The 57,671-nt window shown below is 42.3% G+C and carries 58 protein-coding genes (2 of these 58 cut by a window edge); 12 read left to right on the top strand and 46 right to left on the bottom strand.

The annotated features are described in order from the left end of the window. Nucleotides 1-178: the 5' end (the start) of a D-alanine--D-alanine ligase gene (locus tag AU377_RS11280; RefSeq protein ID WP_067407859.1), read on the bottom strand. The gene continues 893 nt to the left of window position 1, outside the view; only the first 178 of its 1,071 coding nucleotides appear in the window; it begins with the start codon at nt 176-178; its stop codon lies beyond the left edge, outside the window. A 420-nt stretch (nt 179-598) separates the two neighbouring features. Between AU377_RS11280 and AU377_RS11275 the strand changes: the two genes are divergently transcribed. Then, nucleotides 599-1,798 carry an FtsW/RodA/SpoVE family cell cycle protein gene (locus AU377_RS11275; protein WP_067407858.1) on the top strand — a complete coding sequence of 400 codons (1,200 nt, stop codon included), beginning with the start codon at nt 599-601 and terminating at the stop codon, nt 1,796-1,798. Nucleotides 1,799-1,908: 110 nt separating this feature from the next. Here AU377_RS11275 and AU377_RS15645 read toward each other — a convergent pair whose 3' ends face one another. After that, complete coding sequence (locus AU377_RS15645; protein WP_172794053.1) at nt 1,909-2,049, bottom strand: Lmo0850 family protein; 141 nt, start codon at nt 2,047-2,049, stop codon at nt 1,909-1,911. Between the two features lie 405 nt (nt 2,050-2,454). Between AU377_RS15645 and AU377_RS11265 the strand changes: the two genes are divergently transcribed. Then, complete coding sequence (locus AU377_RS11265) at nt 2,455-3,633, top strand: MFS transporter (protein ID WP_067407856.1); 1,179 nt, start codon at nt 2,455-2,457, stop codon at nt 3,631-3,633. Between the two features lie 49 nt (nt 3,634-3,682). Here AU377_RS11265 and AU377_RS11260 read toward each other — a convergent pair whose 3' ends face one another. After that, nucleotides 3,683-5,056, bottom strand: a complete 1,374-nt coding sequence (locus AU377_RS11260) for an S-layer homology domain-containing protein (RefSeq protein WP_067407855.1) — start codon at nt 5,054-5,056, stop codon at nt 3,683-3,685. Between the two features lie 452 nt (nt 5,057-5,508). Between AU377_RS11260 and cls the strand changes: the two genes are divergently transcribed. After that, entirely contained in the window at nt 5,509-6,966 is a 1,458-nt protein-coding gene (gene cls / locus AU377_RS11255; RefSeq protein ID WP_067407854.1) for a cardiolipin synthase, read from the top strand. Nucleotides 6,967-7,079: 113 nt separating this feature from the next. Here cls and AU377_RS11250 read toward each other — a convergent pair whose 3' ends face one another. From AU377_RS11250 to AU377_RS11235, 4 genes are all read right to left on the bottom strand, one after another. Continuing rightward, nucleotides 7,080-7,937, bottom strand: coding sequence for a D-alanyl-D-alanine carboxypeptidase family protein (locus tag AU377_RS11250; RefSeq protein WP_082732016.1), 858 nt, complete (start codon nt 7,935-7,937; stop codon nt 7,080-7,082). Nucleotides 7,938-8,050: 113 nt separating this feature from the next. Next, on the bottom strand, nt 8,051-8,299 hold the full coding sequence (locus tag AU377_RS11245; RefSeq protein WP_067407853.1) for a hypothetical protein: 249 nt from the start codon (nt 8,297-8,299) through the stop codon (nt 8,051-8,053). Between the two features lie 76 nt (nt 8,300-8,375). Next, a complete protein-coding gene (gene yidC / locus AU377_RS11240; protein WP_172794059.1) occupies nt 8,376-9,206 on the bottom strand; it encodes a membrane protein insertase YidC in 831 nt (276 codons plus the stop codon). Between the two features lie 189 nt (nt 9,207-9,395). Beyond that, complete coding sequence (locus AU377_RS11235; protein ID WP_067407852.1) at nt 9,396-9,740, bottom strand: hypothetical protein; 345 nt, start codon at nt 9,738-9,740, stop codon at nt 9,396-9,398. A 216-nt stretch (nt 9,741-9,956) separates the two neighbouring features. Here AU377_RS11235 and AU377_RS11230 point away from each other — a divergent pair, with 216 nt between their 5' ends. Next, entirely contained in the window at nt 9,957-10,451 is a 495-nt protein-coding gene (locus tag AU377_RS11230) for a GNAT family N-acetyltransferase (RefSeq protein ID WP_067407851.1), read from the top strand. A 39-nt stretch (nt 10,452-10,490) separates the two neighbouring features. Here AU377_RS11230 and AU377_RS11225 read toward each other — a convergent pair whose 3' ends face one another. From AU377_RS11225 to AU377_RS11160, 14 genes are all read right to left on the bottom strand, one after another. Beyond that, nucleotides 10,491-10,964, bottom strand: a complete 474-nt coding sequence (locus AU377_RS11225; protein WP_067407850.1) for a DUF4064 domain-containing protein — start codon at nt 10,962-10,964, stop codon at nt 10,491-10,493. A 111-nt stretch (nt 10,965-11,075) separates the two neighbouring features. After that, nucleotides 11,076-11,360, bottom strand: a complete 285-nt coding sequence (locus AU377_RS11220; RefSeq protein ID WP_067407849.1) for a GNAT family N-acetyltransferase — start codon at nt 11,358-11,360, stop codon at nt 11,076-11,078. Between the two features lie 113 nt (nt 11,361-11,473). Beyond that, on the bottom strand, nt 11,474-12,361 hold the full coding sequence (locus tag AU377_RS11215) for a DUF1002 domain-containing protein (protein WP_067407848.1): 888 nt from the start codon (nt 12,359-12,361) through the stop codon (nt 11,474-11,476). Between the two features lie 71 nt (nt 12,362-12,432). After that, nucleotides 12,433-13,290, bottom strand: a complete 858-nt coding sequence (locus AU377_RS11210) for a S1 RNA-binding domain-containing protein (protein ID WP_067407847.1) — start codon at nt 13,288-13,290, stop codon at nt 12,433-12,435. A gap of 3 nt (nt 13,291-13,293) precedes the next feature. Further along, nucleotides 13,294-13,716 carry a transcriptional regulator MntR gene (mntR, locus tag AU377_RS11205; RefSeq protein WP_067407846.1) on the bottom strand — a complete coding sequence of 141 codons (423 nt, stop codon included), beginning with the start codon at nt 13,714-13,716 and terminating at the stop codon, nt 13,294-13,296. 146 nt (nt 13,717-13,862) lie between these two features. Further along, the gene (locus tag AU377_RS11200; protein WP_067407845.1) at nt 13,863-15,971 is read right to left on the bottom strand and encodes a heavy metal translocating P-type ATPase; all 2,109 of its coding nucleotides are present in this window, start codon (nt 15,969-15,971) and stop codon (nt 13,863-13,865) included. Then, the gene (locus AU377_RS11195; RefSeq protein WP_067407844.1) at nt 15,958-16,326 is read right to left on the bottom strand and encodes a metalloregulator ArsR/SmtB family transcription factor; all 369 of its coding nucleotides are present in this window, start codon (nt 16,324-16,326) and stop codon (nt 15,958-15,960) included. The genes AU377_RS11200 and AU377_RS11195 overlap by 14 nt, the downstream gene beginning before the upstream one ends. A 168-nt stretch (nt 16,327-16,494) precedes the next feature. Next, complete coding sequence (locus AU377_RS11190; RefSeq protein WP_067407843.1) at nt 16,495-16,881, bottom strand: Na+/H+ antiporter subunit G; 387 nt, start codon at nt 16,879-16,881, stop codon at nt 16,495-16,497. Then, on the bottom strand, nt 16,859-17,143 hold the full coding sequence (locus AU377_RS11185; protein ID WP_067407842.1) for a Na(+)/H(+) antiporter subunit F1: 285 nt from the start codon (nt 17,141-17,143) through the stop codon (nt 16,859-16,861). The genes AU377_RS11190 and AU377_RS11185 overlap by 23 nt, the downstream gene beginning before the upstream one ends. Then, nucleotides 17,143-17,628: a Na+/H+ antiporter subunit E gene (locus AU377_RS11180; protein ID WP_067407841.1), complete on the bottom strand. Its 486-nt coding sequence runs from the start codon at nt 17,626-17,628 to the stop codon at nt 17,143-17,145. Before AU377_RS11180 ends, AU377_RS11185 begins: the two co-directional genes overlap by 1 nt. 50 nt (nt 17,629-17,678) lie before the next feature. After that, nucleotides 17,679-19,160, bottom strand: a complete 1,482-nt coding sequence (locus AU377_RS11175; protein WP_067407840.1) for a Na+/H+ antiporter subunit D — start codon at nt 19,158-19,160, stop codon at nt 17,679-17,681. Further along, a complete protein-coding gene (locus AU377_RS11170; RefSeq protein WP_067407839.1) occupies nt 19,153-19,491 on the bottom strand; it encodes a Na(+)/H(+) antiporter subunit C in 339 nt (112 codons plus the stop codon). Before AU377_RS11170 ends, AU377_RS11175 begins: the two co-directional genes overlap by 8 nt. 3 nt (nt 19,492-19,494) lie before the next feature. Continuing rightward, complete coding sequence (locus tag AU377_RS11165) at nt 19,495-19,917, bottom strand: Na(+)/H(+) antiporter subunit B (RefSeq protein WP_067407838.1); 423 nt, start codon at nt 19,915-19,917, stop codon at nt 19,495-19,497. Continuing rightward, nucleotides 19,904-22,330, bottom strand: a complete 2,427-nt coding sequence (locus tag AU377_RS11160) for a Na+/H+ antiporter subunit A (protein WP_172794052.1) — start codon at nt 22,328-22,330, stop codon at nt 19,904-19,906. Before AU377_RS11160 ends, AU377_RS11165 begins: the two co-directional genes overlap by 14 nt. Nucleotides 22,331-22,671: 341 nt before the next feature. Between AU377_RS11160 and AU377_RS11155 the strand changes: the two genes are divergently transcribed. Further along, nucleotides 22,672-23,346 carry a histidine kinase gene (locus AU377_RS11155; RefSeq protein WP_067407836.1) on the top strand — a complete coding sequence of 225 codons (675 nt, stop codon included), beginning with the start codon at nt 22,672-22,674 and terminating at the stop codon, nt 23,344-23,346. A gap of 58 nt (nt 23,347-23,404) precedes the next feature. Here AU377_RS11155 and murB read toward each other — a convergent pair whose 3' ends face one another. Beyond that, on the bottom strand, nt 23,405-24,316 hold the full coding sequence (gene murB, locus AU377_RS11150) for a UDP-N-acetylmuramate dehydrogenase (protein WP_067407835.1): 912 nt from the start codon (nt 24,314-24,316) through the stop codon (nt 23,405-23,407). Between the two features lie 268 nt (nt 24,317-24,584). Here murB and AU377_RS11145 point away from each other — a divergent pair, with 268 nt between their 5' ends. Further along, nucleotides 24,585-25,109, top strand: coding sequence for a YceI family protein (locus AU377_RS11145; protein WP_067407834.1), 525 nt, complete (start codon nt 24,585-24,587; stop codon nt 25,107-25,109). A 46-nt stretch (nt 25,110-25,155) separates the two neighbouring features. Here AU377_RS11145 and AU377_RS11140 read toward each other — a convergent pair whose 3' ends face one another. Next, nucleotides 25,156-25,791 (bottom strand): DsbA family protein, encoded by a 636-nt coding sequence (locus tag AU377_RS11140; protein ID WP_067407833.1) that lies wholly within the window; start codon nt 25,789-25,791, stop codon nt 25,156-25,158. 98 nt (nt 25,792-25,889) lie between these two features. Here AU377_RS11140 and AU377_RS11135 point away from each other — a divergent pair, with 98 nt between their 5' ends. Beyond that, nucleotides 25,890-27,266, top strand: coding sequence for an FAD-dependent oxidoreductase (locus AU377_RS11135; RefSeq protein WP_067407832.1), 1,377 nt, complete (start codon nt 25,890-25,892; stop codon nt 27,264-27,266). Nucleotides 27,267-27,329: 63 nt separating this feature from the next. On the opposite strand, the gene AU377_RS11130 is transcribed toward AU377_RS11135, so the two are convergent. Both AU377_RS11130 and AU377_RS11125 read right to left on the bottom strand, forming a co-directional pair. Continuing rightward, nucleotides 27,330-28,256: a manganese-dependent inorganic pyrophosphatase gene (locus AU377_RS11130; protein WP_067407831.1), complete on the bottom strand. Its 927-nt coding sequence runs from the start codon at nt 28,254-28,256 to the stop codon at nt 27,330-27,332. A gap of 42 nt (nt 28,257-28,298) precedes the next feature. Continuing rightward, nucleotides 28,299-28,742: an Rrf2 family transcriptional regulator gene (locus AU377_RS11125; protein WP_067407830.1), complete on the bottom strand. Its 444-nt coding sequence runs from the start codon at nt 28,740-28,742 to the stop codon at nt 28,299-28,301. A 191-nt stretch (nt 28,743-28,933) separates the two neighbouring features. On the opposite strand from AU377_RS11125, the gene hmpA reads away from it, so the two are divergent. Beyond that, a complete protein-coding gene (gene hmpA / locus AU377_RS11120; protein ID WP_067407829.1) occupies nt 28,934-30,121 on the top strand; it encodes an NO-inducible flavohemoprotein in 1,188 nt (395 codons plus the stop codon). A gap of 56 nt (nt 30,122-30,177) precedes the next feature. Here hmpA and AU377_RS11115 read toward each other — a convergent pair whose 3' ends face one another. From AU377_RS11115 to AU377_RS11080, 8 genes are all read right to left on the bottom strand, one after another. Then, entirely contained in the window at nt 30,178-31,242 is a 1,065-nt protein-coding gene (locus AU377_RS11115; RefSeq protein ID WP_067407828.1) for a hypothetical protein, read from the bottom strand. A gap of 332 nt (nt 31,243-31,574) precedes the next feature. Next, entirely contained in the window at nt 31,575-32,168 is a 594-nt protein-coding gene (locus tag AU377_RS11110) for a DNA-3-methyladenine glycosylase (protein ID WP_067407827.1), read from the bottom strand. Between the two features lie 112 nt (nt 32,169-32,280). Further along, nucleotides 32,281-32,931 (bottom strand): uracil-DNA glycosylase, encoded by a 651-nt coding sequence (locus AU377_RS11105; RefSeq protein WP_067407826.1) that lies wholly within the window; start codon nt 32,929-32,931, stop codon nt 32,281-32,283. 184 nt (nt 32,932-33,115) lie between these two features. Then, complete coding sequence (locus AU377_RS11100; RefSeq protein WP_067407825.1) at nt 33,116-34,366, bottom strand: MFS transporter; 1,251 nt, start codon at nt 34,364-34,366, stop codon at nt 33,116-33,118. Nucleotides 34,367-34,513: 147 nt separating this feature from the next. Then, nucleotides 34,514-35,479 (bottom strand): siderophore ABC transporter substrate-binding protein, encoded by a 966-nt coding sequence (locus AU377_RS11095; protein ID WP_067407824.1) that lies wholly within the window; start codon nt 35,477-35,479, stop codon nt 34,514-34,516. A gap of 18 nt (nt 35,480-35,497) precedes the next feature. Continuing rightward, nucleotides 35,498-36,259 (bottom strand): ABC transporter ATP-binding protein, encoded by a 762-nt coding sequence (locus AU377_RS11090; RefSeq protein ID WP_067407823.1) that lies wholly within the window; start codon nt 36,257-36,259, stop codon nt 35,498-35,500. Then, entirely contained in the window at nt 36,256-37,206 is a 951-nt protein-coding gene (locus tag AU377_RS11085) for an iron chelate uptake ABC transporter family permease subunit (RefSeq protein ID WP_067407822.1), read from the bottom strand. The genes AU377_RS11090 and AU377_RS11085 overlap by 4 nt, the downstream gene beginning before the upstream one ends. After that, nucleotides 37,199-38,149, bottom strand: coding sequence for an ABC transporter permease (locus AU377_RS11080; RefSeq protein WP_067407821.1), 951 nt, complete (start codon nt 38,147-38,149; stop codon nt 37,199-37,201). The genes AU377_RS11085 and AU377_RS11080 overlap by 8 nt, the downstream gene beginning before the upstream one ends. Nucleotides 38,150-38,408: 259 nt before the next feature. On the opposite strand from AU377_RS11080, the gene AU377_RS11075 reads away from it, so the two are divergent. Beyond that, the gene (locus AU377_RS11075) at nt 38,409-40,127 is read left to right on the top strand and encodes an ABC transporter ATP-binding protein (RefSeq protein WP_067407820.1); all 1,719 of its coding nucleotides are present in this window, start codon (nt 38,409-38,411) and stop codon (nt 40,125-40,127) included. 113 nt (nt 40,128-40,240) lie between these two features. Here the strand turns inward: AU377_RS11075 and hflX are convergent, their stop codons facing one another. From hflX to putP, 3 genes are all read right to left on the bottom strand, one after another. Continuing rightward, nucleotides 40,241-41,512, bottom strand: a complete 1,272-nt coding sequence (gene hflX / locus AU377_RS11070) for a GTPase HflX (protein ID WP_067407819.1) — start codon at nt 41,510-41,512, stop codon at nt 40,241-40,243. Between the two features lie 101 nt (nt 41,513-41,613). After that, nucleotides 41,614-42,300 (bottom strand): VOC family protein, encoded by a 687-nt coding sequence (locus AU377_RS11065; RefSeq protein WP_067407818.1) that lies wholly within the window; start codon nt 42,298-42,300, stop codon nt 41,614-41,616. 59 nt (nt 42,301-42,359) lie between these two features. After that, on the bottom strand, nt 42,360-43,847 hold the full coding sequence (gene putP / locus AU377_RS11060; protein WP_067407817.1) for a sodium/proline symporter PutP: 1,488 nt from the start codon (nt 43,845-43,847) through the stop codon (nt 42,360-42,362). 193 nt (nt 43,848-44,040) lie between these two features. On the opposite strand from putP, the gene AU377_RS11055 reads away from it, so the two are divergent. The 3 genes from AU377_RS11055 to AU377_RS11045 all read left to right on the top strand — a co-directional run bounded on the left by AU377_RS11055 (nt 44,041) and on the right by AU377_RS11045 (nt 46,604). Continuing rightward, complete coding sequence (locus AU377_RS11055) at nt 44,041-44,511, top strand: nucleoside deaminase (protein ID WP_067407816.1); 471 nt, start codon at nt 44,041-44,043, stop codon at nt 44,509-44,511. A 178-nt stretch (nt 44,512-44,689) separates the two neighbouring features. Then, nucleotides 44,690-45,421 carry an oxygen-insensitive NADPH nitroreductase gene (gene nfsA, locus AU377_RS11050; RefSeq protein WP_067407815.1) on the top strand — a complete coding sequence of 244 codons (732 nt, stop codon included), beginning with the start codon at nt 44,690-44,692 and terminating at the stop codon, nt 45,419-45,421. Nucleotides 45,422-45,431: 10 nt separating this feature from the next. Further along, nucleotides 45,432-46,604 (top strand): SAM-dependent methyltransferase, encoded by a 1,173-nt coding sequence (locus AU377_RS11045; protein WP_067407814.1) that lies wholly within the window; start codon nt 45,432-45,434, stop codon nt 46,602-46,604. A gap of 45 nt (nt 46,605-46,649) precedes the next feature. Here AU377_RS11045 and AU377_RS11040 read toward each other — a convergent pair whose 3' ends face one another. The 10 genes from AU377_RS11040 to AU377_RS10995 form a co-directional block, all read right to left on the bottom strand. Then, nucleotides 46,650-47,312 (bottom strand): diphthine--ammonia ligase, encoded by a 663-nt coding sequence (locus AU377_RS11040; RefSeq protein ID WP_067407813.1) that lies wholly within the window; start codon nt 47,310-47,312, stop codon nt 46,650-46,652. A 136-nt stretch (nt 47,313-47,448) separates the two neighbouring features. After that, a complete protein-coding gene (locus AU377_RS11035) occupies nt 47,449-48,822 on the bottom strand; it encodes a GntP family permease (RefSeq protein WP_067407812.1) in 1,374 nt (457 codons plus the stop codon). Nucleotides 48,823-48,886: 64 nt separating this feature from the next. Beyond that, nucleotides 48,887-49,897, bottom strand: coding sequence for a 4-hydroxythreonine-4-phosphate dehydrogenase PdxA (pdxA, locus tag AU377_RS11030; RefSeq protein WP_067407811.1), 1,011 nt, complete (start codon nt 49,895-49,897; stop codon nt 48,887-48,889). Nucleotides 49,898-49,911: 14 nt separating this feature from the next. Beyond that, nucleotides 49,912-51,198 (bottom strand): four-carbon acid sugar kinase family protein, encoded by a 1,287-nt coding sequence (locus AU377_RS11025; RefSeq protein ID WP_067407810.1) that lies wholly within the window; start codon nt 51,196-51,198, stop codon nt 49,912-49,914. Next, complete coding sequence (locus tag AU377_RS11020) at nt 51,195-51,965, bottom strand: DeoR/GlpR family DNA-binding transcription regulator (protein WP_067407809.1); 771 nt, start codon at nt 51,963-51,965, stop codon at nt 51,195-51,197. Before AU377_RS11020 ends, AU377_RS11025 begins: the two co-directional genes overlap by 4 nt. 202 nt (nt 51,966-52,167) lie before the next feature. Further along, nucleotides 52,168-52,665 carry a PCYCGC motif-containing (lipo)protein gene (locus AU377_RS11015; protein WP_067407808.1) on the bottom strand — a complete coding sequence of 166 codons (498 nt, stop codon included), beginning with the start codon at nt 52,663-52,665 and terminating at the stop codon, nt 52,168-52,170. A gap of 5 nt (nt 52,666-52,670) precedes the next feature. Further along, nucleotides 52,671-54,053 (bottom strand): class II fumarate hydratase, encoded by a 1,383-nt coding sequence (fumC, locus tag AU377_RS11010; RefSeq protein WP_067407807.1) that lies wholly within the window; start codon nt 54,051-54,053, stop codon nt 52,671-52,673. 288 nt (nt 54,054-54,341) lie between these two features. Further along, nucleotides 54,342-55,625, bottom strand: a complete 1,284-nt coding sequence (locus AU377_RS11005) for an ABC transporter permease (protein ID WP_067407806.1) — start codon at nt 55,623-55,625, stop codon at nt 54,342-54,344. Beyond that, complete coding sequence (locus AU377_RS11000; protein WP_067407805.1) at nt 55,615-56,313, bottom strand: ABC transporter ATP-binding protein; 699 nt, start codon at nt 56,311-56,313, stop codon at nt 55,615-55,617. The genes AU377_RS11005 and AU377_RS11000 overlap by 11 nt, the downstream gene beginning before the upstream one ends. A gap of 193 nt (nt 56,314-56,506) precedes the next feature. Further along, nucleotides 56,507-57,671: the 3' portion of a flotillin family protein gene (locus AU377_RS10995; RefSeq protein ID WP_067407804.1), read on the bottom strand. Its footprint extends 377 nt past the window's final position; only the last 1,165 of its 1,542 coding nucleotides appear in the window; its start codon lies off the right edge, out of view; the stop codon is at nt 56,507-56,509.

Here is a 57,671-nt window from a genome sequence, read left to right as displayed (position 1 = left end):
ACGACACGGGACCTTCAAGTGCCGCGCCTCGTCTCCATTCGCCTTCATACGTAATATACACCGGAATGATTTCGTATTTCTTAAAGTCAACCGCTTGGATCACGGCCTTGGCAGTTGCCAAAGAAACTTCATGCTCCGCGGATTTTCCTCCGTACACTAATCCTAATTTCTTCATAATTTCCCCTCACAGTCCATTAATTTTTGATAGTTCATTTTACCATGAAGGAGATGCCTTCATGAACAAATAACCGAAGTTCGTCTATTCGAATACTTTTAACCATACGACGCTCGCACTATTAAAAGAGAGAACGAGAAATTTCAATGCATCTTTGTAAAAATAGCATATGTTATGTCTACCGGAATTTCCTCTATCGCTTTCATCTACATTGCAAACCATTTCTGCGCTGCAAGACAATTCCTTTCCTACAAAAATTACAAGACCTTAATTTCCCCATAAGTCTAGCATGCTCCACTTTTAAGAGGCAACTTCATATCGCCTCAATACGTCAGGAAAGCATGCATACATGACTGCGATGCGTTATACTAGATGGATGGCCTATTCAATTTATTAATCTTTAGGGTAAAGGTGAACAATGAAATGAAAACGGATATTAAGCTACAAGAACGTTTCGACTGGACGTTGGCGTTCATCATGCTATTATTTTGCTTGATCAGTTTATTTGCGATCGCTTCCGCGCAGACGACCGGTCAATATAAGGTATCAGGGGTTCCTATCAATTTCATACCTTCTCAAATTCAGTGGTACGTAGTAGGCTCAATTATTATTGCGATTACGATGTATCTTGAACCAGATCAATATAAAAAAGCTGCTTGGATTATTTACGGAGGCGGCGTCTTCCTTCTTGCACTTTTATATATTCTTCCTGATAGCCTAGCGTTAGTCGAAAGAAGAAATTCGGCCAAAAGTTGGTTCCATCTTCCGGGCATCGGAAGTATTCAACCCGCTGAGTTCATGAAGACATTTTTCATTATCGGCATGGCGCGTATGATTACACAGCATCATGAGAAGTTTGTTGAAAAAACGTTGAAAACGGATTTTTATTTACTTGGTAAGATGCTCCTCGTATTATTTATCCCGTTATTTTTCATCATGTTGCAGCCTGACCTTGGCACGGGACTTGTTTTCTTAGCGATTACCGCAGCACTCTTCGTTGTTGCCGGCATTACGTGGCGCATCCTCCTTCCGCTTTTTGCAGGGGCTGCTACACTTGGCGTAACACTACTATGGGCGGCACTTTATGCACAGGATTTTCTCCAAAACAAACTGGGCTTTCAACTTTATCAATTTGGGAGAATCTATTCATGGCTAGACCCTTATGCATACTCGTCCAACGAAGGACTTCATCTCATTACCGCCCTTAATGCGATCGGATCGGGAGAGTTTTTTGGTAAAGGATATAAAGGGCGAGAAGTTTACGTAGCAGAAAGCCATACAGATTTTATCTTTACAACCATTGCAGAAGATTGGGGATTTGTCGGGGCAAGTCTTGTCGTTTGTATGTACTTTTTCCTAATTTATCACTTAACGAAAATCACACTTGAGTTAAAGGATCCTTTCAGCACGTATATATGTGCCGGCATTATTGCTATGATTACATTCCATGTGATTGAAAATATCGGCATGACGATCCAACTGTTGCCGATCACAGGAATTCCACTGCCGTTTATTAGTTATGGCGGAAGTTCTCTTATGGGGAATATGCTGGCGATTGGCCTTGTGTTTAGTATGAAGTTTCACCACCGAACTTATATGTTCGGGGCGGATGATAAAGAGTAATCAATTACGCCTTGGCGTAGGTGGGGATCTTCTGCTGCATGAAGATAAAAGAAAAGCTCCGATGGATGTGATAGTCCATCGGAGCTTTTCCTCTTTTTCCCTATACGTTCTTATGGAGACTGAATATTTGGGTCTTGAATAGGCGGCGCAAGGGCTTTCAGCATTTCCAAACGGGATTTCGTCAATGTGGCTGAAACACCCAACTTCGCCAAGTTGGAGATGATTTTCTTCAAATCCACTTCGTTAGCCATCCTTTCCACCTCGACCTTTCTGTAGATTAAGACGTGTATACATGTAGAAAGTTTCTTGAAAATGCTTCAGTCTGCAGTTAATTTTATCATACCACTCCTTAAAGGTTTTAAATCATTTCAATTCTGTTACAAATTGTTCCCTGTTCGGGTTTTTTCATACATTTGCGAACGGGTGAATTGTTTGCTGAACGGCGAAGGTTGGAGACTTCGTTGCGTTTGTTGGACACTTAGACTAGTTGGTTGAAGATTAATGCTGATTTGTCGGAGACTAGACGTAATTGGTTAGACACTACTATAAATCCAGCGTCTTTGTCACAATACTTCATCATTTCCTTTGTCTGTCCAGCTCGCAAAGAGTAGAATGGAAGTAATAGTATACGATTTATTTTGAAAGTGGGTTTAACCATGAAAAAAGCAATCCTTCTTTTGATGTCGGTACAGTTTTTCGTTTATCTTGGCTTTGGCATTGTCATTCCAATTCTTCCGGAAGTCATACTTGACCACGGCTATGGTGAGGTCCATGTCGGGGGGCTTATTACAATTTATGCACTCGCCTCCTTTTTCACGGCGCCGCTATGGGGCTCGCTATCTGATCGTACAGGAAGAAAAAAACTTATTTTAATCGGACTGCTTGGCTTCAGTTCCAGCTTCTTTCTCTTTGCATTATTCTTAGATTATTTGCCGCTACTTTACCTTTCACGCATTGTAGGCGGAATATTCTCCGGCGCACTTTATACCGCGGTGACAGGTTTTGCAGCTGATATGACAGATGAGGAAAATCGAAATAAATATATGGGACTGCTCGGGATGTCGATTGGACTCGGCTTTATATTCGGGCCGGCAATTGGCGGGGTGCTTGGACATACAAACTTACAACTTCCCTACCTCGCCTCCGGTATTCTTACATTGGCATTAGCAATTTACGCAGGAATCATTTTAAAAGAACCTGAAAGGCGCGGCGAAGCGAATAAACGTACACTTCTCCCTAAGGGTGGATCAACACTTTGGCAATACCGCATTCGCTATTTATTTTTACTCTCGTTTGTCGTCACACTCGTCCTAGCGGGATTAGAATCTACGTTTCAACTATTCCAAATTTCCAACATCCAAATTACACCGCTTCAAATTGGCTACTTATTCATGGCCAGCGGTTTCGTTGATGCGGCCATCCAAGGGGCGGTTGTCCGTCGAGTGAAAAATGGTACGGAAACGACTTGGATCATTGGCGCACAAATTATTACTGCACTTGGGCTGTTTTTAATCCCCTTTACGACGAACTTATTTTGGGCAGGCGTTGCACTAAGTATCTTTACAGCTGGGAACGCGCTTGCACGCACGATACTTGTTTCGTTAACGACGAAGGAAGCAGGGGGAAAATACGGAACGGCAGCAGGAATGACCTATTCGATGGACAATATGGGCAGGATTTTTGGTCCTTTGCTTTTTACGTGGATCTTTACCAAAGAAGCGGGCAATATGTATATGATTTCCGCGATTGTCGCACTCGCTGCAATTGCTCTAATTTTCACTTTTAGGAAAACGAGCAAATCACTAAGAAATATCAATGCTACAACCGAAGCCTAAAAAAAGAAGACCGTTTCGCTATCAAACAGCGAACGGTCTTCTTTTACTATTATTGAAGGCTGGCAAAGTTCACAAATATTTTCGCCGCTTGCCCACGGGTTGTCGGGGCGTGCGGCATGAACTGATCCCCGGCGCCGCTTGCAATTTGGTAGTCATATAAGAATGCGATGGCTTTTTGCGCTTCGGCATCTAAATGACCGATATCTGTAAATGGCGTTGTCGATGCCTCGTAAGGCAATCCGCTTACCAGCTCGAATGTACGTTCAAGCATAAGCGCCAGCTCTGCACGCGTCACAGGGGCGGTTGGATGGAATTTTCCGTTGCTGCCTTTGACAATGCCGAATTGATAAGCAGCTACAACTTCAGCTTGCGTTTCTTTTGAATAACTTCTAATATCCGGAAAGGGTGCCACTGCTTCCATGTTCACCTGCAAATTGAGTGAACGGACGATGATCGCGGCAGCTTGTAAACGGTTTAAAGTATCATTCGGTTTAAAGGTTCCATCTGAATGACCTTTTACAAGACCGAGCTGGACGGATTTATGAATATAATCTTTAAATGGACTTGTAGCAATATCCGGGAAATGCGGTAACGTCTCTTCGTCTGTATGCCATTGATAATGCTTTTTAATCGCCCAATCAAATTGTTCAAAAACAACTTGATAACCTTCAGCGCTCAAGTGGACGCTTAGCGGGTTTGGCAAATACGTTGGATAATCCTTTGCAATTTGCTCCGCAGTTGGAACGAATATTGCCGGCGTTCCCATCGCTCCTTGTTGAATCGCCGTGTTTAAACCGGCAACTAACTGATTGATCATCGGTTGTAATGCGGGGTCTACCGAAGGGAATGAATTATAATATCCCATTATATAAATCTGGACTTTTGGATTTAATTGGTAGATTCCCTTTAAAATCGCGTGATAATTTTGTCCAACCTGTACAATCTCATTTTTTAACGCGGCCTCATCATATGTTACTTCGCCTGTTTCTTTATTAAGCTTAAAGTATTGAAATAGATCATTCGCACCGACACTAATTGTTATTAAATCTGCTGTGGCGATAGATTTGTGCAAGGTAGCGGTCTGTGAGTTATCGTTAGATCCAATAATCGGTTTTTCCACGTCTGTTTGTAATTCGCTTAAAATGTTTTTTGTCGTATAGCCCGGCGTTGCAAAACCTTTGTTATAGGATTTCAATAATCCCGAAGCTTTCAATGTTTGTGCAATTAGATCTGCGTAACCAAGCCCTGGCTTATCTTGGGAATTAACCCCGAAGGCTAGTGAGTCTCCTAGCGCTAAGTAGTGAACCGGCTCTACCGTTGCTTCCGCTTTCGTCTCGGAAGCAAATGATTGTGCAGGACTTATAACTAGTTGCAAAACAAGGGCAATTGCAAACAGAATTTGGAGCTGTACGATCCTTTTCAAATAGTTTCCCCTCCATTTGTCATATCAAGATCGGATCTAACCTCACTAACCCTCCTTTCAACCTAAGCCTCACAGACTACCCCCCGGAATAATCTGATCATTTAGATTTTACTACAGCCCTTTTCTCCTATCAAGAAAATACTATTCTTCCAGTTAACTATTTTCGAGCATGTAGCTATTCTTTCTCACAGATGACTAGGAATGACGGGATTATGGAACATTCATTGAACAGGGATTAAACAGATCTCGTTAGTGGTACAAATAACTAGGGAGCATTAGACATAAGATGTTAGAACATGAAAAATAATGGCTTCCCTTCCCGTTTAACTGCTGCCCCGTAATTTGACGGAAATTCTTATTGTGAAGATAGGGTTTGTGTTAATTTCTTCATTTTCCTTCATTATTCGGTATACTATGTACATAAGTAATGACTTTAGAAAAGGGGGGAGCTCATGACACTAACGCAACTGATTGGCGTCTCTGTGACTGTCATTTTAATATTGAATATTTTTCTTGCTGCTGCATTGATCTTTCTTGAGAGAAGAGATCCTACTGCGACGTGGGCATGGCTCCTCGTCTTATTCTTTATTCCGTTTTTTGGTTTTTTCATCTATTTACTGTTAGGGCGACAACTGAGCGAAAAGAAATTATTTCGCTGGGAAGGCCGGGATAAAATTGGCATCGAGCAATTAATTCAATACCAAGTAGAAGCAATTGAAAATAATACCTTCGAATTTAGGCTGGATGATACTGCTCATTATCAAGACATGGTCTATCTTCACTTAAGAAACAACCACGCGGTTTTAACGCAAGATAATGATGTGCAAGTTTTCAATGATGGAATGATGAAGTTTAATACGCTTATCGAAGACCTGGAACAAGCAAAAGACCATATCCATTTCCAATACTATATTATCCGCCTCGATGATTTGGGGAAGAAAATTTTAGAAGTGCTCATTCGGAAAGCCAAACAAGGGGTAAAAGTTCGTTTTCTTTTTGATGATATCGGCTCCCGAGGTCTTCATAAAAGACATCTCCGCGAGCTGATCAAACACGGCGGTGAGGTTGAGGCGTTTTTCCCAGCCGTTTTCCCACTTGTTAATCCACGTTTAAATTATAGAAATCACCGGAAGATTGTTGTGATTGATGGTCGGATTGGCTATATAGGCGGCTTTAATGTCGGGGATGAGTATTTAGGGCTTTCCAAAAAATTTGGTTACTGGCGGGATACTCATTTACGGATTGAAGGTAGTGCAGTTCATCCCCTTCAAACCCGGTTTATCCTTGACTGGAACCAAGCATCTGAGCACCATGACATCGAATACGCGGAGCAGTATTTTCCTGCCATACCGAGAAAAGGATCTGTCGGCATGCAAATCGTCTCAAGCGGACCCGATTCGCAGGGAGAACAGATTAAAGATGGTTATTTAAAAATGATCTTCATCGCCAAAAAGTATATTTACATTCAAACACCTTACTTCATTCCTGACGTCAGTTTTCTCGATGCACTGCGGGTTGCTTGTTTGTCGGGTGTAGATGTGCGTATTATGATTCCAAACAAGCCTGACCATATGTTTGTGTACTGGGCAACTTATTCGAATGTAGGAAAGTTATTAAAAGCCGGAGCGAAAGTGTATATTTATGAAAATGGCTTTATCCATTCAAAACAGATTGTTGTGGATGATGAATTATCGACCGTCGGCACTGCGAATATCGATGTTCGAAGCTTCAAGTTGAACTTTGAAATTAATGCTTTTATTTATGACCGCGAAAAGTCGCATGAACTAGCCGAGCTGTTTGAACAAGACATTCAAGCATCGACGGAGTTGACGTATGAAATGTATTTGCAGCGTACACGCGCTGTCAAAATAAAAGAATCGGTTTCACGGTTACTATCGCCGATATTGTAAACACAAAATGAAGTGCCTGGCACCATTGAACACTAAATATAGTATCGAAAACAGAACATGATACTACATTTTGACAGTGTGCAGCGGTGCCAGGCACTTCTAAGATAGTCCTTTTAGATCCCTAAATACTCTTCAAGCGTACTATTGTTTTGATAGATTTCGTTTGCAATCGTTTCTCCTACGTAACGGAAATGCCAAGATTCATACATATAGCCTGTAATTTCTTCTTTTCCTAAAGGATAACGTAAAATGAAGCCATATCGATGGGCATTTGCCCCAACCCATTTCCCCGCTTCCGTTTCGGCGAATGAAGAAGAGGCCCAATGCTTTTCGTAATTCACTTCTCCGATATCAAAGGCCAAGCCAGTTTGATGCTCTGAGTAGCCAGGGCGTGCACTATACCGATCGGCAGCTTCTTTTCCATCCCTTTCAACATACCTTTCGTACAGTGTTGTTTGATATTCAAACGAACGGTAGGTACTGAATGCAGTCAGGTGAAAGCCGACAAGTTTCGCCTCCGCGGCCATTTTATTAAACGCTTCACGCGCTTCCTGATTTTCACCTGGTGCAAATGTAGAAGGTAATGGATATTTTTTATTGGCAATTAAAACGCCATTGATATACGTTGGCTCTTCTGGCAACTGCTGTCCTTCTATATAGCCTCCAGCATCTGTTTGCTCCGAATCCACCTCGTCAGTCGGTGCTTCAACTCCAGCTGAATCTGATACTTCAGAAGACGGTGTCGAATCAGTTTCCGGATCCGAATGATTTTCAGAAACCGGTTCCTGTTGTTCCTTCGTTTGATTACTCCCTGTAATCGCTGAAAAGCTTTTGTTAAGATCCCATTGATGCATCCCTAACCAAATAACGAGACTTGTCATAATCGTTCCTGAAATAATCAATGCAATGGTTAATGCTTTTCCATTCTTTTTAGATTGGGTTCTATCTGTATATTTATTTTTCCGCTTCATTCTCTTTGCCTTCCTTCATCTTCACTTCCTCTAGTTTACCATTTTTTCTCTTTCAAGTGTCTCTGTAGAAAAAGGACGTGTGCAGGAAAATGTTTTTCCTGTATAGGTCCTTTTTATCCCAGTATGATAATGAAAAAGTAGACAATACATGCAATCCCAAAAAAGAATGCCATCGATCGCATCCATTTTGCTTCACGTTCCATTCCTTGTTCTCGAAACCTTTTCACACGGGACGCGTTTGTCAGTGTAAACAATGCTGTCATAGAGAGTACGGCATAATGTAAGTTTAATTTAACAATGAAATAAAGTGAGGCAAGGGCAGTTGCGACAATCCCAATGATGAATAGCCATCCTTTCGGCATTTTTTCATCCTCCTTGAAAATCAAAAAAGTTGTTCAAAGTGTCATGGATAACGGACGCATTGAACAACTCCAATTGTTATTTTTTTCGCTTTGATTTCTTCTGATTGTTCGGCTTCTTTTGATCGTCCGATTTCTTTTGATCATCTGGTTTCTTCTGATCGGCGGTTTCCGTAGCCACTTCTGGCTCTGTATAATAAAACTTACGTCCAAGATAAGTTTGGAAGATAAGAAGTAGCCCTCCTACCGCCCAATACAACGGTAATGCTGACATCGCTTTAAACGAGATGAACATAATCATAATCGGCGATAAGTAGATAAACATCTTCATCTGTTGCTTTTGTTGTTCCGGCATTGTCCATAGGGATACACGTGCCTGAACGAAGTAGACAGCTCCAGCCAAGAGCATCATAATCATATCGGGTGTTCCTAGGTTAAACCATAAAAATTGATGTGATTTCACTTCGGGTGAATAGAGAATTGCAAAATAAAGCCCCATAATGATTGGCATTTGGATAATGAGCGGGAGACATCCCATATTTAACGGGTTGACACCATGCTTTGAATAAAGCCCCATCATTTCTTGTTGAAGTTTTACTTGCTCATCTTTATCCTCTTTTTCTTTCGCTTCTTTTATCCGTTTCTGAATATCTTCCATTTCCGGACGAAGCGCATCCATCTTCACTTTCATTTGTTGCTGGGCTTTGTAATTTTTCAGCATGAAAGGCATAAGGATTAACCGAATGATTACGGTAATGAGAATAATGGCAAGCCCATAGCTTCCATTAAGTAGATCACTAAAATAATGAAGCAGCCATTCCATTGGCTTGACGAAAAGATCATAAAACGTGCCTTCTTTTTTCTCGACGCCCGCGCAACCACTTAAAAAGACGGCGGCCGTGATCAACATTGCCACAAAACTAATTCTTTTCTTCAATAGATTCACCTTCACTAATTCAAACTACTAAAAAGTATACCTTATAGACACCGACTATGACAATGAATGTCCATTGAAAAATTGTCTACCCACACGTCCAAAGTGAAATTAAAATAGACAAAGTCAAAAAACGACTTTGTCTATACGCCAAAAATATCTTCGTTACTGTGCCTGTCCAATTTCTCCTTGTTCTTTCTTCGTGTAAAGACCGTCTGTTTCATGCGATTTTGCTTCATCGTCTTCAACCTGCTGATTATAATAATGAACGCTCGTTTGCGATCCTTCACTTACCATTTTATTGTCCTGAAGATCGTATGGATCCGAATGTCCAACCTTCGTTTCAGAATCCCGATTATATTTTTGCGATTGGAGAAAAGAATCCAATTTTGTCTTCGCATTTTGGAATATCACTTGGGCCTTGTCCCGATTTTCCTTTTTACTAAAATATGCATAAGTTCCAGCTGCAATGGTTGCCAACAAAATTCCATTATTTCGTTTTCGTGCCATTTCAACATACCTCCCAATTTCTTCTATGAGTTAGTTGAGAGTATACCCTTTTTTATCAGTTCGAAAACTTCAATTCGAATAAATGGATACATATATGCCAGTGTTTCCACTGTTTTCCAAACGACGTTTCTTTTGTATAACATTTCGGTTACAATTATAGTTTTAGAGCGTTGTTTTTGATATGATAGGAAAAAGAATTAGTGGGGTGAAAGTGCAATGATCCGACCAATGACAATCAAGGATATCGTGCACGTACAACGAATCGCTCACGAGACGTGGCGCGAAACGTATAAAGGTATTATTCCACAAGACATCCAAACAGCATTCATTAACCGTTCCTATTCAGATGCCATGTTAAAAAAGCGCATGGAAAAGACTTGTCTGCTCATCGCCGAATGCGATGGCGTGCCAGTTGGCTTTATCAACTTCACAAAAAAAGACGCAGATGGTGACTCTGAGTTAACAGCGATGTATGTTTTACCAGGCTATCAGAAAGTTGGTTATGGCAAGAAGCTATTCAAAAATGCCTTATCGATGTTAAGAGATGCCGAGCGGCTATTCGTTTACGTTGATGGTCAAAACCGCAACGGCCGATCTTTTTATGAAAAGCAAGGCTTTGAACTGCAAAGTGTTTTTCAAGAAGATTTTGAAGGCTTGCCAGTGGAAACTGCCGAATATATTTATACGATTCAAAGTGCTGTTTTAGTATAAAATGCAAAAACGCTTTCCATGTTGGAAAGCGTTTTTACTTTATAAAGGCCGCATTGTATCATCATATTGATCATTTAAAAAGTGAGAATCCTCCGCGATCGGTGCTTTTCTTACAAAGCAAAGAATGGCAGCAATATAAAGTAAGATGGATGCCAAGGAAAGAATTCCACCTAATACACCACTAATGATGAATAAGATTCCTGCAAGCTTTGGATTCGAATTGTTCCAAACTTTTACGATGCCGAGAATGCTCAATATAAAGCTAATGACGAGACCAATAATGAGCAGCCACATAATGCCGCCCATAAAGCCCATAACCGATGTGAATACTTCCAGGTCCTCCGGCGTCATTGTCGGATCTATTGCAAGCATTTCCTTTTCAAAGTCTTGCATCATCATTGAATCCGATTTCACAACATTTATAAATGACATAAAAGCAATACCGAGCACTACACTAATTCCAGTAAATACCGTCCCAATGATCGACAATATCCTTTCAGCAGTACGTTTCATCCATTCCACCTCTTTCTTTGACGTATATAAATATACGCTTAAGCCGTGTATTTAGTTTCATATTTCCCCTAAAAAAATAAAGCAATCCACTTTTCGCGGATTGCTTTATTTTTAATTCACCTTAATGTCCTCGTATTCTTTAAACCGTTCAAACGCCGTGACAACGTATGAACAAACCGGTTCTATTTTATGTCCTTTTTCACGCGCATAATCCGCTGCGCGGTCTAGTAATTGCTTCGCTACGCCTCTTCCACGAAGTTCAGAAGACACATACGTATGATCGACCACCATGACATCCCCTAACATGGTCCACGTAATTTCGGCAAGTACCTTTCCATCCTGTTCATTACGAAGCGAAAACACATCCCCGCCTAGCTTCACTAACTCAAAATCCATATCGTATCCTCCTCTTCTGACTTTTGCCAAGAGATGCAATACTCTCTTTTCATCACTATACAGCAAAATTACAAAATAAAAAAGAAGAGGCTATGCAAGGCCTCTTCGGTAAATCATTTAAAAATGGATGCGATTGAATCGAACAAGTCAGCAAAGAACTGTTTTACTTTATCCCAAAAACCTGGGTCGATTTCGCCAAATTTCTCTTTGATTTTTGTCGTCATATCATTTAACTGATCGGACAGTTTGCTAAAATCGATATTAAGGTTTCGAATACGGTCCATTAATTCAATAAGCAATTGACGGTCTGCTTCACTTAGCTCGATGTTTAGCTTATTCAATTGTTCCGTAACAATTTTTTCAACTTCCTCTTTCGTGGCAGGATTTTTTTCAGCAATTTGCTTTTTAATTTCTGTTAACAACTCCGCCACTTTGTCCGCATCGACACCCGATTCCTCGGAAAACTTCGTCGCCAAATTTAACTCGTCATTTGCGACGTCTGTTCGTTCTGTATCTAGTTTTTCACCTGTCACTTCATACGCTTTGTAAATACCGACAAGGGCAGAATGACCAGTTACTTTTTTCGGCGCCGCGACTTCTACGACCGCATCTTCAATTCCTGCTGTCAGCATCGCATTGGCATACATTTCCGGCGTCACTTGTGTAATATTCTCTTCTGTGACAATCGTAATGACAAGTCCTTTACCTTCGTCTTGCCTCGTTATTTTGGCAGACGAATACATTCTTGCTCTGCTGTCTCCGCCTTTAATATACTTCACTAAGTCATTTCCATCGACTGTAATTTCTTCTACTTCTGCTTCTTTTTGAACTGCTAAACTGTTTTTAACACTTTCTTTTTCAGCATCAGATAAATTGGAGCCATAGACGACGATCGGCACGCCAAGTTTTTCATTGACAACACCTTCTGCCTGCACGAAATGCGGCATGAATAGACCCACTGAAAGTACGGCAGCCATAGCGATTTTCACGAAATGTTTCATACATTTTCCCCCTCACATCAATGTAGTACGCATAATCGGTAAAAAAGTTCCCTTTTTCGTATACAGTGAGGTTATTTGATCTCCGTCCATCCGTCGCTTTGCGTAATTTTCCCTTCTTTCATCAGCTTGCCGAGCGCCCTTTTAAATGCCCCTTTACTTAGGTTGAACATTTCTTTTATTTCTTCAGGCGTGGAACGATCTGTGAAAGGCATTCGACCGCCAATATCATTTAAGTAGTTCCAAATCGTTTCAGCATCACCGCCAAGTCGTTCTTCTTTCCTTGGGAGCATGGAACCGTTCAATGTTCCATCATTATGAACATCAATAACACGAACAGTGATTTCCTGTCCCAGCCTTGGTTCAGCTTCCTGTTCCGATCGATGGATAAAGATGCGGTAATTTTCTGGAATGGTCAGCATAAAAGAACCGACCGGTAGTAATCGATAAGCGCGTGCGGTTAAATTGGCATTCATAATAGATGTAGGGGCAGGCGCGATTTCTTCCAATACACGCTCCTCTGTGGCAAGCCGTCCAAAGATCGTTCCGCCTAAGTCTGTGCGAAGTGTCATATACAGTTCATCGTCAATTTTGGGCCAAAGCGACCGGATTCTCGGCATATCGGCTTTGTTCACGAGTACTTCAAAGGAAGATCCAATATCGACATAGACCCCTTCCTGATCCTCTACACGTATGACCCTTGCCCAACCGTATGTTCCAAACGTCATATTCGGCATATGCATTGTTGCCGTTAATTTACCTTTGCGATTTGCATATAGGAAAACGCGCACAGTATGTCCGACCGCTGTGTCTTCATCCGCTTCAGACATATTTAAATAGATTTCTTCGTCCTGTCCATCTAATACCCATCTTGAACCGTCTTGTCCGATCACCTTTAGTTCGGCTACATTTCCTGATTTCAATTGTTCCATTGGTCATTCATCCTTTTCCTGATCTTCGATAATCCGCAGCTTTTTTACGAATTCTTGATCTTTTTCCATTGCTTCTACAAGATCGGTAATGCGATCCATCGCATTCCAACTTAAGTGATGTTCGATTCCTTCTACATCAGCGTAAATATTTTTTTCCTCTACACCAATAATGCGAAGAAATTGCTCGAGTAATTCATGTCGCCGGACAAGTTTTTTACCAAACTTCCATCCTTGTTCCGTGAGTTCGAGTCCTTTATATCGCTCGTAAATAACGTATCCCTCACGGTCAAGCCGCTGCGCCATTTTTGTTACAGAAGAAGGCAAGACTTCAAGATTTTCCGCGATTTCCGAAACGCGGGCGACACCTTTCGCCTCAAGCTGCAAATAGATTTGTTCAATGTAATCTTCCATACCTGGTGTTGCCATCCGTAACGCCTCCAGTATGTATAACCTTCTATTCCCTCTTTAGGTCATATTATTTTAGCATGATCCATCCTATTCTTGTAGAAATTCGTTTTACGCAGGGAAAGGGATGATAACATACGTCAGCATCCCTTTCCATTTTCAGTTATTTATTTTTGAATACGTAAGAGTCGTAAGGAATTGAGTACAACAAGTAATGTTGCACCCATATCCGCAAAAATGGCGATCCATAGCGTAAGCCATCCGGGGATGATTAACAGTAATGCGATGATTTTTAATCCTAATGCAAAGGCAATGTTTTCTTTAATAATTCGCAGTGTCTTGCGGCTCACTTTCATCGTATAAGGCAATTGCTCCAAATCGTCTGCCATGAGGGCGATATCCGCCGTTTCTAACGCGGCGTCCGTTCCAGCGCCTCCCATTGCAATTCCAATCGAAGCTGCAGCCAGGGCCGGTGCATCATTCACACCGTCACCGACCATCGCTACACGGCCGTATTGTCCATTTAACTGTTTAATCGCGTCAAGTTTTTGTTCTGGCAATAGGCTCGCGCGTACATCCGAGATCCCAAGGCGCTTGGCAATCGCTTGTGCTGTAATTGGATGATCTCCCGTCAACATGACAATATGTTGGATACCAATTTTTTTCAACTTGTCAATGACTGTCTTACTTTCTGCCCGTACAGGATCTGCCACCGCAATTAGCCCGCAAAATTGTCCATCTAGCGCAATTGCCATCACGGACTTTCCTTCCTGCTGTAACGTCTCTGCATGCAAAAGTGTCGATTCAGGAATAACAGCCATCTCTTGAATCCAGTCTAAACTTCCAATCGACACGGTCATGCCGTCAACTTGTGCAAAAGCCCCTTTTCCCGTTACTGATTGGAAATCAGTTGCCGGGAGCGATTCCGCATGATTTTTTCGTGCATACGTAACGATCGCCTTGGCAAGCGGATGCTGCGACAACGATTCAACCGCCTGTGTTAAACGTAATAACTCGCCTTTGTCAATCCCTTCCACAGGAACAAAATCCGTCACTTCTGGATAACCCTTCGTCAATGTGCCGGTTTTGTCAAAAGCGATGACACGTAAATGACCTGTATCTTCTAAATGTACGCCGCCTTTGATCAAAACACCTTGACGTGCTGCATTTCCAATCGCCGTCACAATAGCAACTGGCGTCGAGACGACAAGCGCACAAGGACAGCCGACGACGAGAACCGCAAGCCCTTGATAAATCCAAGTCATCCACTCCCCGAAGAACAGCGGCGGAATGATCGCGATTAAAAGCGCAATGATGATAATCACTGGTGTATAATATTTTGCGAAACGATCGACAAATTTTTGCGTAGGCGCTTTTTCTGCCTGTGCTTCTTCTACAAGGTGAATGATTTTCGCAATCGTTGTATCTCCTACTAGCTTTGTGACGGAGACTTCAAGTGCACCTTCCTCATTTAGTGTCCCTGCATAGACTGTGCTCTCTCTTTCCTTAACGACTGGGATCGATTCACCTGTGATCGCCGCCTGATTTACTGTCGATTTTCCGGACAATACGACACCGTCCATCGCAATTTTTTGCCCAGGTTTAACGAGTAACACATCTCCAATGACAATTTCTTCAGTTGATAATTCAACTAGTTCGTCCCCTCGCTTCACGATTGCTGTGGGAGGTGCAATATCCATGAGCTTTTGAATGGACTTGCGCGCTTTGTTCATTGAATAAGCTTCCAATGCTTCACTAATCGCAAATAAGAATACAACGACGGCTGCTTCCCGCCATTCTCCAATAATCGCTGCACCTATAATGGCAATGGTCATAAGTGTCTTTAAGTCAAATTCAAACCGAACAAGGTTTTTGAATCCATCTTTAAATATATCCGCACCGCCAATGATGATCGCGAGTGTAAACAAGCTAATCGCTCCAACATGTGTTTCACCTTTTTGAAAAGATACGATAGATCCAGCAATTAGAAAAAGAAGCGAAAGCAATGTCACAAAATTTTCTCTTCGTTTAAAGAATGGTGTAGATGACTCTTTTTTCCTTTGTGTTCCCGTGACTACTTTAATGCCATCGAAAGCACCAGCATCCTCTATCTCCTTGATCGTCGCTTCCCCGCTGTATGATAGTTTCGATGCACCGAAGTTGACCTGGGCATCTACAATGTTCGGAAGACTTTTGACATTATTTTCAAATTTCATCGCACAGCTTGCACAGGTTAAGTTTTCCAAACGGTATTCTTTCTTGTTAGCCGTTGTCATTGTGATCACCTTCCTGTGCATGGACATGTGCAATTTTAACGAGCTGATGCACATGGCGATCTGCCAACGAGTAATAGACCATTTTTCCTTTTCGTCTTGATTTGGCTAAATCCCCATCCCGCAAATAGCGTAAATGATGGGATGCCGTCGCTACTGAAGACCCAATAACTGCCGCTACGTCGCATACACACATTTCCTCTTCAAGTGTTAACGTATAGGCAATTTTTAATCGTGTTTCGTCTGCTAACGCTTTAAATATTTGTACGGCGGCACCCAAATCAGGAATAGCTTGTTGAACGCGTTCTACAACTTCATCATGTACGATTGTTACTTCACATATCTCTTTTACTGGCATGAAAACACCTCATTCAAATATCGGTTTGATTATTTACATTATATGCAGATTTCCTTCACCAATGCAAGGTCAATCAAACAAGTATTTGAATATGAATTTATCGTAAAAAAAGGGACTTCATGTCGGTTTGCCGAAAACAATTGCGCATAAAAAAGACGGTGTGAGTCGTTAGGAACGACCCGCACCGTCTTTCTTTTCGTCTTCTTCTTTATGCAACACATCGTAAAGCGCATCCTCCACAGATATATCGGCGAGCTTTACTTTTGAACGATAAGCTGCTCGGACGATTAAATGACCCGCTACGGGTGCTGTCAAAAACACAAAGACAATACCGAGCAATACGCGGACACTCACGAATTGTTCACCCAGTAAAAAATAGATGAATGTCCCCGATAATGTCAGGAGTACCGCCAAGGTAGAACTTTTCGTTGCCGCATGCGATCTTGTGTAGATATCCGGCAGGCGAAGTAAACCAAACGCACTAATAACACTTGCGATTGCACCTGCAAAAATAAATGCAACGCCTACTAATTCACCGATCTTTTCTACGCTCAACGATAATCCCCCTCTCAATGGATTTTGAGAAGGCAATCGTTCCGATAAACGATAAAATCCCCAATATCAAAATCGCTTCTAAAAATGCTTTCGTCTTCAGCAATATGGAGACGATTCCGATCGTGGCGATTAAGTTCACCCCGATAATATCAAGTGCAATGACCCGATCTGGCATAGACGGCCCTAGAATAATTCGAACAACAGCAATTGCAATTGTCGTCGCAAACAAAACTAGGGAAATTGTCAGCAAAGTTTCAATCATTATCGGGTCACCTCCATAATCGCTTTTTCAAAATTTTTCAATTGGCTAATGAGTGACGCTTTAGACTGCTTCACATCCATCGCATGAATATAAAGCGTCGTCCCTTCAGGCGCCACTTCCATTACAACAGATCCCGGCGTCAGCGTTAATAGCATCGATAACATCGTAACTTCAACATCACTTTTTAACACAGTTTCATATTTAAATATACCTGGCTCTATATTTAGCTTAGGACTTAGAATTTGCTTCAAGACAATGATACTGGACTGTGTCAATTCGGAAGCAAAGATGAAAATCAGCTTCACAATTGAAATAAATCTTCGCAAATAAAACTGTGTGCCAAAAAAACGATGCATGAAAAAAATAATCCCAATCCCAACAAGAAAGCCCGCAAGGAAAGTCGTAAAATTCAGCTCGTCCTCATCCATTAAAAGCATCCAAAGGAATGCGATAAATATATTCAGCAATAACTGGGCCGCTGGCATAAACGTCCACCTCACTTTTCTTTACACTTGGGATATTACTTTGTATCACTTTACCTTTCATAGAGCACTGCCTCTATGTAAATTTGGGGATTCATCAATGTCTCGGCGGCATCTTGCACATAAACTGCAATCCCTTCTACACCAATCCCCAGTGCAAAAGTTAAGATACCTAAAAGCACACAAGGTACGAGCATACCTTTTTTTAGCGGAACGTCGTCGTCTTCGTTAATAATCGTTTCTCCCCAGAAACTATTTAAAAAGATTCTGAGTAACGAATAGAGGACAAAAATACTAGAAAGAAATGCGACTGCTAGCAATAGAAAAGCCCCGGCTTCAATCGTACCCTGTCCCATGTATACCTTCCCGATAAATCCACTAAGCGGCGGAATACCTGCCAAAGATAATAAGGTGATGAAAAACAGCCACCCAAGCAGCGGGTAGTTGCGTATAAGTCCACTCATTTCGTCGATGCGCGTTTTTCCCGTTAAGTAAATCATCGTTCCCGCAATTAAATATAATAGCGCTTTAATAATCATGTCGTGTACTAGATAATAGATGGATCCTTGAAATCCTGCTTCAGTTGACACAGCAAGACCTACTAGTATAAAGCCGACAGCAATGACTACGTTGTAAGCAACAATTTGTCGTACATCTTGATAAGCAATTGCACCAACACTGCCGAAAACCATCGTCACAATCGCCATCACACCTATGAGCTTATGGGTAATTCCCGGCTCATGGTAAAAAATAAGGGTGAACGTTCGGAACAAGGCATAAACGCCAACCTTCGTTAACAATGCACCAAATAACGCAGCAACGACTGTTGGGGGTGCACTGTACGATCCCGGCAGCCAAAAATACAGAAGCAGCCCCGCCTTTAAGCTAAAGACAATCAAAAAGATGAGACTAATGACAGTCAGTAGTGGACCTTGTCCAACTTCCGCGATCCGAACCGATAAATGCGCCATATTCAACGTACCAATTGTGCCATATAAATACGCAATCGCAACGAGGAAAAACCAAGAAGATAATACATTTATGGAAATGTATTTAATCGATTCCACGAGTTGAACTTTTCTTCCGCCAAGCGTGATCAACACATAGGAGGCAAGCAGCATCACTTCAAAGCAAACAAAAAGATTAAATAGATCGCCCGTTAAAAATGAGCCGTTGACACCTGTAATGAGAAAGAATACAAATGGATAAAAAAACATCTTTTCATGCGTTACACCAATGGAAGCGAAGGCATAAAGCAAAAGGATGCCTGTAATAATCGATGTCGTCAAAACGAGCAGCATCGAAAAAGAATCCGCCACAAACAAAATTCCATAGGGTGGAAGCCATCCACCAAAATCTAGCCGTAAAATTCCTTCCTGTTGGATCAACTGCAATATGTACACGCTAATCGCTACTGTACAAACAATCGAAACGACACTAACAATCCGTTGCAGGCGAATATGGGAACGGAAAAAAACAAGCAAAATCCCAGTGATTAAAGGAATAATCATTGGAAGCACAATACTATTATTCATCTTCAAACCCTCTCAATGCATCGAGATTGTCCTGCCCCGTTTCTTTATACGTACGGTAGGCAAGAACGAGTAGAAAGGCTGTCACCGCAAAACTTATGACAATTGCTGTCAGAATGAGTGCTTGCGGCAAGGCATCTGTAAACGTTGAATTGTCTTCGCCGATTAACGGAACGCCGCCTTTTTTCAATCCCCCCATTGTCATCAAAAGCAGGTGAACCGCATGGGATAATATCGCGGACCCTAAAATGACACGAATGAGACTGCGGGACAGTAGCAAGTAGACCGCAACCGTTACAAGCACACCAATCAGTATCGTAATTAACGTCTCCAAATGCTACACATCCTCACTAATACTTAATATGATCGTGACAACGACCCCAACGACTGTCAGTGCCACACCCGCCTCGAACAGTACAACCGTGCCAAGCTCTGTTGCACCGAAAACAGGCAAAGTAAATTCGCTAAATGTATGTGTCAGAAATTCTGATCCGAACAACATTGAACCGGTGCCAGAACCGACGGCGAGCAGCACGCCGATTGCGGCAATTTTTTTAAAGTCGAATGGAATTCCTTTTTGAACCGTTTCGATGTCGTACACCAAATAGAGTAAAACGAAGGCAGAGGATAGAACGAGTCCGCCTATGAAGCCTCCCCCCGGATTGTTATGCCCGGAAAGAAATAGTTCGACGCCGAACGTTAAAATGATAAAAACAACAATTTTCGTTACGGTTTGCAGTATGACATCATTGATCTTCAACGTCCCGTTCCTCCTTTCCCGCCTTTAGTTTAATTAACGTAAAGACACCTATTCCGGCGATGAAAAGAACAACAACTTCCAGCATCGTATCAAATGCTCGGAAATCCCCTAGGATCGTATTGACAATGTTTTTTCCGCCCGCTAAATCATAGGCATTTTCGAAGTATACCGAAACCGATTCAAACAACTTGTTGCCTTGCGCCGCAAGCGCGATCACCGTTACAATAACGCCTGCCGAAACTGCGATCAGACCATTGACCAGCTTTGTCGGCTTCGGAAGCTTTTCCATTTTCCATTCTGGCAAAAAGTAAAAGCATAGCAAAAATAATGCGGTTGTAACCGTTTCGACAACGATTTGCGTTAATGCTAAATCAGGTGCTCGAAAAACAACAAACAAAATCGCAATGGCATATCCGAGCACGCCATTTAAAATAATTGCCGTCTTTCGTGATTTCGCAAAAATGATTGCAATGCTGGCACCCATCATAACAAAGATAATAATATATTCATTCGCCGCAATGGGCGCATCATTTGAAAGATCAATGGAAAAGGAGCCGTTTGTGAAAAAAACACCGCCAACGATCAATATAAAAAACGTGAAAATATAAACGACATAGTCGCGTAGGTAACCTGTCATATAAAAGCGGGTGATAGACGAAGCCCCTTCTTCTGTCTTCAATAACAGTCCGTTATACATTGTATCCAAATTCAAACGCATCGGCGCGGCTGTGTAAATTCCTTTCCAACTGTGCAGTCGCCAGTACAGCACAACACCTAAAATGATGACACCAATTGTCATCCATAAGGCCGTATTGAAGCCGTGCCACACTGTAATTGCCGGTATCATACTTTCAACATTTGAAAGTGTTGGGTAAAGCCCTTTTACCGCTGGGCGAAGTAAATAGTCTCCAATGAGATTAGGAAAAAAGAAAATCCCAATAATAAAAGTAGCTAATACAGACGGTGCAATAAGCATGCCCGGCTTCGCCTCATGCGCCGGACGTTCGATTCGTTCTGGATGGTGTTCACCAAAAAATGTTTGGAAAACGATGATCATACTGTAGACAAATGTAAAGATACTCGCAACCCAAGCAATGACTGGGAAAATCGCTCCCCACGCCCCAAGCGAAAACAGATCAAGCCCGCGGAGTGAAAGCATCGCTTCAAAAAACATTTCCTTACTTAAGAAACCATTAAACGGCGGCAAACCTGCCATTGAGAAGCTTCCAATCAACGCAATCGTAAACGTCACCGGCATGAATGCCATAAGCCCGCCAAGTCTTCTGACATCCCTTGTCCCAAGTTCATGATCCAGAATCCCGACAACCATGAAAAGCGCACCTTTAAACGTCGAATGGTTCACAAGATGGAAAAGCGCCGCGAATGTTGCTTGAACAAAAATTGCCGATTGGGTGCTCATTCCCTGAGCCGTAGCCGCTGAACCGAGTCCGATCAGACTCATAATAAGCCCCAGCTGACTAATCGTCGAATAAGCAAGCAAAGCTTTTAGATCTGTTTGTCTTACGGCATTGAAAGAGCCTAAAAATAACGTGAAAATTCCTACACAACAAATGGCATAAAACCATATTTTCTCTCCGCCAAAAATTGGCGTAAAACGTGCGACAAGATAAATCCCTGCTTTTACCATCGTCGCTGAGTGTAAGTAAGCACTAACCGGTGTCGGTGCTTCCATTGCATCGGGTAGCCAAATATGAAATGGGAATTGTGCTGATTTTGTAAATGCGCCGAGCAACACAAGTGACATCGCAGCTATAAATAGACCTTCTCCTGTGTATTGGTCGATTACCTGGATCGTTTCGCGCACACTAAAAGTACCTGTCAAAGATTGCAGCATCACAAAGCCTGCCAGCATCCCAATACCGCCTGTAACCGTGATCAACATAGACTTTTGTGCACCATATCGAGATTTTTTTCGATGGTACCAAAATGCGATTAATAGGAAGGACGAAATGCTCGTTAGTTCCCAAAAGACGTACAGCACCATCATATTGTCTGAAAATACAACGCCGAGCATTGCACCCATAAACAGCAGAAGATAAACGTAAAAGCGCCCTAACGCTTCGCGTTCTGACAAATAATATATGGAGTAAAGGATCACAAGACTTCCTACTCCGGAAATGAGCAAGCCGAAGATTAGGCTTAAACCATCTAAATAAGTTGTGAAGTGAATTCCTGCTGATTCAATCCACCGAAACGTATGTATAGTAGTTTTGCCTTCTGCAACCGTAGGAATATGGCTTGCAAGGAAGAGGAATAGTAAAACGGGAACAACTAGGACAAACCACCCAATATTTCGATTCGGTACTCTTTTATAAATGAATGGAATAAAGATGGCTATAAGAAATGGGATGAATATTGCAATTGATAAAAACAAATGCAGACCTCCAGTCATCGATGAATTTTCTAAAAGGATGGGATCCTTCTGCATAGTTCATGTTAAACTTGACTCAACTTCTCTGTGACAGGATAATGTGTAGTTATAGGAACGAACAAAGAGGATTTAGATACAAAGGAATTATACACTAAAATGATATTTCCCGCCTTCGTTATGTTTTCTTTGTAAACATTCTTGCTAAGCATAGTTGAATCAGATATAATACCATGGTTTAGGCCAACAGGATGTTGGTCATGCAGGCACTTTCAGGACTTGGCGTCCTTGGCCTGCGCTCCCCTAGTCAGTGGGCGTTTGAACGCCCGCTAATGTAAACAAAAATTAAGAGGTGACAAACCGTCATGGGCAAAGTAAAAGGTCGTATGGACGAGAGCATTCTCGTTTGTGTCTACTACGGTCCAAATGGTGAACGTCTCATTAGACGTGGGCATAAAATGGCTACAATCATGGACTGTCCAATGTATATTCTAACTGTAGATCCGCTCCCCTTCGATGAATTTGACGCAGAAAAATCCGAGTACGTTGAACGTTGGCGGCAGCTTGCCGAGGAGCTTGAGGTGGAAGCGTTCATTATTAAAGATAATGAGCGGCGTTCCTCTGCAAAAGTAATTAAAGAGGTTGCCCACCAGCTCAATATAACGCAAATCATCATTGGCCAAACGGCGCAAAGCAGATGGGAAGAAATTACAAAAGGTTCGTTTATGAATGTGCTATTGAGGGAAATTGCGTTCGTTGACTTCCATGTCGTCTCATGTGATCGGGCGATTAAAGAAGACATTGAAGGGATGTTTGAAAAAGGTGTGCGCGCCTTTTTAGTTGAAGACGAAGAAGGTTTTCGCATCAACTTTACCTTGTCTAAGGAAGTTCAATTTGAAGGGATTTTCTTCAAAGAAATTGGAACGGATTTTAACAATGGTATTTTCAAATTCATGATGAACAATAAAATGTGCCAAGTGCATATTACAGATGACCGCGTGACCGATCCTTCTGCATTCACGTGCAAAATCGGCCAATAATTGATCTTGAAAAAAGGCGGATAGCTCATAAGTCTATCCGTCTTTTCTGCCTGCAAAATTATTCTTCCCCAACAATCTTCACTTCAAGTTCCAAGTCCACGCCAAAACGGTTTTTCACTTCGGCTTTCACCATATTAATCGTTTGGATATAGTCAGATGCTGTTGCATTGTTTTTGTTAATGATAAACCCAGCATGCTTTAGAGAGACTTCCGCTCCCCCGTGCCCTTTCCCCTGCAAGCCGCAATCTTGAATAAGCTTTCCCGCAAAATAGCCGGGAGGCCGTTTAAAGACACTTCCTGCCGATGGATATTCTAGCGGTTGCTTCGATTGTCTTTGGTGAGTGAGGTCAGCTATTTTTGCGTCTATTGCTTCTTGCTCCCCCTTCTCCAGCCCGAAATCAGCAGAAAGAACATAATAGCCTTCTTTCGCAATAATGCTTGTTCGATACCCCAGTTCCAGTTCCTCTTTCGAAAGGACAAGCCTTTCGCCGGTCTTCGTCAAAACGGTTGCCTGCATAATAATATCCTTAATTTCGCCACCATAAGCACCTGCATTCATCGCCATAGCGCCTCCAATGGAACCCGGTATACCACAAGCAAATTCAAGACCTGTTAACGTAGCCGCAGCCGCTTTCCTAGATACATCAATAATTAATGCGCCTGCTTCGGCATGGACATGCGTCCCATTAATTTCAATTTTGTTCAGTTGTGCCGGATGAAGCACGATCCCTCTCACGCCTCCATCTCTTACAACCATATTGGAACCATTCCCAAGCAAAAGGAGCGGAATATTATTTTCGTAAGCATACCGAACCGTTATTTCCGTTTCTTCAATTGTTTCAGGAATAACGAGGAGGTCAGCAGCTCCCCCCAATTTTGTCATTGTATATTTGCATAAAGGCTCATCCAGTAAAAGGGAACCCTTTGTAATTTTTTCTTGTAGTTCAGTCAACCAACGATGCTTTGACATCAACATCCAGTCCTTTCAAAATCAATTGCTTGCCAAATAAAGACCAATTACCTTTCACCTTTATAAGTATGCTTGGAATCTTTTATTTTGACAAGGAATTAATATATACGATTTGCATAGTTCCCTATTTTGTCAAATGGGATCTGTAAATTCGAACATTCTGTGCCCATTAAATATTTTTTTCAGTTTCTCGAACATTTATCTTGAATTCGAGATATAATGCTGTATACTAGATTTAGAATCAAAAAAGGAAAGGATGTTTTTTAAAATGACAAAATGGATCGTTGATGGCGCGCATACGGATATTGGATTCTCAGTTAAGCACATGATGGTATCAAAAGTACGAGGAAGCTTTACCGAAAAAGAAGGCGTTATCGAAGGGAACCCAGAAGATTTAACAAACGCGAAAATCAATTTCAAAATTGATACTGCTTCTATTAACACAAACAATAATGACCGTGATAACCACTTGCGTTCAGCTGACTTTTTCGATGCAGAACAGTATCCAGCAATTACTTTCGCTTCCACGGATATTGCAAAAACAGGTAACAATGCATATGAAATTACGGGCGATATGACAATCAAAGATGTCACGAAAAAAATTACATTTGACGCTTCATTCGAGGGAACAGGAACAAACCCTTGGGGCGTTGAAGTCGTTGGATTCGAAGCAAAAGGTAAAATTTCTCGTAAAGAGTTCGGGCTCACTTGGAACCAAGCACTTGAAACGGGCGGCGTGCTCGTTGGTGATGAAATTATCATTACAATTGAACTACAAGCAAATCCTGCATAATAGAAAAACCAGATGACGATCACCACTTCAATCGTCATCTGGCTTTTTAGCTTTCTTCTTGGGCTTTTTGTAAGGTATCGACAAATTTCTCCACTGGATGGGCGCCCGATAATGCATACTTTCGATTAATAACAAAAAACGGTACACCTCTTACGCCGATCTGTCCCGCTTCTGCGATATCCTTTTTCACTTCGCCGGCAAACTCGTTCGATTGAAGCATAGATGCTGCACGTTCCCGCGCAATCCCTTGCCCTTCAGCGATATCCAACAACACTTCATCCGTCCCAATTTTTTCCGCCTCGACAAAATAGGCTTTTAACAATCGTTCCGCTACCGCTTCGCCTACACCTTCTTGCTCGGCAAGTTTCGCCAAACGATGCGCATTAAATGTATTAGCCGGGCGCATATTTTCGAAATCATATTTTAGATCGACAGATTCCGCTTGAAGCGCGACATTCCCCGTCATTTTCTCCGCTTCCTCAACCGTCATTCCATATTTCTTTGCCAATCTTTCTTCCATACGCTCATCGGAGGTTGCAGGTGCATCCGGCTCTAATTCGAAGGCTTTAAAGACAATTTCCGCCTTACCGTCCAAATCCATTTCCTTTAACGCCTGCTCCAACCTTCTTTTTCCAATATAACAAAACGGACAGACATAATCCGACCAAACTTCAATTTTCATTTTTTATCACCATCCTCTCATTTCATTTTAAATCGGATGAAATCGGGTAACAATGTATATGCCTACAAGTATAGAAAGAAGATGACGGAGGTAATTCCATGTTAAATTCATTGTGGTTACATACAGCCTATCCCAAGGATCAATACCCAAAGCTTGACGATGATCTTCGCTGCGACGTTTGTATTGTTGGGGGCGGATTGAGCGGATTGACGACCGCCTACTTACTGGCAAAAGAAGGAAAAGATGTCATCCTACTCGAAAAGGATTCCATCTTAGGAGGAGCAAGCGGAAACACGACTGGAAAGCTTACTGCCCAGCACGACCTCGTATACGCTAAATTGATTAAACAGTTTGGGGAAGCAAATGCAAAAATTTACTATGATGTAAATGAGGAGGCCATTGCATTTGGCAGATCTATTGCTGTGAATGATGAACTAAAAGACGCAGACTCCATTCTCTTTTCCCAAACAGAGCAAGGAACAGAGCAACTCCAACAAGAAATGGCCGCTTATAAGACGTTAAGGATGCCAGGCGAACTCGGAAAAAATTCGGAACTGCCCATCCATACGGAAGCAACATTAACGCTGAAAAATGAAAGTCAAATTCACCCTGTACGATTCGGACAACATTTGGCAAAGCTTGCAGTCGAAGCAGGTGCCCGTATTTTCGAACATTCCGACGTTACGTTAATGGACTTAAAAAAGAAACTTCTATCCGTCAATTCAGCACACGAAGTTCACTTTAACGAACTTGTCTTATGTACGCATTACCCAATTGAAGCTTTACGGGGTCTTCAATTTATGAAATTACTTGTGACAAGATCCTATGTTGTTTCGGCCGAAGCCACGATGGCACTTCAAGGACAATATATCTCCGTAGACTCACCCAAACGTTCGATTCGAACTGCACAATTTGATGGGAAAACCCACTTTTTACTAGTCGGTGAAGGGCATCAAGCTGGAGTGGAAAGTGAAACAAACGTCCATTATAAAACACTGCATTCGGAAATCGATAAGATTTATAATCTCTCTAATGTTACACACGCCTGGTCGGCACAAGATCCGCAAACGCCCGATTTAGTCCCTTATGCAGGCAGTATTTCCTCAAGCATTCCTTATGTCTACTTAAGTACAGGCTTTCGGAAATGGGGAATGACCAACTCCATTGTCAGCGCCCATATTATAGCAGACCAAATTTTAGGCAGAGTCAATCGGGCGTCAGGGCTATACGCACCTGATCGAACAGGGTTTGGATCTTTCCTATTACAGGCAATGAAGACGACGGGTCTTGTGTTAGTTGAATTTACAGGGGGTCACCTTACTCGGACAGATGCACCAATCTGCACACATATGGGCTGCCGAACAAGATGGAATGAGGCAGACGAAACTTGGGATTGTCCATGTCATGGCTCCAGATTTAGAAAAGATGGATCTGTGCTAGAAGGACCTGCCACGAAACCACTGAATTTAGACTAATAACGACAAAACCGGGGGCTATCCTGGAAGTGCCAGGCACTTCCAGGATAGCCCCCGGTTTTATTATTTCAATGCCTCTGTCAATACAGGGACAATTTGTTTTTTACGCGAGACAACGCCTGTTAAAGTGGCCGTGTTGTTATCTAGCTGCACATTAAATGCACTGCTTGCCTTCTCGGCTTGTTTACCGAGCGCCACGACAACGGAATCATTGTTTAAAATATCTGTTACGACAAACAAGAATAGATCAAGTCCTTTTTCTTCAATCACTTGATTTAAAATAGATTCTAACTCTTCTTTGCGATCCATGACGTCATTGACATCGATCGCATTCACTTGTGCGATTTCGATTTTCACCTCACCGAAAGTAAACTCCTTCGCATCCAGTGAAACGAGCTCTTCAAGTGATTTATCACTTAAATCTGCACCTGCTTTAAGCATTGCGAGTCCATATTCTTCTGCATCTACGCTCGCAATTTTAGCCAGTTCATCCACCGCTTGACGGTCTTGTGCTGTAAATGTTGGAGATTTAAAAAGAAGTGAATCTGAAACAAGTGCAGATAATAGAAGCCCAGCAATGTCTTTTGGAATTTCTACCTGATGTTCTTTAAATAACTTGTTTAAAATTGTAGCCGTACAACCTACCGGCTCCGCACGATAGTAGAGTGGATCGCTCGTTTCGAAGTTTGCGATTCTGTGATGATCGATTACTTCAATGACTTGCACTTCATCCAAATCGTCGACACTTTGCTGTTTCTCATTGTGGTCAACGAGAATAACTTGCTTCGCTTCCGGCGCTGCCTTTTCAATGAGACGCGGTGCTTCAAAACCAAAATGTTCTAACGCGTATGCCGTTTCATTGTTAATCGCTCCTAGTCGTACTGCTTCTGCATCCATACCTAATTGTTTTTTTAAGTAAGCGTAGCTAATTGCTGCTGTAATCGAATCTGTATCAGGGTTTTTATGTCCAAAAACTAAAACTTTTCCCATGACAATGCCTCCTATATTTCTCTTTAGTCACTTATTAGTTTATCACAAAGAGCGATTGAACAAAATTGCGGCCAATTCATCCTTATTAACGATGAAATCAGCTATGGTATAACTGTCCAACACCGCCAAATAGGCTTGTAAAGCCTCATATAATGCGCCTTTCAGACGGCATGCCGGCGAAAGAATACACATATTGCTTTCTGTATTAAAACACTCAACGACATGAAAATCATCTTCTGTTTTACGGACAAGCTGACCGACATTAATTTCCTCTGGCGCCACATGTAGACGAACTCCGCCTCCGCGTCCCCGAACCGTTTCGATCAGTCCCATTTTTCCAAGCTCGTGAACAACTTTTGTTAAATGATTTTTCGAAATATTATAGGTATCGGAAATTTCCTGAACGGTTGCAAGTTCTTCCGTTCCTTTCGTGCCAAGGTAAATTAGAACACGCAATGAATAGTCAGTATATAAAGTTAAACGCATAATTTCACCGCACTTTCTAATGCTATTATAGCCCTTGCAGCATTTCCGTTAAAGAAAAAGCTGTTTTTGACAAAGATGTGAATGAATTGTGAAGAATTGTTTAACTTTCTTCAAAGTTGCATTTTGTATGTAGCTTTAAGAAAAAAAATCGTTTATCGTAAAAGTAACAAAAAGAAAGGTTGTGCTATTAAATGCTATCTCAAGAAACGATCGACATTATCAAATCAACCGTTCCCGCCTTGGAGCAACATGGAAAAGCTATTACAACCGTTTTTTACAAAAATATGTTTGAAGCAAACCCTGAATTGTTAAACATTTTCAATCATGCGAACCAATCACAAGGTCGTCAACAGACTGCACTTGCAAACGCGGTATATGCTGCTGCTGCGAATATCGACAATCTAGGTGCAATTATTCCCGCAGTTGTTCAAATCGCACACAAACACCGTTCCCTTGGCATTAAAGAAGAACATTACCCGATTGTCGGCTATCATTTATTGGGCGCGATTAAAGAAGTGTTAGGCGACGCCGCAACACCAGAAATTATCGCTGCATGGGGTGAAGCGTACGGCGTGATCGCGGATGCATTTATTGGCATTGAAAAAGAAATGTACGAAGAAACTGCAAATACGGAAGGCGGCTGGGATTTCTTTAAAGATTTTGTCGTAGCGGACAAAGTTGTGGAAAGTGACGTCATTACTTCTTTCTATTTAAAACCAGCTGATGGCAAAAAATTACCGTCCTACAAACCAGGTCAATATATTACGGTTCGTGTGAAAGTTCCCGGTGAAGAATATTTACTGAATCGTCAATATAGTTTATCCCAAGCACCAAGAGAAGATGTATTCCGCATCTCCGTCAAACGTGAAGATGAATGTGCGCCTCACGGAAAAGTTTCCGTATTCCTGCACCGAAACCTAGAAATTGGTGATCAACTTGAAGTGAGTGCACCGGCAGGCGATTTCTTCCTTGATACAGAAAGTACGAATCCTGTTACACTCATTAGCGGCGGTGTTGGTCTCACACCGATGATGAGCATGTACGAAACGATCGCGAGAACACAACAAGGCCGTAAAGTTGCATTTTTACATTCAGCACGTACACGCAAACACCAAGCATTTCATAATGCATTGACAAATTTACATGAATTAATGCCACACTCAAAATACAAAGCGCTTTACTCTGAAGAAGGCGACGGCTTTATCACAAAAGAATTTTTGAAAGAACATGTGATTGAAGGTAGCGATATTTACGTCTGTGGTCCGACACCATTCATGCGAGCAGTAATTAGTAGCTTGCACGCACTTGGCATCCCGGAAGAGAAAATCCACTTCGAATTCTTCGGTCCTAAGGAAGAACTTGAACTGGTTCACGTATAAGAAATACAGATACAAAAAAGCAATCACAGAAGTTTCCGTGATTGCTTTTTTAATTTTTAGTGCCGCACTTTCTCAGGCATTCTAAAGGATGCAAAGATTAGGGCTGCCACTAGGAATAATCCAAGGTAACCAATAAGTGGGTAGAAATAAGCAACAAGCTTTGTAAATCCAAGGAAACTTAATGCAAAGCCAACAATCAACGTAATGAGTACGAAGATTTTAAATCTTTTCGTTCCGATTCGAACAAAGCGTGCGCCAAATGCGTAAAACATACTCACCGCTGTATTGAAAATCATACCGTATAAAATAAACGCCATAAAAATCGCAAATACTGGAGAAATCTCATTCATAATGGCAAGCATTGGCAGGGCTGCATCTGCTACAGTATCTACCCTTGAGAAAATTGCCAAGTGGCTTAGCAAAATAAGTACGCCCAATCCAAATCCACCGACAAGGCCGCCCCAAGCAGCGACTTTCTCGTCTTTTTCCGCACCGCCCATAACGAGTGACATGGAAGCGCCTACAGCGATGTTAAAGGAAACGTAGTTAACCGCTGATATAAACCAGTTCGGTAATGTCGTCGGGACTGCATTTGCAATTGGATCGAGGGCAGTAAATGTACTTCCCATTGTCGTTAAGCAATAGACGGACACAATGACAACTGCCAAAATAAGGAATGGTGTAATACTTCCAATGACCCCAACTACTTTATCGACATTCAATAAAATGGTTAAAAAGACAAGGATAACCATAAGCAAACTTCCAAAATAAGTCGGCAATCCAAACTGCTGGTTCAAGTTAGAACCGGCACCCGCAAGCATCACAACCCCTACTCCGAAAAGAGTAAAGATAATTACGTAGTCAACGATCACGCCTAAGTATCGACCGCTTATTTTATAAATAACATCTTTATGAGAAACCGTTTTCATTCGGCTCCCGAGACGCGTTAATACCATGCCAAGATAAGCAAACAGCACCGTTGAAACGAAAGCCGCGGCAATTCCTAGCATTCCAAAACTAGTAAAATATTGAAGAATCTCTTGACCTGAAGCAAACCCTGCGCCGACAATAATTCCGACGAAAGCGCTTCCCATTTTGAGTATTTTCCCTAAGTTTCTCATGCTGTCCTCCATATGATTTCGCCATTCTTCAAAACTGGCTATCTCACCAAATAATCGGAAAAACGAGTCAAAAAAATGACTTCCGAAGATTCGATCCTCTATAAATTTATCATACTTGTTGGACTATTTCAACGACACAAATAGCTAAATAGTGCGTACTTTCGTCATTTTCCTTTTACTTTTTAAAAAAACATTTTTATTACTAAATTTTTATAATTATATGTCAAATCTCATAGCACTTGAAATGTAAGGGTTTTCTCATGGCGACAAGGTCGGTATTTCGACAAATTAGGGTAAAACGTCGAATACGACCTCATTAATAGTTGGAATATTCACGGTCGGTATTTAGAAACAAAAATGTTATCTTTTTCAAAAAAACGCCATGGGTAGTGGACAGCTTCGCCTGCATTTGCGATTCCGACACGTGGGCCTGACACGATGTCTTTACTCGCGGAACCTTCAGCGATGAATAACGGTTTTTGGGACCAATGATGACCGTAATAATCCATTGTAATCCCAAGCGCCTTCGTTAACTTCCCGGGTCCATTTGTCCAATCTTTCATTTTCAACTTGGCGCCTCTATTTTGCTGCATCAGTTCCAGTCCCTCAATCGGTTCCACTGCGCGGATAAGGACCACATGGGGCGTACCAATCGGTCCACAGACGACATTGATCAGCGTATGTGTATGCATTCGATAAGTGTAGACTAAACCCGCCTCACCGAACATGATTTCTGTACGTTTCGTTCGGCGGTTTTGATAGCTATGTGCAGCTTGATCTTCAGGGCCATGATAAGCCTCTGTTTCAACGATTTTCGCCACAAGCGTCCCTTCTTTTTGCTCGTGCACAATATAGTGTCCAAGCAGGCTTGGAGCAAGCTCAAGTACAGGTGCTTTAAAAAAAGATGGTTGAACCGGTTTATACACATCCCTAACCTCCAATCTTCCCTCTTATCCTTTGTTCATTTGATTAAAATATACCGTAACTAGAAAGAGAAGAGACAATGGGAAGGTTTTAATTCAGAGTACCGTATTTTCATCACTTGTTTATTTCTTCCAATAGTTGCCCGATCTTTTGCCAGTCCGCTTCGATCGTAGTTCGGTGTGAAGGTCTATAAAAGACGGATGCCGGATGAAAGGTCGGAACGATAGAATAACTTTTTTCCGTCCAACTGAATGCCTTGTCTTCTAGCCCCCGTAAATATTGTATGGGCTGTGTTAACAATTGACCATGCAGCTCTGTTACTTTTGCTTCTTTTCCAATTAACCGCTGTAAACCTACATTCCCCATTGTCACAATGAGTTTCGGTTCGAGGTGCGCCAATTCATAATCCAGTGCGGGGGCATGCGCCAAAATTTCTTTTTGGGTCGGCGGCCGATTATATTTCCGTTTAACAACCGTGCCATCCCGTTCTTTCTTCGTTCCCCATTTATAAGGTCTGCTTCTCACTGGGCTTGTCATATAAACATCGTCACGTGTTAAGCCGATTGAATCGAGTGATTGCAGAAGCTCTGTTCCCGCACGCCCGATGAAAGGAATGCCATCGACGATTTCAAATTCCCCAGGAGCTTCCCCAATGAGCATTAATTGCGGTTTTTGAGGTCCTTGTCCATAGACAAAACCTTCTATTGGAAAGCTGCTGCCTCTTTCTTTGATAAGGTCAGCAATTGATTCTGGAATGCGAAACATGTTCAGCGCCTCCTAGTCTTTATACAATACAAGTTTCCCCAAATGTCTTCTACTTAAAATGAAATACTTGCTGATTGAGGGGAACTCATACGGCGGTGCGGGAAACTCACAATACTTTTGGGGAAACCCGATACGTTCATAAAAAAAGACACCCTGCAAAAACAACTTGCAAGATGCCCTTTCGTTATTCCAATTCCATTTGTTTCGTTTCCGTTCCCAAAAAGATAACCGCTAATACCCCGATTACAATCGCACCGCAAAATATGCCGAAAATAATACTGAAGTCCGTTCCAGCGGCCAAAAGCGAACCAACAAGCAGCGGACCAAAAATGCCGCCGATACGCCCGACTGCCGCCGCCATACCAGATCCTGTTGCTCGGATCGATGTTGGGTATTGTTCTGGAGAATAGGCATATAATGCTCCCCACGCCCCTAGATTGAAAAACGACAGAAACGCACCTGACAGAAGCAATAAGCCGAGTGTGTCTGCAAATCCAAAAGCGAGCGCACTCGCCGCTGTACCGAGAAGATACGTTGCCAAGACAAATTTTCGTCCGACTTTCTCGATCAGCCATGCAGCTGAAAAATAGCCTGGAAGCTGTGCAAGTGTCATGAGTAATACATAACCGAAGCTCTTAATCATATCAAACCCTTTGGCCACCATGACACTCGGAAGCCATAGGAACATTCCGTAGTAAGAAAATACAACCATGAACCAAACGATCCAAAGCATCAACGTTCGCTTCGCATACTTTTTAGACCAAACAGCTGTTATTTTCGATCCTAAAGATTGTTTAGGTTTTCCACTCGCTTCGTACTTCGGCGAATCCGGTAAATTACGTCGCAAATAAATTGCGTAGAAGGCCGGTAAAGCTGTAAGGATAAGCGCTGTGCGCCATCCGAACGATGGAATAATAAAATAGGCGATAAGCGCGGCAAGAATCCAGCCGGCAGCCCAGAAGCTCTCTAATAGAACGACAACTCGTCCCCGTTCCTTTACATCCACACTTTCAGAAACTAATGTCGAGGCAACTGGCAGCTCCCCGCCGAGTCCCGCGCCGACTAAAAACCGTAAAATGAGAAATGCTGTAAGCGTCGTTGTGAAAGCAGAAAAACCGCTGGCCAGTGAAAATAATACGAGTGTAATCATAAAAACATTCTTTCTGCCGATGCGATCCGCTAAAATTCCGAATCCAAATGCGCCGACAGCCATTCCGATGGAGTTAACGCTGCCGATCCAGCCCATTTGCGAGGATGTTAACTGCCATTCGGCTGCAAGTGCCGCAATGACAAATGATAAAATACCGACGTCCATCGCATCGAACATCCAACCGGTGCCGGCAATACCTAATAATTTATTTCGAGAGATGCTCGGTTTCGCATTCACCTGCTGTTCGCCCCTCGCTTTATAATTTGGTGAATTGACGGTAGTCATATTTGTACACTTCCTGTCTTTATATTGTCAAGTGTCTTTACACTTGTAATTATAGTCTACTTATTCGACAAATACAAAGACAATTTTCTACCATAAATTCAATAAAAAAGAACTAGCTCACACTTATTGTGGCTAGTTCTCATTTTTTTATAAGCCTGCTTCAACTTCCTTAATCATTTCTTTAAGAGAAGCTAAACCGCCGCCTGATAGATACCAATATTCAGGGTCTAAGTAAATAATTTTGTCGTTTTGATACGCAGTTGTTTTCTGAACCAGTTCATTTTCGATAGAGTCTTTCGCACTTGCACCGTCGCCTACAGCAGCATCACGGTCAATGACGAATAAAATATCTGGATTTGTTTCAAGAATGTACTCAAACGAAACGTTTTGACCATGTGTTGACACTTCAATTTTTTCATCCGCCGCTTTAAATCCAAATACATCATGAATCAAACCGAAACGTGAGTTAGAGCCGTATGCACTTACTTTCCCTTCACTGCCCAAAACGATAAGTGCTTTCTCATCTTTATTTGCAGTTTCTTCTTTAATCGTTGCAATTTGTGCATCAATGTCTTCAAGTTCGGCTTTCATTTCATCTTCTTTACCGAATAATTCCGCAACCATTTCCATGTTCCCTTTGAAGGATTCCATGTATTTCGCTGTATCCACACCTACGTAGATCGTTGGCGCAATGTCACTTAAGTCGTCATATAAGTCCGCTTGACGTCCAGAGATGAAAATTACATCTGGCTTTAGTGCATGAATCGCTTCAAAATCCGGTTCCTTTAGGCTTCCAAGGTTTGCATATTTAGCATCTTCATATTTAGATAGATAGCCTGGAACATTTGCTTGTGGAAGTCCTGCCACTTCAATGCCCAGTTCATCTAATGTATCAAGCATTCCAAAATCAAAAACTACAACAGTCTTAGGATTTTTCTCGATAGGTGTTTCACCAAGCTCATGTTTTACAGTCATTGTTGCTGTTTCTTCTGTTTTTGCTTCATCATTGTTACCTGTTGCTTTGTCGTCTGCACCTTGCTCACCTTTGCCGCCGCAAGCAGCTAGTATGGCCATTAGCGCAAGCATCATCAATACAATTGTAAATTTTTTCATGTCAACCATCCTTTTGTTTTAAGAGTTGAAATATACACAAATACGGCAATTACTAAGTTGTTTAATCGGAATATCCATATCATAGATTTCCTTCAATGCATCCGAGTTAATAATTTCATTCGTTGGTCCGTCTCTTACAACTCGACCATTTTTCAAAGCGACAATTCGGTCAGAGTAAACCGATGCAAAGTTTATATCATGGAGGACGATAACGACTGTTTTCCCAAGCTCATCGACAAGCCTTCTTAAGATTTTCATAATTTGAACGGAATGCTTCATATCCAAGTTATTGAGCGGTTCATCGAGCAATACATAATCTGTATCTTGCGCGATCACCATTGCGATAAACGCACGCTGACGCTGACCGCCAGATAACTCGTCGAGATAACGATTTTGCATTTCCATTAAGTCCATATAGTCCATCGCTTGATCAATCATACGGATATCTTCCGCATTAAGCCTTCCCCTGGAATGAGGGAAGCGGCCAAACGAAACAAGTTCACGTATTGTTAAACGTGCATTCATAAAATTGGATTGTTTTAAAATTGAAACTTTTTTAGAGAATTCACTGGACTTCATCTGTTTCACATTGTCTTGGTCAACGAGGACTTCTCCAGTATCCGCATCAAGAAGACGGCTTACCATTGAAAGTAGTGTCGATTTGCCAGCTCCGTTCGGTCCTATAAAAGAAGTGATTTTTCCTGGATGGATCGTTACATTTACTTTTTCAACAACCGCTTTTTTCCCATAAAACTTTGACAGTTCCCGAACTTGGATCATGCAGATCGACTCTCCTTTAATAGTAAATAGATGAAATAGACACCGCCGACAAAGTTGATGATGACACTTAATGTTGTCGAGAAAGTAAAGACCCGCTCCACAACCCACTGTCCACCGACAAGGGCGATAACACTCATAACAGAAGCACCAGCAATTAGAATAGAATGTTTATACGTTTTAAAAAACTGATAGGATAAATTCGCAACGATCAAACCAAAAAATGTAATCGGTCCGACAAGTGCAGTAGAAACTGCTATTAAAACAGCCGATAAAACAAGCATCATTTTTACGACTTTATCATAAGGAACACCTAAGTTTATAGCTGTATCTCGCCCAAGGGAGAGCACGTCAAGTTCATTCGAAAATCGCATCCCAATAACTATTGCAATTGCAATAATTGCCAATGCCCACCAAACAAGATCACCGCTAACATTGTTAAAACTAGCAAACATCTTATCTTGTACCCGCATGAACTCATTCGGATCAATTAATACTTGTAGGAATGTCGAAATGCTTCCAAAAAAAGTTCCAACGATAATTCCAACTAATAACAAGAAGTAAACGGGCTGTGAACCTTTTCTAAATAACAAACGATAAAGCAGCAGTGCAAAAACGATCATCGTCCCAACTGATAAGACAAAGTTTACATGTTGATTGACAATCGTTACGTGGTTTGCCCCAAGGAAAAAGATGACCACTGTTTGCAAAAGCAAATACAGTGAATCTAATCCAATAATGCTTGGCGTCAAAATACGGTTATGCGTAATCGTTTGGAAGATGACCGTTGAAAATGCGATGGCAACGCCTGTTAACACCATGGCCGTAACCTTAATGCCTCGACGCGGAAGCGCATAATCAAAGCTTCCATTTAACCCATGAAACAGATACAACCCACAAAACAATGCAGCTAGCAGTATTAATATGATTAACTTTGTTGAATTACGCATATGCCTTCCTCCTAAACAACAAATAGAGGAAGATTCCACTGCCTATTACGCCGACCATTAAACTAATTGAAATTTCATACGGATAGATCAGCACCCGCCCTAAAATGTCACAAATTAATAGGAAAATTGCACCGAGCAAAGCCGTATGCGGCAAGGTCTTTTGCAAATGATCTCCCTTGAAAATAGAAACTATATTCGGAATAATCAGCCCGAGAAACGGAATCATTCCTACTGTTAACACAACAGTAGTTGTGATAAGCGCGACAAGTATGAGGCCAATGTTGACAATCCGTCGATAAGCAAGCCCGAGGTTTTTAGAAAAGTCCTCACCCATCCCCGCAACCGTAAAACGATTGGCATAAAGGTATGTTAATAGGAGCACTGGAATGCTTATGTATAAAAGCTCATAGCGCCCTTTCATGATCATTGAAAAGTCACCTTGCAGCCACGCCGACATGTTTTGGATTACATTTGCTTTATAGGCAAAAAACGTCGTAATCGATGATAATATATTCCCGAACATTAACCCGACTAACGGTATGAAAATCGCATCCTTGAATTTGATACGGTCAAGAATTTGCATAAACAGAAGCGTGCCGGCAAGCGCAAATGCAAAAGCGACAATCATTTTCTCAATCGTAGAGGCATTCGTAAATAATAGCATCGAGACGAGTATGCCGAGACGAGTTGCATCGAGCGTTCCTGCTGTCGTCGGTGAAACAAATTTATTCCTACTTAGCTGTTGCATGATAAGCCCCGCAATACTCATGCCAGCACCTGCAAGCAGAATGGCAACAAGTCGCGGCAAACGGCTAATTAAAAATATTTCCGTTTCTTCCGATTTAAAATCTAGCAGATCCATCGGCGTAATATGGCTCACTCCAACGAATAACGATAGAAATGAGAGAAGTATGACTGTAATGATCAAATAACGTTTCTTCATGGCTATCACCGATACCAATTATTTGCGGCTCATTGATAATGATAATGATTATCAATTGGCCACAAACTCAATTATAGCATGATGGTAATTAGTGTCAACGACTAATTGAAAATGATTATCGATTAAAGTAACAAAACCATCTAAAGTATCAAACTAGGATGACATTAAATACTTCGCCACTAGAAATGAATAAATCGTCTTCTTACTTCTTTTTCGCTATACTAGCCAATATGAACATGAAGAAAGGAGTCTCTTACAGTTGCTAAAAAAGTTTTTCTCTTACTATAAACCGCATAAACGTCTGTTTATCATCGACTTTTCAAGTGCGATTTTTGTTGCTTTACTGGATCTTGCCTTCCCAGTAGCCGTGAAGTGGTTCATCGATGATTTGCTCCCGGAAGGGGATTGGGGAAAAATTGTCTGGATTAGTGCTTTACTGTTATTCATTTATTTACTCAGTACATTTTTACAATATGTGGTCAGCTATTTAGGGCACAAACTTGGCATTAATATTGAAACGGACATGCGTCAACACCTGTTCAATCATGTACAGCGCCAGTCATTTCGTTTTTTCGATAATACAAAAACCGGTCATATTATGAGCCGGATTACGAATGACTTATTCGACATTGGTGAACTTGCCCATCACGGACCTGAAGATGCCTTTATCGCTATCATGACGATGATCGGTGCATTTGCGATCATGTACACGATCAATCCTGAACTTGCCATTATTGCAATTGTCATGGTGCCATTGTTAGCCGTTCTTGTGACATTTTGTAATATCAAAATGAACGCAGCGTGGCAAAATATGTATAGCAAAATTGCCGATGTGAACGCTCGGGTAGAAGATGCTGTTTCTGGCTCTCGTGTCGTAAAGTCTTTTACAAATGAAGATTTCGAAATCGAACGTTTCAAAAAAGACAATCGTAATTTTAGAAAAGCAAAACTCGTAGCTTATCATGTTATGGCGTGGACACATTCCAGCATGTTTATGATGACGAGACTTGTAACGCTGCTTGTCCTTGTCGTTGGTGCTTGGTTTACATTTAACGGAAAGTTAACCTATGGTGAACTCGTTAGCTTCGTATTATTTGTGAACGTCCTCATTAAGCCGGTGGACAAAATTAGTGCTTTGTTGGAATTGTATCCAAAGGGAATGGCAGGTTTCCGTAGATTCCAAGATCTCATTGAACAAGATCCAGATATCAAAGACCGTCCCGATGCGATTGCTGTACCCCATTTAAACGGCCAAATCGTTTTTGACAATGTTCATTTCCACTATGATGGTGAAAAGTCCGTATTAGAAGGAATTAATTTAACAATTCCTGCTGGGAAAACCGTTGCATTTGTCGGTCCATCCGGTGCTGGGAAAACGACGATTTGCTCATTAATTCCTCGATTTTATGATGTCCATGAAGGTTCTATCTCCATCGATGGGATTGATATTCGTCAAATGACACAGCATTCCTTACGTTCTCAAATTGGTATTGTACAGCAGGATGTCTTTTTATTTACCGGGACGATTAAAGAAAATATTGCTTATGGAAAATTAGATGCGACCGACGCAGAGATTTTCGAGGCCGCTGAAAAAGCATATCTTGAAGATTTTATCGCTTCGCTGCCAAATGGGTATGAAACACAAGTTGGCGAACGCGGTTTGAAACTATCTGGCGGTCAAAAGCAGCGACTTGCGATTGCACGTATGTTTTTAAAAAATCCGCCAATCCTTATTTTGGATGAAGCAACTTCCGCATTAGATACAGAGACTGAACGCATCATTCAGCAATCTCTGACCGAGCTTGCCGAAAATCGTACAACGCTTGTCATCGCCCACCGACTGGCGACAATTAAAGACGCTGACCATGTCGTTGTCGTGACAGAAGAAGGGATTGCCGAGGAAGGTAGTTATGAGGATTTACTCGAGGAAGATGGCATTTTTGCAAGACTTCATTATTTTCAATACCAAAAGGTTTAACTTTCAAAAATTACGGGGATAATACTACTATCCCACCCCCTTTCTCTTATTAAAAAAACTGCACTGTATGACGGGCCCCCACCCAATCATACAGTGCAGTTTTTGTTTTAATTTTAATGACTGATGATATACTCACTTAGTTTATCGCGCTCCGTAACGTCCATTTCTACAGTCATCAATGTTCCCTCTTCTTCATAAGCAACGTTCTTCACGTTGGCTTTATCATTTAAATGAGAGACAATTTCCCCGCGATCATAAGGAATCATCAGTTTACACGTTACATATTGTTCAAAAATATGCCGCTTGATTAACGCGATCAGCTCTTCCAGACCGTTCCCTTCCCTGGCGGATAACCAAACCGTATTACCGCTAACTTTCGGATACATGATATTCGCAAGATCTGCTTTGTTGTACACATTGACCATTGCGACATTTTCAACGCCAATTTCATGGAGTGTGTCGTTTGTCACTTCAACCATATACTGGTAATCCTCATTTGAAACGTCCACAACATGGAGAAGAAGGTCCGCATCTCGCGCCTCTTCTAATGTTGAGCGGAAAGCTTGCACCAAATTATGCGGCAGCTTTGAAACGAATCCAACCGTGTCTGTCAGGATGAACTCTTTATTGTCGATCAGCTTTATTTTACGGATGGATGTATCAAGTGTTGCAAATAACATATCTTTTTCAAACACTTGCTTGGAATGATCCGTATCCATTTTTTCTAAAAGGCGATTCATGAGTGTAGATTTTCCAGCATTCGTATATCCAACAATCGACACAACAGGTATCCCACTTCTTTTCCGCTGTTTGCGCTGTGTTTCTCGTTGATCTTTCACATGGTTCAGGTCGCGCCGTAATTTTGCAATTTGGTCTTCAATTTTACGGCGGTCAAGTTCCAGCTTCGTTTCACCAGCACCTTTGTTTTGAAAACCACCGCCCGTTCCTCCCCCTTGCCTGCTTAACGATGCACGTAAGCCAATAAGGCGCGGAAGTGTATATTGAAGCTGTGCAAGTTCAACTTGCATTTTTGATTCGCTCGTCCTAGCGCGCCGCGCAAAAATATCTAAAATCAGCATCGTCCGGTCGATAATTTTACATTCAAGCTCCTGTTCCAAATTCCGAATTTGAGACGGAGATAATTCATCGTTAAAAATGATTAAATTTGCATCCGTTGCATCATAAACGTTTCTGATCTCAATAACCTTTCCTTTTCCAACATAGTGGGATGGGTGGCGGCGCTCCAAACTTTGCGTCACAACCCCAACCGTTTCTACATCGATCGCATCGGCAAGGTTCTTTAACTCTTCCATCGCATAGTCAAAATGTTCATCTTGCTGCTCGTGGACACCGACAAGAATTGCCCGTTCTACTAAAATCTCCATAACATTACCCCTTCCAGCTAGGCCTTCCTGAGGCTAATGATACCCTCATTGTTCTTTTTATTTTACCATAATCATGTCTTTTCAATACGCAAGGTGGTTTCTCATTGGATTTTCACATCAGCTAATCGCTCTTTTCCGTCTTCTTTTTCAATAAATGTTAACGTCACATTCGGCAAAACAATATCATGCTGGTCTCCCACTTTTTGTGAAAGTAATACGGCCCACTCGCCAGTCGTGCCTAATGGGTCATGTACGTGGAATTGACATTCAACAATTTGCTTTTGCTCATCATAAGGCGAAATCGTTCCCTCTTTTCGGAGCATCGCAAAACGTTGTTCTTCCTCCTGTTCCCATTCGATAAAAAACGGGTATGGCAATTCATCCGACACAGATTGGTCAACAAAAAGCATTTTCCATTTACGAAGCTCTCCGTTCGCTGTTTTACGGCTGGCATCCAACACACCTGACGTTTGGAATCCTTTGTTTTCAATGTCTTCTTTCAGCGCCTCGATATTTGTCACGGACAGGCAAATTGTCCCCCAGCCTTCGCCGTCTTTTACATCATGTAAAAGTAAATCCACTAACGGATGTTGTGCTTTCTTTGCAACATCTTCCCGTTCGACGGATAACCATTCCATGTAAGCATTGCCAACGTAACGAAGCGCATTTTGCGTTCCCCAGTTTTCGTGGCGTCCGCCCACAACTGCATGCTCTTTTTCAGCCAACTTTTCCGCTACGATCGTCTTTGGGTCTTTTTTTGTAAAATAAACAACGTGATCAAGTTTCATGAACTCTTTTTCTCTCCTTAAACAAAAAGCCCGCAGAATGTCTGCAGGCTTTTCCTCTATTATTTCCCATCACGCTCGAGCAATTCAAGCGCTTCTGTGAATTCTTTTTCAATTTCAGGATTTGGACGATAAGTAATCAAGCTTACGATCATCGTGACGATCCAGCAAATAATGAAGCCTGGCACAATTTCATACAAAGTCCCTGTTAAAACTTCCACGTTCCCCCAAATGATAACCGTAATCGCTCCGGCAACCATTCCCCAAAGCGCGCCGGCTGCCGTGATTTTCCTCCAGTATAGAGATAACAAAATAATTGGTCCGAATGATGCTCCGAATCCTGCCCAAGCAAATGAAACGATTTTTAAAATCGACTCGTTATTCGGCCACGCAAGCGCCATTGCAATGATTGAAACGACTAAAACAGCCATTCTTCCCAAAAATACATATTGCTTATCTGAAGCATCCGATTTAAATACCGCTTTATACAAGTCTTCGATTAAAGCCGAAGAAGTAACGATCAGCTGAGAAGAAATCGTACTCATAACAGCCGCCAGAACAGCCGCTAACATAATACCAGCGATGAACGGATGGAAAATGATTTGCCCAAGAACGATGAATACTGTTTCTGCATCTGCCAGTTTAACAGTTGTATTTTGATGATAATAAGCAATTCCAACAAGCGCTGTGGCGATCGCGCCGAAAAGGCTTAAAAACATCCAGCCGATTCCAATGCGACGGGCGCTTTTCGTCTCTTTTACAGAGCTGATCGCCATAAAACGAACGATAATATGCGGTTGGCCAAAATATCCAAGCCCCCATGCGACCGCAGACAAGATCCCAAGGAAAGAAGCGCCTGATACAAAGTTCAATAATTGCGGATCCACTTCACGAATACTCGCCGTTGTTTCCGTAAATCCACCTGTTATAAAGATCCCCACAACAGGCACAAGGATTAAAGCTATGAACATAATGAGCCCTTGCACAACATCCGTGTAACTAACCGCAAGGAATCCACCGAATAGTGTATAGAATATAACGACTCCCGAAACGATTAATAAACCGGCATGATAGTTAAGTCCAAAAGAACTTAAGAAAAACTTGCCGCCTGCAACCATTCCTGACGAAACGTAAAACGTAAAGAAAATAAGAATAATAATACCGGAAGCAACACGCAGTAATCGCGAACTATCTTTCAATCGACTTTCCAAATAACTTGGAATCGTAATCGAGTCATTCGATACTTGCGTATAAACACGCAAACGCGGCGCCACAAGCAACCAGTTTAAGTAAGCCCCGATTGTCAACCCGACCGCAATCCATGCTTCTACTAAACCATTTAAATAGATTGCGCCCGGCAACCCCATGAGCAACCAGCCTGACATGTCTGCCGCGCCCGCGCTGAGAGCGGTTACAGCGGGTCCCAGTGAACGTCCACCAAGCATGTAATCGGTTAAATTCGATGTTCGTTTAAACGCATACCAACCAATAAAGACCATTGCAGCCATATACAAAATAATTGCGATTAATTGATACATTTCATTTGACATGGTACTTTCCTCCTTTTGCCTTCATAATACCACTAGTTAACTGTTATGAAAACGCAGTCTTTACCAATTTTGTAATGTAAAACTATTCAAAATTGGCGATTAAAGAGATACCATGGATGATAGACTATAAAACATTTCCTGTTTCTACAAATTCCCCGGGAAATAACAGACATTCGACAAGGAGGACTTGAATATGACACATGAAAAATGGTTACACCAAACAATTGATATGGCCATTCAGAATGTCCGAGATGGCGGCGGCCCATTTGCTGCAATCGTTGTAAAAGACGGAGAAGTGATTGGAAAAGGGACAAATCTCGTTCATCGTCTCAATGACCCTTCCGCGCACGCGGAATTGCTGGCGATCCGAGAGGCTTGCCAAACAATCGGATCCATCGACTTATCGGATTGCGTCCTGTATGCAAGCGGGGAACCGTGTCCAATGTGCCTTGGCGCTGCGTACTGGTCGACTGTTGGACAGATTTACTATGCTTGCGGCAAATCGGAAGCATTAGTCGGCGCGGGCTTCACAAACCCATTAAACGCTTTTTATTCCGATCAGGAGAGATTGCCGGAACAGCGAATGGTTCCTTTTATGCAGATGGAAGTTGAAAAGGCGCTGGAACCGTTTCACGAATGGAATCGACACAATCTTGAGGCTTGAAAAAGCAATGGCGATAAGTGGAACAAAGACTGGAAAAATGATTAAAATAGCTGTAATAACCGAAATACCTTCCAACCAAAACAAGGTAATCCACTCCTTTCTGGGTCTTTATAAGGAGGTTATCGCCAGTAAAACTTTGTTAATCTTAGACTATATATAATTATTTGAGGTGATGATAATGGTCATTGAGTTATTAACCGCACACGCATCTGTTCGAAAATATAAGCCAGTTCCTTTACAGTCCGAGGATGTGCGGGAACTCATTCAAGCCGGGCAACATGCGGCGAGTTCTCACTTTGTTCAAGCCTATTCCGTGATCCACGTCACGGACGAACAAAAGCGGAAGGAACTGGCGGATTTATCGAAAAATCCAAACCAGATTTTGTCTGCGGGTGCTGTACTTGTATTTTGCGCAGACTATTGCAGATTACAAAAAGCCGCGCAACTGCTCGATCGTGAAATCGATTTTTCGTATGCTGAAAACTTGCTTGTTAGCACAGTTGACGTCTCTTTATTTGCCCAAAATGTCGCCATCGCAGCGGAATCGAAAGGCTATGGTATTTGCTATATTGGCGGTGTTCGTAATGCGCCGGAAGAAATAAGCGCGCTGTTTAACTTGCCAAAAGGCGTCGTTCCACTGTTCGCCATGTCTATCGGCGTCCCTGACGAGGAAAATGAAGTAAAGCCAAGACTGCCTGTTGAAGCCATCATCCATGAAAACAGCTATGATCCAGAGAAATACGAAGAAATCCTGCCTGCCTACGATCAAACGATGAATGCGTATTATTTAAGTCGCGGCTCCAATCAAAAAGACGCGAATTGGACAACTTCGATGGCGAATTTTTTAGAAACACCAAAACGAACGTATATGAAAGCGTTCTTGGAAAAGCAAGGTTTTACATTTAAATAGGAGTGTTTGCATGGAGTTTGAACAATTAATCGAGGAACTGTCACATCGGTTCACAAATGGAACGCTCATTAGCGGGACAATTAGCCAGCCGCGAACGAAATCGGCTGATTTAAAGCGGGTAAAAGTGAAGCCTGTCACGCTCAGAGGTCAGCTTCATATCCAATTGGAATATCAGTATGAACGGGTATTAAAGCATGAAAATGTACTTCCCGAACACGTGCATGGGCAACTCAAACTATTGCTTGAACAATTTAAGCAAGTACATGCGGAATTTTCCGATGAAAAAATTCATGTACAGTTAACGAAGAAATTCAAAGTGATGTGGCGCACAGAAAAGACGTCGTCTACTAAAGTCGCCAATCTATCGCATAATCGGAAGAAAAATTATTTACTGCAAGAGGATACCCCTTACCCGTTTCTTATTCGGCTTGGCGTCCAGTCACCCGAGGGAAAGGTAAAAAAACAAAAGCATGATAAGTTCAGGCAAATTAATCGTTTCGTTGAATTTATCGATGATGCACTCGCTCATTTACCAAAAGATCGCACCATTCGCATTTTGGACTTTGGTTCAGGTAAATCGTATTTGACTTTTGCGCTTTACCACTACTTACATGTTGAAAAAGGATTGGATCTCCACGTGACCGGACTAGATTTGAAAAAAGAAGTAATTGAACACTGCCGCGAGATCGCGCAAGATTTGGGTTACGAAAATTTATCATTCGAAATCGGTGATATTAACGACTACAACGAAGAAACGTCTGTCGACATGGTCGTCACGCTCCACGCTTGTGATGTAGCAACTGATATGGCGCTTGGCCGCGCTGTGAAATGGGGAGCCAAAGTTATTTTGAGTGTGCCTTGCTGTCAGCATGAACTTTTCAATCAAATTCAGTCACCAGCACTTGATGTGATGTTGCAACATGGACTGATCAAAGAACGATTTTCCGCACTTGCCACGGATTCAATTCGGGCGGAACTTTTAAAACTAGTCGGCTATGATGCGCAGTTGTTAGAGTTTATCGACCTCGAACATACGCCGAAAAACATTTTAATTCGGGCTTATCATACCGGACGAAAACCATCTGAAAGAGAAATTACCCAGTATGATGCGTTCAAAAAGCTCCTACAGGCTGATCCATTTTTGGAACGGGAGTTAGTGGATCGATTGCCGAAGCCACAATAAAAAAGACCCTTTCACTGCACTTAAAATAACAGTGAAAGGGACCATTCACTTTTCCAATGACACATCCAAAAACACATATCCATCCCGCTCATGCTGCCCGGTAAAAGAGATGGGCACGCGCTCCTTAAAGATCGGACCATCTACAACGACAGTATGAAACTCCCCTGATTCGCCGCAAGAATCAATGCCTTGCGCCTCCAGCTCGTCCATTAACGCAATTGTGAATTTCCGGCCTACAAACTCTGCTGGCATCATTTTTGTATTGACAACGACAAGATAAGCTTCAAACCCCGCTTCGACAAATTCTTCAAGAATCTTTCTGCGCGGTTCCATCCAAAGCGGATGCACAGCTTCCATCTCAACTTTAGCGCAAGTTTTCTGCACCCATTCCAAATGATCGACTAAGTCAATATCACCGAATACCGCATGATCGATGCCGTCATTTTTACATTCCTGCATCGCATCTAAAAATTGTTTTTCATACCCTTGCCAACTAGCCCCTCTAATCGTGAGGGGGATCCCAATTCTTGTCGCCTGCGCCTGGACAACTTCCAAAGGTAATGCATGTGATTTCGATCGTTCTTGGTCTTCTTCAAACATTGTCCAAAGTCGCATTGGCAACCCTTGTCCTTTGACTGCCCGGTAAAACGCCATCGCTGAATCTTTTCCGCCACTCCATGATGCGACAAATGGTTGACCTTTCCTCATCAATTCGTATCATCCCCCGTTCATCGTTATCAGAATCATACCATGTTTTACCTCTCTAAAAACTGATGCCATAGCAAAAGACGTTCCATCGTTTTATGATGAAACGTCTTTTGGCTCAAGATGAGTTTAATATAGATTAGCCTACAAACATATTTGCAATGAGTAAGGAGACGAGAGAAACTCCCCATGCAATTGTTGTCGGAACCGACCAAACCATCACTTGTTCTTTTACTTCTTTAATCCCAAGCATTCGATTGACGACCCAGAAAAGGCTGTCGTTGAAATAGGAGAAAATCATCGCGCCAAGCGCTGCAGCTTGCGCGGCAAGCGCCATGTTAATATCTAAGTTTATAACGATTGGCGCAGAAATGGACGCAGCTGTAATCATTGCGACGGTTCCACTTCCTTGAATCAAACGAACAATCGTTGCAATGAAAAATGGAATTAAAATTGCCGGCAACGGTAATGTCGCGACTTGTTGCGCAATATAATCCCCCGCGCCGCTTTCACGAAGTACTTGTCCCAGCGCACCGCCCGCTCCAGTTACAAGCAAGATAATACCCGCTGTCACAATCCCTTCTTCCATTCGCTCAAGCGCTTCTTCGCGTTTAAGTTGTCCCGCTAACGCATAAATTGCCACTACTAACGCTAAACCGACCGCAATAATTGGCTGTCCTAAAAATAATACGTAGTCAATCCAACCACCGCTAATCTTCAGCGCGGCTAATGTCGTATTTAAAAAGATTAAAACAATTGGCAATAATATAGGCAGCATTGAACGGAAAAGAGAAGGTAATTCTTTACTGCGTTCATCTGACAGCTGCAAAAATTCCTGATAAGCTAACTGTGTATCTGGGCGTTCAAACGCCAATCCATCTTCTGTCGGAACCTGGTAAATTCTTTTACCAATCCATTTTGCGTATAACACACCGGAAATGATAATCGGAATTGCGAAAACAAGTCCCCATGCAATCATTTTTCCAATATCGACACCAAAGATCCCAGCGACTCCAAGCGGTCCCGGTGTCGGCGGTACAGCATGGTGTGTAGCGACTAATCCAATAGCAAGCGCTACGCCCAATGTAATAACAGATTTACCCGTTTTACGTGATAACGCTTTTACAAGCGGGTTTAAAATAACAAAAGCAGAATCGACAAAAATGGGAATCGAAACGATATAACCAGCAATCGCCAGTGCCCATTCTTCTTTCTTTTTCCCGACAAAGCGAATAAGACTATACGCCAACCGTTCTGCCGCGCCCGATACTTCTAAAATCCGTCCAATCATGACCCCAAACCCGACGACAATCCCGATTGAACCGAGTGTACCGCCGAATCCTGCTGAAATCGTAGAAGCGACTGCGACCGGCTCCATACCGCCGATTAATCCTGTTAATGATGCTGCGATAATTAGCGCTAAAAACGCATGGATTTTTGTTTTTAACACTAGAAATATAAGTGCCATCACACCGATGACTAACCCTAATATCATTTGCGCTTCTGGTGACATTCTTGACTTCCTCCTAAGCTAAAAAAATGAAGGAGGAGAAAACCTCCTCCATTGATTTCAATTTTTATAATGATTCACGTGTAAATTTCGGTGCATATTCTGCGGCTAGTTTAATACACTCATACATACTCACTTCAGATGCAATATTTTTCCATGCGATATCAAATGCCGTTCCATGGTCAACAGAAGTACGAAGGAATGGAAGACCGTTTGTAATGGAAATCGTACGGTGGAAATCCGTCATTTTCGCAGCAATATGACCTTGATCGTGATAAAGAGAAAGAACTGCATCATATTTCCCGTTTAATGCTTGGAAAAAGACAGAGTCTGCCGGAACTGGACCATAAGCGTCGATGCCGTCCGCTTTCGCTAAGTCAATTCCCGGTGTGATTTCATCTATCTCTTCATGACCGAAAAGACCGCCTTCACCGGAGTGCGGGTTAAGCCCCGCGACAGCAAGTTTACGGCTTTCAACACCTAGACGTTGCAGTGCTTGGTCGCAGCGAATTAAGTAATCATGGACACGCTCTTTCGTCATTTGCGTAATCGCCTCTGCGAGTGATACGTGACGCGTTAAGAAGAAAATACGCATGCCTTTTACTTGGAACATCGTTAGCGGATCCGGTGTTTCTCCTAAATCCTCTAGCATTTCCGTATGTCCGATATACGGAACATTCGCCGCCTTCAGTGACTCTTTATTGATTGGCGTCGTCGCAAGCGCGGCCACTTCGCCCGCCATCGCAAGTTTGACAGATTTCTCGACGTATTCGAAAGAAGCTTTCCCGCATTGAGCTTGAACTTGTCCCGGTTCAAGCGCTTCAATATCAATATTATTCAGATCTAACACATCAATTGTGCCAAGCTCATATTTCCCTTCTGCAGGCGTCGACACGACATTCACTTTCAAACCTGTTTCTGTGACATCAATTGACTTTTCAATGACTTTCGCATCCCCAACGACAAGTGGGTAGCATAACTCGTAAATTTCTTTATGTGCCAATGATTTCACTGTAATTTCTGGCCCGATTCCTGCTGCATCTCCCATTGGAATTGCAATAATTTTACGTTCTGTCATATTCAAACACTTCCTTAGTTTTTAGTTTGGAAATAAGCAATGCATTTATAAATTGTATATTTATCGCCAACCGTGCCACCTTTAGTAATGACCGGAATTCCATCGAATGTTCCACCGACATATTTCCCATAAGCCGCACGTGGGATCACTTCATCCATTAACTGAATGGCATTTGCCCCGCTTTCAGCAAATATAGCCGCAGTGACATCTCCACCACACGAAAATGTTCCATGGATTTGAATGTTCGTTTTTAACATGACATTGTGGGTTACTTTTGCAAGTCCTGCCGTAATTCGCTTGGCTAACATTTCCTCAGATACATTCTCTTTCATGGCAATTTGCGACAACGGCAATATTTTCGACGTCGGGGAGAGTGTAGTAATAATGAGAATTTCTTCATGATCAAGCTTATGCAAAGCATCCTCAGTCGCACGCTCGATCTCTTTCTCCCAGTCACTTGTTAGTGTTGCCAATTTTTCTGCATCTACATAAACTGGATTCGCAGATGTTTTATCGATTAAATATTGAAGTTGCCGTCCTGTTTGAGCTGTTACACTCCCAACCGTCACAAGATATTTACGTTCTTTTTCGTTTTTCCGAGCTTTTACTCGCGCAAATGCCGCCGATAATGGTCCGGGATCCACCGGGACAAGCACTCTATTTTCAATAGCTGCCATTGCCTCGGCAACATGGTCAATGTCATCATTCGTCACTGCATCTAATATGATGACTCGCTTGTCCTGCTCCATTAAAGACTGTAATTTTGATACAATTTGCGATGGTCCTTGCAACACATCTCCAAGTCCAATATGGCCAATTGCAAGTTGGCTTTGTTCCGCAACAACATCGGGAACATATGAGTTCGTAACCGGGTTCAATGGATCTTTGGCAACATTTGTTTCTTGTACAGGTATTCCTTCAACCAATAAATACCCTCCGGATGTCACGCGCCCGGAATCTGGATATGAAGCGATCACGATTGCGACACTGTCGTCTCCCATTTCTTCTAACAAAGCATCGATTTCTGATCCTAGGTTGCCTCGAATTGTGCTATCGATTCTTTTTGCCACAATGTCGGCACCCCATTTACGGAGCTCGGCATACGTATTCGATACGCGGTCTTTAGCGACTTCCATCGATACATATCGGCTATCGGTGTCCACACAAATGGACGTAAATCCATTTTCCTTGGGAACTTCTCCACCAAAAACAATTGTGACACTTGTAAATCCGACTTCCGCTAATAGTACCCCCGTTGCGTTGGCGCCCGTTAGGTCATCAGCAATAACTCCTATTTTCATTGTTCCACCTGCCTTGCCCTAATAATATCCACTTGTGCCTCATAAGCTTCAATTTGCAATTCTGAAAGTTTATCGTCCGTGATCATAGCGGTAATCTGATCAAGATCACACACTTTGGCAAATGATTTTCGGTCAAATTTTGAAGAATCTGTTACGAGAATAATTTGCTCAGCTGCTTCATTCATTCTTTGCTTCAGGGATGATTTTTCAAACGTCGGTGAAGTGATCCCAAATGATGGATGAACCGCATGAGCGCCAAGGAAAAACAAATCGACATGAATGGAGCGGAGCATTTCTTCTGCTACTGATCCAAACAATGCACCGACGTCATTTTGTAAACGTCCGCCAAGGACAATGACTTCTAGCTTGCTATCCATTAACTCTGCCGCAATTTTAATATCATTTGTTACGACTGTTACATCTTCACGAAACTTCAATTGCTTTGCAATTTCCAATGTCGTTGTACCCGAGTCAAGAAGGATCGTCATACCAGCCTGAATAAATTCAATTGCTTCCCGTGCAATGGCCTTTTTTTCAACAACGGCCATTACCGCTTTTGATTCAAAAGTTCTTTCCCCAATTAGCGCTTGCGGCAGAACCGCGCCTCCGTGCGTGCGTATGAGATTCTTTTGCTTTTCCAACGCATCAAAATCACGACGAATTGTCATAGGTGTCACTTGCAACTCTTCCGCGAGTTGAATAATCTCGACTTTCCCTTCAACTTTAAGGCGCTCTAAAATGTGTCGTCTTCTTTCCCTCGGAGACATCGCTTGGCCTCCTTTATCAAAATAAACTATCACTACTGTTAAAAATGTTAATTTCGAACATTATTATGTTCTTATCTAACAAATAAGTCAAGGACGTTGTATTCGTACTACCCTTTTAAAGGCACAATAAGAGCTCTTTTCTTGAATGATACAAAAAAAACAGACACACTACAGTGCAGTAGTATGTCTGTTTTCTATCAACTTATGAAGGCATCGGTGTTGGAGTTGGTTCCGCATAGCCTTCTTTATACATTTCATCAATCGCTTCTCGTGTCTCTTTCAGCGACTTCCCATCTTGAACCATTTTGACGGATTCCATAGCGATTTCAAGACAGACGAGGCACCGCGTGCCATGATCGTCCCAAACGACAGATCCGTCTTCACGAACTTCATGAATGAAGCAGTTCTTGTTGTTCAGATGTCCCGCACTATCACCGCAACCGCAGTAGCATGGCATATGATCCAGAATATCTGTCGCCGCTCCCGCCACTTGATAAACGAGACGCATCTCTTCAGGTCGATCGTCTAGAAAACTAGGCAATTCCTGGGCAGATGCTGTGACTTCTTGTAAATCGCCATTTTCAAGTTGTCTTTGTTCTCCGTGTGCAAGTACATCTGCTTGATGAGACTTTTGTCCGCATGCGGATAGAACAAGGATCGCTATGGATACAATGAGTACAAATCTAAATTTCGTGATCATATCATTTATTTTCCAACCATCTTCGATGGATCGACGTATTCGTCAAATTGCTCTTCGGTCAGCAAGCCTGTTTTCAAAGCGGCTTCTTTTAATGTTGTTCCTTCCGCATGTGCTGTCTTAGCGATTTTTGCTGCGTTTTCGTAACCAATGTATGGATTTAATGCTGTTACAAGCATTAGAGAGTTTTTCACTTTGTGTTCAATTTCTTCTCGATTCGGCTCAATCCCGACTGCGCAATTGTCGTTGAAGCTAATCATGGCATCGCTTAGCAAAGTGACGGATTGAAGGAAGTTGTAAATAATAACTGGCTTAAAAACGTTTAACTCCAAGTTTCCTTGGCTCGCTGAAAAGCCGATCGCCGCGTCATTCCCCATCACTTGCGCAACAACCATTGTAAGTGCTTCGCTTTGCGTTGGGTTTACTTTTCCTGGCATGATTGAACTGCCTGGCTCATTTTCTGGAATCGTAATTTCTCCGATACCGGAGCGTGGTCCGCTTGCGAGCCAACGGATATCATTGGCAATTTTCATTAGATCTGCCGCTAGCGCCTTGATGGCACCATGTGTATATACGACTTCATCATAACTCGTTAAAGAATGGAATTTATTTTGCGCGGATGTAAATTCAATACCGACCGCTTTACTAATTTCAGCCGCTACCCGATCGCCAAATCCAGCTGGTGCATTCAATCCTGTTCCAACTGCCGTTCCGCCAATCGCAAGCTCTTTCATCGATTGCACACTGCCTGCAATCATTTTCTCGGTTTTTTCAAGCATACGGTGCCAACCGCTAATTTCTTGGCCTAATGTAAGCGGAGTAGCGTCTTGTAAGTGCGTACGGCCTATTTTAATAATATCCATAAATGCTTCCGACTTTTTCGCAAAAGTTTCTTTTAGCTTCTGAACCGCTGGAATTAACTGCTCTTCGACAGCTAGGACCCCCGCGACATGAAGCGCTGTCGGGAATGTATCATTGGAGCTTTGCGATTTATTGACATCATCGTTTGGATGAAGACGTTCTTCTTCACCCCACTCCTCTAGCAATTGATTCCCCCGATTGGCAAGCACTTCGTTCATATTCATATTCGATTGTGTACCGCTTCCCGTCTGCCAAACGACTAGTGGAAAATGGTCATCCCATTTGCCCGCAATGACTTCATCCGCCGCTGCACCAATCGCTTTCATTTTCGCTTCGGATAAATTTCCAAGCGCGTGACTTGCAATCGCCGCCGACTTTTTCAAATGAGCAAACGCACGCACAACGCCAAGCGGCATCTTTTCATTGCCAATTTTAAAGTTCTGTTTGCTACGCTGTGTTTGCGCACCCCAAAGCTTATCGGCAGGTACTTTAATTTCACCAAACGTGTCGTGTTCAATACGATACTCCATCATTCATCCACCTTTCGATTATGTACAAACCTATTATCGCACAATTGGCAATCGTATTTCATCTGTTAAATCAACTATTGGTCATGGCAACTTATGACAGATAAATAGAAATATACTGCTTCATTGAAACGCTTTGACATCGGTAGATACGCAAAAAAGACTGCCATTAAATGACAGCCCCTCACTTTATTGCACGGGTATTCAGTATTGCACGTATCTGTGACAGATGCGCATAGCTGTAAAACTGACCAGCTTGAACCGTTTCTTCATACATAAGGGAACAAATTCTTATAATTCCTGTCTCAACGCATTGATCACGTCGATCTTCGTTGCTTTGCGCGCCGGACGCCAGCCAGAAATCATCGCGACACCGATACTAATAGCAGAGGCAATCAGTACAAGTTGCCACGGTATGACCGAAAATGTAACATTCATGCCGCCTAAGTCCTCTTCGCCGAGCGCGGCTGCAACAATGATTGGCAATAGATAGTTGGCAACTGTACTGACGGCGTACGAAATGGCAACAGCTAATAAAGTTCCGACAATGCCGATCCAAGCACTTTCCATGAGAAAAAGACGTTGAATGAGTTTTGGATTTGCGCCGATCGCTTTCATTACGCCAATTTCCCGTGTTCGCTCTGTGACCGCCATCGTCATCGTATTAAAAATGCCGATAGAAGCAATTAAAATGGCGATTGTTCCAACGAAGATGAGACCTGCTTTTAAAGCAAGGAAAAAGACGTCCATTTGTTTTAGCTCATCTGCGATCGAATACACCCAGTAACCCTCTTCTTTTAGTTCATTCGCAAGGGTCGATACGTTTTCCACTTTATCCGCATAGACAGTTACATTGTTATAAATGAACTTGAAGTCCTCTTGTTTTTCCTCTATATGCGCATCATAAATTTCTTCCATCTTTACAAGCATCGCACGATCCGCATAAATGGAGCGATCTTGTTGCCAATCTTTTGCAGGATATTCACCAACACCTACAATCGTAAATGGAATTTCTTCATCAAATACATTGCCAGTTTGATAGTCACCTATTTGATAAATAAACTGTTGTCCAATTAAATCACCATCGTAAGTGACGAATTCGTCATTTTCATTTTCCATTTCCAAATACATGGACGCCCCAAAATCACTGCCGACGACAACTTCATTCGCTTTTTCAGGCAATCTTCCCTCTTTTAATGCAAAGCCTACTCTTGCTTCTTCCGTGAAGTCAGTCACAACAATTTCATGACTCCCTGTATATTCCCCAAGTCTTGAGTGCTGAATGGCATTGATCCGCTGGCGATTTACAACAGCCTTCACATGCGCCATTTCCTTGAAGGCACCGACTTGTTCGCTTGGCTCTTTTGATTCATCGCTTGCATGCACTTGAATTTCAGTTATTATACGATTGGACTGTACTTCATCACGCAATGTTTCATGCAGACCGAAACCAACCGAGGCGAGTACGATCAGGAAGGCAGTCCCCATAGTCGCAGCAAGCACTGTCATGAAAACGCGCAACTTATTTTTCTTTATATGCCGTCGAATAAAATCCACTTGATCCTTAAATTGCACGGGTTACGCCTCCTTCCACTAATTCACCGTCGTGCATCCGGTAAATCCGGTCTGCGGTGTGAGCGACTTCATCGTCATGCGTAATGATGACAAAAGTAATACCACGCGACTTATTTAACGATTGGATAAGCAATAAAACATCCTGCTCTGTTTCCGAGTCCAAACTGCCTGTCGGTTCATCCGCGAAAATGACCGGCGGGTCGGTAATAAGCGCACGGGCAATACTGACTCGCTGCTGTTGTCCACCCGAAAGTTCGTTTGGATAATGATCCTGGACATCTTTTAAACCAACATTATCCATAATTCCCTGCACTTTTTGCTGCCTTTCTTTTTTCCCAATCCCCTTTAATACTAATGGCAATTCAACATTTTCAAATGCGGTAAGTCCCGGCATAAGCTGGAAGTTTTGAAAGACGAAACCATAATGATCTAAACGAAACTTTGCACTTTCTACTTCGCTGAATGCTGATGTTGTAACGTCAGCAACACGTATATCCCCACTGTCGGGCTTCAGAAACCCGGCCATAATGTGCAGCAGCGTCGACTTCCCCGAACCGCTCCGCCCAACAATAGAGACAATCTCCCCAGCCGCTATATCGAAGCTAATTCCTTTTAAAACAGGTACTTGCTTTTCTTTCCCCTTTTTTCCAATTGAAAATGAATGATGTAAATTCCGGACATGAATCATTTTTCTCCTCCAAATTTTTATTAGTATCCATAGTGTAGCGAATGAATCTTAAGGGTTTAGGTAGATAAGTATGAAGAATTTCTTAAGAGTTTGGATGAGGTCTTAGATTTACGTATTTTGGATAGAGGTTTGAATGGACTCATTGAAAACGAATAGAAGCCGTCTCACAAGGAGACGACTTCTGCTTACTTGCTTATTCCTCAGTATCCGCCGCTGTTTCCACTACTTGTTTCGCATTGGATACTTTCACTTCCTGCGTCAGCTGGTCGATGCTCGGGCGAATATTGTTTTTGCCTGCATAATTTTCAAGCATCTCTTTCACGTCAATGCCTGAAGAAGCTTTCAATGATTCTTGCAAAGTAGACATGAGGTTCGTAGCATACGCGGATACTTTATTGGCCCCGCCGCCTTCACCGCCGCCCGTGTCAACGACTGTAATTTTGTCGATATTGGATAATGGGCTTGCGATTTGTTTCGCATATTCTGGCATCATGCGAACAATCATATCAAGAACAGCTGCTTGGCCGTAATGCTCGAACGCTTCGGCAATCTTACGTTTCGCTTCCGCTTCTGCAAGACCTTTCAGACGGATAATATCAGCTTCGGATTCCCCTTGTGCACGTTGGGAGTCGGCTTTCGCTAAACCGTCCAACCGAACTTTTTCGGCGTCAGCTTGCGCGCGTGCTTCGATGCGGTATTTCTCGGCATCCGCTTCCGCAAGCTGTCTAGATTTTTCAGCAGCTGCATTTTGTTCAATCGCATAACGATCCGCGTCCGCCTTTTTCTTTACTTCAGAATCATATTGCCTTTCACGACGCAGAATTTCTTTTTCTTCCAATTCAATTTGCTTTTGTCGCTCAATAATTTGAATTTGCATTTCTTGCTCCATGACTTCCTGTTTCGAGCGGGCAGATTGCAATTCGTAGGCTTGGTCGGCGCGTGCTTTCGCGACATCTTGCTCGAGGCGGTACTCGGCTACTTTTAACTGATTTTCTTTTTCAGCTTCGGCAATTTCTGTTGCACGTTCCAACTCTGCTTTTTGCGCTTCTTTTGCAGCTTCTGCATTTTTAATGCGTGTTTCTTTTTCTGCTTCCGCTGTTGCAATGTCCGCATCTCGCCTCACCTGTGCGATACGCGGCTTCCCAAGGGAATCAAGATAGCCATTTTTATCGCGTACATCTTTGATCGTAAATGAAACAATGATCAGTCCCATTTTCGCAAGATCTTGAGACGCAACACGCTGTACTTCTTGTGAAAACTTATCGCGATTTTTGTAAATTTCTTCAACCGTCATGGAACCAAGAATCGAACGTAAATGCCCTTCCAATACTTCCTTGGCCTCATTTTCACGATCTTCT

This window comes from Sporosarcina sp. HYO08, assembly GCF_001563475.1.
Lineage (GTDB): Bacteria > Bacillota > Bacilli > Bacillales_A > Planococcaceae > Sporosarcina.
Note: the sequence above shows the minus strand (reverse complement) of the source record. Positions and strands in the feature narration are given on the sequence as shown.

What these genes read in the sequence shown, in the direction of transcription:
- AU377_RS11275 (WP_067407858.1), top strand. Translation starts at nt 599, where the DNA reads ATGAAAACGGATATTAAGCTACAAGAACGTTTCGACTGGACGTTGGCG.
- AU377_RS15645 (WP_172794053.1), bottom strand. Translation starts at nt 2,049, where the DNA reads ATGGCTAACGAAGTGGATTTGAAGAAAATCATCTCCAACTTGGCGAAG.
- AU377_RS11265 (WP_067407856.1), top strand. Translation starts at nt 2,455, where the DNA reads ATGAAAAAAGCAATCCTTCTTTTGATGTCGGTACAGTTTTTCGTTTAT.
- cls (WP_067407854.1), top strand. Translation starts at nt 5,509, where the DNA reads ATGACACTAACGCAACTGATTGGCGTCTCTGTGACTGTCATTTTAATA.
- AU377_RS11250 (WP_082732016.1), bottom strand. Translation starts at nt 7,937, where the DNA reads ATGAAGCGGAAAAATAAATATACAGATAGAACCCAATCTAAAAAGAAT.
- AU377_RS11245 (WP_067407853.1), bottom strand. Translation starts at nt 8,299, where the DNA reads ATGCCGAAAGGATGGCTATTCATCATTGGGATTGTCGCAACTGCCCTT.
- yidC (WP_172794059.1), bottom strand. Translation starts at nt 9,206, where the DNA reads ATGTTGATCACGGCCGCCGTCTTTTTAAGTGGTTGCGCGGGCGTCGAG.
- AU377_RS11235 (WP_067407852.1), bottom strand. Translation starts at nt 9,740, where the DNA reads ATGGCACGAAAACGAAATAATGGAATTTTGTTGGCAACCATTGCAGCT.
- AU377_RS11230 (WP_067407851.1), top strand. Translation starts at nt 9,957, where the DNA reads ATGATCCGACCAATGACAATCAAGGATATCGTGCACGTACAACGAATC.
- AU377_RS11225 (WP_067407850.1), bottom strand. Translation starts at nt 10,964, where the DNA reads ATGAAACGTACTGCTGAAAGGATATTGTCGATCATTGGGACGGTATTT.
- AU377_RS11220 (WP_067407849.1), bottom strand. Translation starts at nt 11,360, where the DNA reads ATGGATTTTGAGTTAGTGAAGCTAGGCGGGGATGTGTTTTCGCTTCGT.
- AU377_RS11215 (WP_067407848.1), bottom strand. Translation starts at nt 12,361, where the DNA reads ATGAAACATTTCGTGAAAATCGCTATGGCTGCCGTACTTTCAGTGGGT.
- AU377_RS11210 (WP_067407847.1), bottom strand. Translation starts at nt 13,290, where the DNA reads ATGGAACAATTGAAATCAGGAAATGTAGCCGAACTAAAGGTGATCGGA.
- mntR (WP_067407846.1), bottom strand. Translation starts at nt 13,716, where the DNA reads ATGGCAACACCAGGTATGGAAGATTACATTGAACAAATCTATTTGCAG.
- AU377_RS11200 (WP_067407845.1), bottom strand. Translation starts at nt 15,971, where the DNA reads ATGACAACGGCTAACAAGAAAGAATACCGTTTGGAAAACTTAACCTGT.
- AU377_RS11195 (WP_067407844.1), bottom strand. Translation starts at nt 16,326, where the DNA reads ATGCCAGTAAAAGAGATATGTGAAGTAACAATCGTACATGATGAAGTT.
- AU377_RS11185 (WP_067407842.1), bottom strand. Translation starts at nt 17,143, where the DNA reads ATGATTGAAACTTTGCTGACAATTTCCCTAGTTTTGTTTGCGACGACA.
- AU377_RS11180 (WP_067407841.1), bottom strand. Translation starts at nt 17,628, where the DNA reads ATGCCAGCGGCCCAGTTATTGCTGAATATATTTATCGCATTCCTTTGG.
- AU377_RS11175 (WP_067407840.1), bottom strand. Translation starts at nt 19,160, where the DNA reads ATGAATAATAGTATTGTGCTTCCAATGATTATTCCTTTAATCACTGGG.
- AU377_RS11160 (WP_172794052.1), bottom strand. Translation starts at nt 22,330, where the DNA reads ATGACTGGAGGTCTGCATTTGTTTTTATCAATTGCAATATTCATCCCA.
- AU377_RS11155 (WP_067407836.1), top strand. Translation starts at nt 22,672, where the DNA reads ATGGGCAAAGTAAAAGGTCGTATGGACGAGAGCATTCTCGTTTGTGTC.
- murB (WP_067407835.1), bottom strand. Translation starts at nt 24,316, where the DNA reads ATGTCAAAGCATCGTTGGTTGACTGAACTACAAGAAAAAATTACAAAG.
- AU377_RS11145 (WP_067407834.1), top strand. Translation starts at nt 24,585, where the DNA reads ATGACAAAATGGATCGTTGATGGCGCGCATACGGATATTGGATTCTCA.
- AU377_RS11140 (WP_067407833.1), bottom strand. Translation starts at nt 25,791, where the DNA reads ATGAAAATTGAAGTTTGGTCGGATTATGTCTGTCCGTTTTGTTATATT.
- AU377_RS11135 (WP_067407832.1), top strand. Translation starts at nt 25,890, where the DNA reads ATGTTAAATTCATTGTGGTTACATACAGCCTATCCCAAGGATCAATAC.
- AU377_RS11130 (WP_067407831.1), bottom strand. Translation starts at nt 28,256, where the DNA reads ATGGGAAAAGTTTTAGTTTTTGGACATAAAAACCCTGATACAGATTCG.
- AU377_RS11125 (WP_067407830.1), bottom strand. Translation starts at nt 28,742, where the DNA reads ATGCGTTTAACTTTATATACTGACTATTCATTGCGTGTTCTAATTTAC.
- hmpA (WP_067407829.1), top strand. Translation starts at nt 28,934, where the DNA reads ATGCTATCTCAAGAAACGATCGACATTATCAAATCAACCGTTCCCGCC.
- AU377_RS11115 (WP_067407828.1), bottom strand. Translation starts at nt 31,242, where the DNA reads ATGAGAAACTTAGGGAAAATACTCAAAATGGGAAGCGCTTTCGTCGGA.
- AU377_RS11105 (WP_067407826.1), bottom strand. Translation starts at nt 32,931, where the DNA reads ATGTTTCGCATTCCAGAATCAATTGCTGACCTTATCAAAGAAAGAGGC.
- AU377_RS11100 (WP_067407825.1), bottom strand. Translation starts at nt 34,366, where the DNA reads ATGACTACCGTCAATTCACCAAATTATAAAGCGAGGGGCGAACAGCAG.
- AU377_RS11095 (WP_067407824.1), bottom strand. Translation starts at nt 35,479, where the DNA reads ATGAAAAAATTTACAATTGTATTGATGATGCTTGCGCTAATGGCCATA.
- AU377_RS11090 (WP_067407823.1), bottom strand. Translation starts at nt 36,259, where the DNA reads ATGATCCAAGTTCGGGAACTGTCAAAGTTTTATGGGAAAAAAGCGGTT.
- AU377_RS11085 (WP_067407822.1), bottom strand. Translation starts at nt 37,206, where the DNA reads ATGCGTAATTCAACAAAGTTAATCATATTAATACTGCTAGCTGCATTG.
- AU377_RS11080 (WP_067407821.1), bottom strand. Translation starts at nt 38,149, where the DNA reads ATGAAGAAACGTTATTTGATCATTACAGTCATACTTCTCTCATTTCTA.
- hflX (WP_067407819.1), bottom strand. Translation starts at nt 41,512, where the DNA reads ATGGAGATTTTAGTAGAACGGGCAATTCTTGTCGGTGTCCACGAGCAG.
- AU377_RS11065 (WP_067407818.1), bottom strand. Translation starts at nt 42,300, where the DNA reads ATGAAACTTGATCACGTTGTTTATTTTACAAAAAAAGACCCAAAGACG.
- putP (WP_067407817.1), bottom strand. Translation starts at nt 43,847, where the DNA reads ATGTCAAATGAAATGTATCAATTAATCGCAATTATTTTGTATATGGCT.
- AU377_RS11055 (WP_067407816.1), top strand. Translation starts at nt 44,041, where the DNA reads ATGACACATGAAAAATGGTTACACCAAACAATTGATATGGCCATTCAG.
- nfsA (WP_067407815.1), top strand. Translation starts at nt 44,690, where the DNA reads ATGGTCATTGAGTTATTAACCGCACACGCATCTGTTCGAAAATATAAG.
- AU377_RS11045 (WP_067407814.1), top strand. Translation starts at nt 45,432, where the DNA reads ATGGAGTTTGAACAATTAATCGAGGAACTGTCACATCGGTTCACAAAT.
- AU377_RS11040 (WP_067407813.1), bottom strand. Translation starts at nt 47,312, where the DNA reads ATGAGGAAAGGTCAACCATTTGTCGCATCATGGAGTGGCGGAAAAGAT.
- AU377_RS11035 (WP_067407812.1), bottom strand. Translation starts at nt 48,822, where the DNA reads ATGTCACCAGAAGCGCAAATGATATTAGGGTTAGTCATCGGTGTGATG.
- pdxA (WP_067407811.1), bottom strand. Translation starts at nt 49,897, where the DNA reads ATGACAGAACGTAAAATTATTGCAATTCCAATGGGAGATGCAGCAGGA.
- AU377_RS11025 (WP_067407810.1), bottom strand. Translation starts at nt 51,198, where the DNA reads ATGAAAATAGGAGTTATTGCTGATGACCTAACGGGCGCCAACGCAACG.
- AU377_RS11020 (WP_067407809.1), bottom strand. Translation starts at nt 51,965, where the DNA reads ATGTCTCCGAGGGAAAGAAGACGACACATTTTAGAGCGCCTTAAAGTT.
- AU377_RS11015 (WP_067407808.1), bottom strand. Translation starts at nt 52,665, where the DNA reads ATGATCACGAAATTTAGATTTGTACTCATTGTATCCATAGCGATCCTT.
- fumC (WP_067407807.1), bottom strand. Translation starts at nt 54,053, where the DNA reads ATGGAGTATCGTATTGAACACGACACGTTTGGTGAAATTAAAGTACCT.
- AU377_RS11000 (WP_067407805.1), bottom strand. Translation starts at nt 56,313, where the DNA reads ATGATTCATGTCCGGAATTTACATCATTCATTTTCAATTGGAAAAAAG.